Here is a 54705-nt window from a genome sequence, read left to right as displayed (position 1 = left end):
ATTTCCGCTACTGACAGGGAACCCGTCGCATCGCCAATGAGAAAACAGCGCCCGGCCAGATGATCACTCTTCCGCAGGACCTCGAGCGCCTCACCGACCGAACCCGTTGCGAGCATGAGGCGCCGGATCACCAGACTTGGCATCCCTTCCTGGCTTTTGTCGACAATGAGATCATTGTTGACGAAGGCAAGCCCGGCGCCATTCATGCCCACCCAGCCAAGTGTTCCCGCCGAAGCTATCGTGACGAAGGGACGGTCTGGATCCTCATGGACGAGCGTTACGAGTTCCTCGCTGCGACACGCCGATGCATCCCAGTTTTGAGCGACGAAAGTCCCATCGATCGTCTGCAGACCAGCGGAGGTACAACCCGTCTGGCCTTCGCCGAAATACTCAAAGCAGGACAGGAGATAGACGTCGAGAATATCGAGGCGGGTCGCCTCGGCGAGACCCTCCAGCTCCGCCGTTAGATCGGGCGCGACGGCACGAAGACGCGCGAAGGATTTCGCACCCATGCTTTTGGCGCGGTGCCATCGCTCCGGTGTCGTCGATCTGCGCAGCCTGGCAAAGCCCTCAAAAACCAATTGCAAGAGAAGGGAGCCCTGTTGCCGGCCTCGTTCAAATGGCGAGCCGGTCAGCCTGGTGAATGGCATTTGGGGGTGCACGCGCCGGATCCATAGATTGTTGAAACTTCACGTATCCATAATATGGATTCTTTTGCCGCACTAGCTGATGCCCGTCCCGGCTGTGCTAAACTTCGGTACATCGCTTTGGCGAGTTTCCACGACAAACGACAGCTTCCTCACTCAACCGTGATGGCTGGTCCACCATCACCCGGCTCGCCTCGGCCATCGGCGCCTCCACCACCGCATCATCGATTGCATAGCTGCCGTCGGGGCGCAGCGTCACGCCCTCGTCTGCGGCCCAATCGACATCCAGCGAAAAAGTCCCGCCCCGGGGCCGGACGAACCGCGACGCACGGCGTATTGAGCACGGCGCGCAGCGGATGGTCGAACGGCTTCCGTCTGCACCAAGAGGGCGACCCGGGTTCCGTCGCCAATGGTCTGGCCACTCTCTGCCACCATCTTCGGCACCGCCGGCCCGGTGGCGACCACCACGGCATCGGCCTCGAAACGATCGCCGCTTGCGGTCTGCGATGGTCGATGATGGTCTCGGTTTCAGCCTCGTGCCGTGGACGCCTGCCGTCGAGAAACAAATCGGCCAGCATATATCAGAGGTGGCTCGTCCGGACGGCGGCGTGGACTGGAGGTTTGGCCGCAAGCGTGGGCTTGGCTTGTCAATGAAATTCCAGCTCCTGCTTGATTCAGGCCGGCGGAATCATATATGACTATCGGTAGTCATATGGAGTAGTGACATGAAGGAAATCCAGCTCAAGGACGCCAAGGCGACGCTTTCGGCCGTGGTCGATCAGGCCGTGGCCGGAGAACCAACCGTTATCACCCGTCATGGTCGCAAGGAAGCCGTGCTGATTTCCTTCGAGGAATGGCAACGAGTCTCCAGGGTGCCGGACTTCGCTGACCTGCTTCTGGCTTTTCCCGGTGAGCCGGCGGATATTCCCGAACGGTCGCGCAAGCCCGCCCGCGAAAACGGTCTCTGATCTTGTATCTTCTGGACACAAACATCGTGTCGGCCGATGCGCCGACCAAGCGTCAGGTCGGCGTCGAGGCTTTCGCGACCTGGGTGCGGGCGCATAGCGACCGCCTCTATCTTTCGGCCATCACCATCGCCGAGATTGAGGCCGGCATTGCCCGCGCCGTCAGAATAGAAGCGACGACGAAGGCGAAGAACCTGCGCCGTTGGCTGTCGGCGGTGGAACATTTCTACGCCGGTCGGATCCTGCCGTTCGGCGTCGAGGAAGCGAGACACGCCGGTCTGATGCTCGACCGGGCGCGTGCTCATGATCCTGGCTTTGAGGACATCGCCATAGCGGCCACTGCCGCCGCGCACGGTCTCACTGTTCTGACCGCCAATGAGCGACATTTCGAGCCGCTCGGTGTGTCGCTGGCCAATCCCCTGAAGCAATTGCCCACCATTCAGTGACTGCCTGTATCCTGCCGACTGGCATCAGCAGCCTGCAAGTATTTTTACGACAGGCTTCGCCGGCCTAACGCCTGCACTGTTCGCGGCAAGAGCTGCTTTACGCCAAGCGTTCAACTGAAAGCGTGTTATCCCATGGTGACGTGCTGTTGCGGTGACCTGACGCGGGGCGGAATAACTCTCTGCCACCATTGCAAGTTTGGCCTCGTTGCTGAGCGGGGGCACGCTGCGCAACTGGCGATCGAAGAGGATCGGGCCGGCGTTCATTAAAATCGGCAAAGCGGTTCTGTAGTCGGTCAACGAGCTAGATCACTGGGATCGTTCAAATCTCGTCCTATGCCAACGCATGCGACATCTCCCTTTTTGATACCGTTGGCACCGAGACGAACGGGATACGAGCGTCTGCGAGAGCCCCCGTCCCATTAGCGGGGCAATGCCTAATGCAGCGCCCGGCTGCGAACATCGCTTCCGCGAAGCCCTTGTCGCGATCTGCATTCCGCCCGTAACCGTAGTTGCCACAGTACTCGTGATCCTGCATGCATTTCCGGAAGGCGCAAAGATCGGACGGAATACGGCGGGATGGTCACAGAACGTCATTTGCTCCAGACCCCGGACCCGTACTCCTTTCGCTGTTTTGTTCCACAAACTCACTCTTTGCATGAAAGCGTGGCGCAAATACAAATTACGGTGGTTTTATATAAAAAATACAATTATATGATGCATAACTAGTTCTGCGGAGGCCTGCGACGGCACTAAGGGTGTTGTGGTCAATCTTGAGAAGGATAGCTAGTGGATCCATTCCTCGCGGATATTTTGGTCGAGTTTCTTGCGACCAGCGACGAGATCAGAAATCGCGCCGAGCTTGTCCAGGGCATCGAGCGCGTCACATCATACCTCGGCATCGATTATGTCGCGATGGCATCCCTGCCTTTGCCGCATGAGCGGCTCGATAATTTCTTCGTATGGCAGCAATGGCCGAAGGCTTGGTTTGAACGCTATTTGAAACTGGATTATTTCCACGCCGACCCGGTCGCCAATTTGGTTCGCCAAACCGGCCAGTCGGTGATCTGGTCAAAGGCGCTGGACCAACGAGCCCTACCGGCAAAGGCCAGACGAATCATGGAGGAAGCCCGTGATTTCGGCCTCGTCGATGGCCTGACGATCCCTTTGCACTCAACAATGGGCTACGGGGGAATTTTTTCCGTCGCTGGCGCGCGAAAAGCGATGACACGACAAGAAACAAAGCTCCTAGAACTTGTTGCAGAACGCGCCTATGGACGGCTGAAAGAACTGGAGCCGATCCGGCACCCCCCTGGTCTGCCACCACACATCACCAGATCCGAAAGCGAATGCCTGACACTGTGCGTAGCCGGAAAGACCGACCGAGAGATCGGACGCCTCACGGGACGCTCGCCACGCACGGTCCAAGACCATATTCGGAGCCTGCAGCGCAAGCTGTCCGCGACAAATAGAGCTCAGTTGGTCGCTGAAGCGTTTCGCCGCGGCCTGCAGCGCTGAAAACCACGACAAATTACGGATAGTATTCCCTTATCACTGGTTGCATTGTTCGCACATGCAGCCGGAGTGAGAACTATGTTGCAAATCATCCATGAGCATGACGATCCAGCATTGATGGACCGGGTTTGGTCATTTCGCCACACCCGCTTCGTCGAGCAACTCGGATGGGAAGCGGTGCGCAGAGCCGACCGGCGCGAGCGCGACCAGTTCGATGGTCCCTCAGCAATCCATCTGATCCTCGAACATGAGAAGCATATTGTCGCCTATTCGCGCCTTCTGCCGACATCCTTCCCGTACCTCGCCGCCGAGTTTTGTCCCCATTTCGCGGCAACCCTGCCAGGGGAACGGTATTCCTTCGAATGGACCAGGTGCGCGACAGCCCGCAATGTGCCGGCCATCAACGGCATCGGCGTTTCGGACCTGCTCATGACCGGTGTCCTGGAATGCGTGCTCGCCCTCGGCGCGCGCGGCGTTGTTTTCCTGACCTATCCACGTGTCATCGCGATGATGCGTCGCAGAGGCTACCGGTTCGACCTGCTGAAGAGTGTCGCAGAAGAAAACGGTGTCCCAATCCAGCTCGCGGCCGCAAGCGTTTCATCTGACCTGCTGCGGCTGCATCGCGACAAATATCACATTTCTCAATCGATTCTCTGCTGGAGGGGCAGTTTCGCAGTCAATCGCGAATCCTCGCCCGCAGCTGCGTGAAGGAACCGAGCCAGTGGCTCGTCGCGGCAAGTCGGCAATGGATGCCGATAACGCGCGCCGTTTTATGATGGAGACCGTCCACAAGGATACGGCGCAACTACTGAAAGCGGTCGAAGAAATCTGTCGCCGCTACCCGCCGAGCAACGATTTGAATTTCGTGCGTTACCTGCTGCGCATGATCGTGATCGAGACGGACCATGCCGATCGAGCGGACAGATCATAGTGGAACAGGCCTGCATCCATGCTTCATGTTAAGGCCCGGCCTTAAAGGTTCTTTGCAAACGTGAATCGGGTTGATAGTGTACAACTCAGGCGATCTGATCGCCTTGGGGCGTGGAAACCCCATTTTGGTTGTTGTGCGCTGTAAGCGACTTCTTCGCGACCTTTAGTGGTCGGGGAGCCTGTGGAGTATGCAAGAGGCGTTCGCGCTAAAGTCCACGGGGGCTGTAACCAACGGCATTTCCAACTCCCCGGCGTTTCGGTTGCCAGATCATCTGGCCAGCGGGGAGCGCCGTACATGCAGCAGAATGCTATAGCCAGGTCATTTCCGGTCGATGAAAGTGCCGCAATTGATGAGGCGGCCTATCATGTGGTCGATGTGGAGGTTGGAAAGCGCATCAAAAGGCGCCGTCAACAACTGAAAATGTCGCAGAGCGCGCTCGGCGCGGCCGTCGGGGTTTCTTTCCAGCAGATTCAGAAATATGAGCGCGGATACAATCGGGTGAGTGCCTCCACTCTCTACGAGATGGCACAATTGCTCAGCGTTCCGATGGCCTATTTTTTTGAGGGGCTACAAAACCCTTTGTCAACTGTGAATGGAGAGCTGAATCGAAAGGCGATTCTGCGCGAAGAATTCGTCGCGACGGATGAGGGCCAGAGGCTCGTGGATGCCTTCATGGTTATGCCGAAAAAGATGAGACCGCGGTTCATATCCTTGCTGGTTGCCTTCGAAACCGGTGACTGAGCACGCCAGGACGGCCAACAATGGCCGTCCTATCTCCCCGCTGCGTGCGTCGCCAGGAATGCCCGGACGATGTCGAGCCGCAATTCTTCGACATGCTGCATCAAGCGCCCGCAGTCTTGAACTCTTCCGTTGTCTTGCCCGGAACTGCGGAGCAGCCGAAAAAAAGTTCGAGCGGTGAGAAGTCGAGGATTTCCGCAGATGCACGAAGCGCGTGGCGTGCATCTTGGCTTCGCCGCGTCGACACGGACTATTCAAGGCCGAGGGTCCGTCCTGCCCCGGAGCAATACGACCTGTATCCAGCCGATCACCAGGAGCCGGTGAGACGAAGCTTGCAGGCGACACGCGAATTGCCGATCAACCGCTTGGACAGTCTTTGGCAAGCGGCCCGCACGATGCGGCGAAGGCCATTCCCAGTTTCAGCGTCGAACCAACGTCCACCGCGGCAGCGCATAGCGCGTCGATGCCGTCGATCCGGATAGATCCTCCCTGAGCCAGAAACCAGAGATGTCACCGCACACCACCGTACACGTCCGTTGATCGCCCTGTAACGCAAACAGGGGGTCTGGGGCCGACCTGAGGAAATCCGCAGCGCCGAATACAGGCGTCCCACATTTTCGAGATCGCACGCGTCCGGACTGGGGTCCGCGTGAATGGAATTTCTATCCAGGACGAAATCATGAATCGACTGAGCCGGAGACGGCCGAAAGGGTATTCTGATGTATAAACATGTTGCCGAGACTTTCGTCGCCGTCGTACAGGCGCCGAGCATAACCGAGAAAATCTGTAAGCAGATCGGGGAGTTCTGCAGATCGATCCTCTGCGAAGGACCCGACAGATTTTTGAGTTTTGAGGACGGATGGGTGGTCATACTGCCCGCTGACGATGGCTTGTTCTTTCGCGTTTCTGCCCGGGACCTCGTCACATTCTACGGGATTCGAACCCTCATCGAGGGCAGCCTCTCGAACTCCACATCCGTCTCCGACGACGTGATCAAGTGGCTTCAAGCAGACGAGGACCTGTCTCGTTCGACAGGTCATGATTTGACGCAGAGCGGTTTGGCGAAACGCGCGCGGCCGCGGACGCGATCTCTTAGCACGTGATCGTCAATGGCCTGGCCACCTTCGAGGATCCGGAGATGGAACAGCGAGGGAGCTGGCGAGCGGAAATATCATGCTGCCGCCGCGGTGCCAACAAACGCCAATCCGGATGCACAAAAGCGTGGGCTCTGCCGGGTGGATGCTGAGCGAGAAAGATGGCCAGGGTGAGCAACTGGATCTGCGTGGGGACAGTTTTTCATCGCCGATCCAGTACATCCTTGGAAGCTGCCCGGCCTAGGTCGCTCTGCCCCCGACGTGTTGACCGATCTCCGCACCTGCTCCGCGATTGATCGGCGCATCGTGGGGCTTGTACTTCAGCAAAAGCGCGTCAAAGCCGCAGCACGATACAAGCCCGGGATCAACGACGCAGCAACAATCTATACTGCTGCCATCCTATCTGAGGGGATTTGAACAAGTCTCGACTTTGAAAAAATTGCATTGCACCGATGGTCGGCTTTTAGATGAATAATTTATTTTCTCTAGCCGGGAAGCGGAAGAATTGTGCTATTCTCGGCGGTTGCTTCAGAAGAAGACTTTACCCGCGGCAGGCAATGTGAGGATGCCCGCAAGAGCGCACATCACGTGTTCATGGAGTTGAAACGCCTCGTGGTCATGGCCGCGAGAACAGCATCATCGGCCAGGCGCGATGACGACAACGATTGGTGAGAAAGATGCAATCAGCGCGATACAAGAAAAAGGACCTGAGGTTTGCAAGGCACCGCGCCATGAAGGCAGAGCAGCGGGTCACTAGGCAGGAAATAATCTTAAGCAGGCTCCGCCTCATCGGCGGACCGCCAGCTGTGGAGCATGCGCTGCTGGGCAGGCTCTATGATCGCAAGAGGCGGGCCATGTACCGGCTTAAGCGGATGGAAGACTTCTTTGATGTGAATGCGCATTGATATCGGGATATTCATTCGATGGGCGACTTTGTCATGGGGTCGCGAAGGCGGCCGGTGTATCCGGCGGGAGACTATCATGTCGACCGGGAATGATACTGAATTGGCTGGTGCTGAGATTGGCGCCGCGGCCATCGAATCCGATGCTAACAAATACCTCGGCAAAGCTTTCGAGCTCCTAACCGAGCGCGAACGGGGAGTCTTCCGGCGCCTCATCTCCCGGCACGCGATTGCCCATGATTCCAATCAGTCCTTCGATGCAAAGCTGACACCGCCGCAGCGGCTGGCCGACAAGGTGGCGGAATTCGGCGGTTCGTGGACCTTCATCATTCTTTTCGGGATCGTCCTTGCGGGATGGGTCGCCGGCAATCTGCTGGCCGCAGCGGGCGCCTTCGATCCTTATCCATTCATATTCCTCAATCTCATCCTTTCCATGCTGGCAGCCGTGCAGGCGCCGGTCATCATGATGAGCCAGAATAGGCATGCCGCCAAAGACCGGGTGGATGCCGCACACGACTACGAGGTCAATTTGAAGGCTGAGATCGAAATCATGGCGCTGCATGACAAGCTCGACGAGCTCAGAAATACTGATCTGAAATCGCTCGTCGCCCAGCAGCAGGAGACGTTCGCGCTTCTGACGAAATTGATGCTTGGCCCGCCGGATCAGCAGCGACTGAACATCTCAAGCATCGGAGGCTAGCATGCAACTGCGGGAGATGAGCGATAATGCCTGCATCGAATTCCTGGCCAATCACACCTTCGGCCATCTCGCATGCAGCGGTGAGCAGTATCCCTATATCGTTCCCATTCACTACGCCTATGAAGGACGCCGGCTGTTCATGTTTTCCATGCCTGGCCTGAAGATCGACCTTCTCAGAGCAAACCCCCTGGCCAGTTTCCACGTCGAAGAGCTTGGCCAGGACAGAAAGTGGAAAAGCGTCCTCATTCAGGGTCGTTTCGAGGAGCTGACGGATACGCCCGCGCGCCGCGACGAACGCATCCATGCATGGTCACTCCTGGAAAAACGTGCCTTCTGGTGGGAGCCAGGATCTTTCAATTTTGGCGTCGATACGGAGGAGCCTCTGGGCGGGCCGACCTTCTTCAGCCTTTCGATCGAGCTGCTTTCAGGGCGGCAGACGATCTGACGGTCGTGCACGGCGCGCTTTACGTGCGCCTCGCACAAAGCGCAGTGGACGTGCCCCCTTTTGATGAGCAACAAGCTGGATTGATATCGGCCTTGATGGACCACTCCCGTTATGAAAGCTAAAAGGGAAGGCCTTACCGCCCCATTATCATTTGTCACGGAATAACTTGGCGATCACCGCATCGACCAAAACGACATCCACCTCGCGGCGGCTGTCCCCACAGATCTCAGACAACAGCCGATCGCAGCCATAAAGCTGCGTTGCAACGCCGACCCGGAATTTGCGGGATTGTTCACCACCCCCGGTACCTGAGCAACTGATATCACCAACGTGAATGTTGCCCACAGTTTCAGGCTCTCCGCGTCTTGGCGCATGTGTCAGGGGCACGGGCAAGTTCATCTGCATTGGCCTCAATTACTCTGACCATGCGGCGGAGACAGGAGCCGCAGTCCCACCGGAGCCGATTATCTTCATGAAGGCGACCTCGGCCATCGTCGGACCTGACGACGATGTTTTCGTTCCGCGGGGTTCCACGAAGACGGACTGGGAGGTCGAACTCGGGGTCGTGATCGGCAAGACAGCCAAATGTGTTTCAGAGGCCGACGCGCTGGATCACGTGGCAGGCTATTGTGTCGTGCATGACGTTTCGGAGCGGGCGTTCCAGACTGAACGCTCCGGACAATGGACGAAAGGCAAGAGCTGCGACACGTTCGGACCGACCGGCCCCAGAACCTCAGCATGTGGCTGAAGGTCAATGGCGAAATGATGCAGAACGGCTCGACCACGACCATGATCTACGGTGTTGCCTATCTCGTATCCTATCTCAGCCAGTTCATGAGCTTGCAGCCCGGAGACATCATCTCGACCGGTACCCCGCCGGGTGTTGGCATGGGAATGAAGCCACCGCGCTTCCTGAAATCCGGAGACATCGTCGAACTGGGTATCGAGGGGCTCGGCAGCCAACGCCAGCAAATCAAACAGGATAGATGATCGGTGGCCAGCACTTCCGATTTGATCTTTTCCCCGAACGAGCATTCGCGGAAAGCCTCGGCCCTGATCGATACTCTCAAGCGGATCGCCAGGTACCGCTATGTTATGACCGATGCCGCAGAGACGAGATCATATAGTGTCGGATTTCGCTTTGACGGCGGCAAGGCGCTTGCCGTCGTCAGACCGGGCTCTCTGGTCGCGCTGTGGCGCGTGCTACAGGCCTGTGTCGCGGCCAATACGATCGTCATCATGCAGGCTTCGAACACCGGCCTGACGGGCGGCTCAACGCCGCACGGCAATGATTATGATCGGGATGTCATCGTCATTAACACGATGCGGCTGAAGGGCGTTCGTCTGATTAATGCCGGGCACCAGGTCGTCTGCAAGCCCGGAGCAACACTTTGTGAACTGGAAGTCGCTCTTCGCCCCCGGGTATTGGAGGCACGTCGAAGAGGTGCTGCTGGAATTGAGCAGCGCTTGCACAGGGCCAGGAAGCGGGACGTTTGTTCCTGAAAGGGTACGAACGTAGACCCGTCTCATCGCTGTTGCGCTTTAGCCAATCACTTCAGTCGATTGTCAAATCACTAGTCCTGAAAGGCAAAATGCATTTTGAAGACACATCAGGGGATTTCCATAGGCTAAGAAGCGTAAGGCCTCACTGACGTTATCTGACCACAGAGCGACGGATCAGGTTGGATCTCGCGGAGTGTGTTGACGCCAGCACTGCTTCCAGCGCCTTCAATGCCGTCCAAGACCGAGGTTCATTGGCTGTGGCGTTGTATTTCTGAGCCCTACCCACAGTTGAGTCCGCACATGCGAACGTCCTACAAGTATATAAAGGAAACGCTCTTGGCCCAACCGAGAACCATATCTAGAAAAAGATCAGATGGTGCGACCAACATTTCACGAAGATTCTCTAATTTAGAACTTTATTAGCTTTATTTTGCAATAAACGTATTTAGAATCCCGTGATCCTGCCGGGTCAATACGCCACGAAGCTCATGATGAACCACTCGTGGCAAACCCGCCGTCGCCGCTTTGCGGCGGCCCCAACCATCGAATGCTTCCCTTTGCTGTGAATTGCCATTCCCGGAAATCTTGTGCCCAAGATTGATGGGCATCGACATCGCGCGTGCAGCAGTCAGAAAAGCAGCAATGTGAAATTCTACCATCATCAGCACCCCGCCCGTGGTTGCGAGCCGCTTGGTCCGGCGCCGCAGAACCACCGCCAACCGGAAAGCAATCATGCAGCTTCTTAACAATCTCCGCACGCTCGTGAAGATGATCGCAGCCTTTGCGCTTGTGATCGTCATCAGCCTCGTCGTCAACGCCCTGAGTTGGTCGTCGTTGTCATATCAGCAGACGGCCAACGGATGGACCGTTCATACCTATGAAGTGCTGAAGCAAGCCGAGGCGATCGTTGCGGCGATGGTTGATCGCGAAACCGGCGTGCGCGGCTACCTGATCTCCGGTAACGAGGACTTTCTCGCGCCGTACAATAGTGGGGAGAAGAACTACAAGGCGGCCTTTGATGACGTCGTCAAACTGACATCGGACAACAGCACCCAGCAGAAACGCCTTGCCGACCTTGACGTGCTCGTTAAAGGTTGGACGGCAGAAGTCGCGACCAAAGAGATTGCGCTAATGCGCAACCCGGCCACCATCGAGCAGGCGCGTGCCATGGAAATGGAAGGCGCAGGCAAGAAATGGATGGACGGAGTTCGTGCAAAGATTGCGGAGATCACTGCCGATGAGGCCGCCCTACTGGACGGACGCACGAAGGGCGCGAATGAGGCTGCTGACACCGCCCGCATGACTATTCTCCTGGGCGCCGCCGCCATGGCGGCGGCTGTCGTAACCCTGCTGTTCCTGCTGCAGAAGAGCCTCGTCTCACCGCTGGTTCAGATTTCCGGCTCCATGAGAACCTTGGCCTCCGGCGACACTGCCATCGCTATTCCCGGCGTCGGCCGTAAGGATGAGGTTGGACAAATGGCCGCCGCCGTCGAAGTTTTCCGACAGAACGCGATTGCCAACAGGCAACTCGAAGAAGAGGCGGAGGCCGCCCGCGGGCAAACCGAGGAAACACGCCTCGCCAGCCAGAAACGGATGCAGGAAGAGGCCGGAAAACTTCGTCACGCTACCGAAACCCTGGGCGAGGGTCTGAAACGCCTGGCGGAAGGCGACATCTCCTTCCAGCTCAACGAAGCCTTCGCAACTGACTACGAACCGCTTCGGCAGAACTTCAATGATTCGCTTCGGCAACTCGCCCAGACCATTGGCTCTGTCCTGCACAGTGTTGCCAGCATGGACAGCGGCACTCGCGAGATCTCAGGCGGCGCCAACGACCTTTCCAAACGCACAGAGCAGCAGGCCGCGGCCCTTGAAGAAACGGCAGCAGCCTTGGACCAGATTACGGTCAACGTTCGCAACTCTTCGAAGCGCACTGAGGAGGCCCGCAGCGTCGCGGCGCTCGCCAACCAGAATGCGGCCAAGTCGGCCGAGGTCGTCTCGCAGGCGGTCGAAGCCATGCGGCGGATCGAGGAAAGCTCTCGGCAGATCTCCAACATCATCGGCGTCATCGACGAAATCGCCTTCCAAACCAATCTCTTGGCGCTCAACGCCGGTGTCGAAGCTGCACGCGCCGGTGAGGCCGGCAAAGGTTTCGCGGTCGTCGCTCAGGAAGTGCGCGAATTGGCCCAACGCTCCGCGCAGGCGGCCAAGGAGATCAAAGCGCTGATTACCGCTTCTGGAACGCAGGTCAGCTCCGGCGTGTCGCTGGTTGGTGAAACGGGCACGGCTTTAAAGGCAATCGGTGATCACGTCGTGCAAATAAATGGTTTGATGGATGCGATTGCCGTTTCGGCTCGCGAGCAGTCCACGGGACTTGCCGAAGTCAACACCGCCGTCAATCAAATGGACCAGACGACACAGCAAAATGCCGCGATGGTGGAGCAATCGACAGCGGCATCGGCAGCGCTGGCCTCAGAGGCCACCCGTCTGCGCGATCTCGTCAATCAGTTCAAGCTGCCTGGCGATCAGGCGCCATTGTCGTCACATTCGAACCCAATATCTTCTGCCAACGCGCCCTTGTCTGCTAGAAGGTCGGTCCAGATGATCCGCGGCAATACCGCCATAAAAGCAGAGGAATGGTCGGAGCTCTGAGCGGCACCCGGCTCCATCAGTAGATGCTCGGCCGCCTTTCTCACGAAGGGCGGCTCTTATATCGAACTATATTGAATATGCTGGAGCGATAATGGGCGGCGGACTGGGACTGGCGATAGCTGAACTGGCCGCGCGCCGGCTAAATGGCATCGTCCTCTTGTATAGTCGACCGGAGGGTGGGCTCCGTGCGGAGCTTCGCATTTCGATTAAGTGAGCCTCAGCATAAAGCGATGAGAGACAAGGTAACTTTGAATGAAAGGCATGGGGGTACGGCAGTTCTGGGACTACGTCGTACCCTGCCTGCGGCTTGTCCGGACCGTACTTAGAGCCATGTCTCAGCAATTTCGCTACTCATCGGGCCCCTTTCGAAAAGCGTCTTGAGGTCCGGTTCATCGACTGCCTCCGCAAGCTCGGCTGTGACGCCGCCGCCGGAGGGGGAAGCCGTGGAGGAAGCGGTCGATCGTTGGCTGATCGCTGCCGAAGACGTAGGCTGCAAGGCGGCCATTCGGCAAGGACGGTGCGAAGCGGCGTCCACTGACCAATATCTTGATACACACTTTGGTCAGTAAAGGCTTGCCTTTTTACTGACCAATATTTCTATATAATTTTCGGTCGGAAAGTAGGTTCGCTACGCCTGATCCCACATCCTACACGCTCGACCGGATCCATGATCGCATCGAAAAGGCCGCGCCGGCAGGAAACGGAGACCTTGCCGCCAGAAGGCTGGCTCGAAGCGATGATCCGGCTGCGTGAAGCCCATGCCTTCGATTACATTGTCGGCAGCGTTCATGACATCAGTGGCAGATGGATCGACTACTCCGCAAGCGACACGGCGGCATTGGGTGCCGATCTCGGTGGCACGGAGAACTGCGCCTTGCCTATTTCGATCAGGTGATGGGTATGGTGGGGGACTTGAGGCCCGATATCGTCGCGCATTTGGATCTCGTTCGAAAATACGAACCTCCCGGCTTTGTCTTCTCCGATCGGGTCGTTCGCTCCATCAACAGGACGCTCGACGCCATCAAGGCGAACGGATCCATACTCGACGTCAACTGCGCAGCCTTTCGCAATGGCTATGGGCCTGTTTACCCGCTTCCACAAATTCTCGAACGCCCCCACAGAATGGGAATTCCTGTCACCCTCGGTGACGACAGCCATGGTGTGCAGACTGTCGGAGTGGGGCTCGGCCGGTCGCTCGCTACGATCGCCGCTGCGGATATCGCAGTGTTGCCTACCTGACCCGAGCCGAAGGTTGGCATGAGGCGCCACTCGAAACCGTCGGTCCGCGTGAGTGCTGAACGGAAGAAGTGACGATATGGATACTTCCCCTTCAGCGCAGCCTCTTTCGATCATCCCGGCCACCGAAGCCGACATTCCTTTTATCATGTCGGTAGAGCGCACTCTTGGTTATGCCGCTTTGATCGGCAGCTTCAATGCGGACGAACATCGGCGACGGATCGAAACGACGAACACCAATTATCTTCTATGCCATCTCGGAGCGGAACCCGTCGGCTTCGCCGTGGTTCGTCTGGACGATGACGGCATGGGGAACGCCCAGCTTCACCGCATCGCGATGGCGCAGACGGGCTTGGGCCACGGATCGGCATTCTTGCGTCAGATTTGCCGACTGGTCTTCGCTCTCCACGATGTCGGACGGCTCTGGCTCGACCTGCTCCCCTCTAATGTGCATGCGAAAGATGTCTACAGAAGAATCGGCTTCATCCAGGAAGGCACTATGCGCCAAGCGCTTCGGCTCAGGACGGAAGCCGTGGGGATTTGGTCCTGATGTCACTGTTACGCGAAGAGTGGAGTGAGCTCGACGGTTGAGCACGGAGGTGCCTGGTACATCAGTGCTGTTGGTCTTGAGATACCATCAGGGTGAGGAGCGGCCTGCGCGGTGACAGAAGATCGATCTCAAGCATAGACCGCTATGTTCGTTTTGTCAGGCTCTGAAAAACCATCATGACGGAGTCGAGCGAATTCGGTATCGGCGACATCACCGATGTGGACAACGAAGCCGATCAGGTCTCGCGGCTGGTCTGGGTCGGCGAGGAGATCGAGCCTATCGATATCACTTTGAGCCATAGACACGACCGCGCACTCAGCGCAATGCCGAGAACTCCTCGATTGCGACCGTGTCCAGCGAAAGCCGTGCCTCAAACCGTTTCTAAAAGCTTGCGACAGAGTCTGATCGGATGCCCCCGCTCGCGTCTGCTGTCCTTTCAACCAACCAAATAGCGAAAATGAGGGAGTTTCAGCGCGAAGATTTACTATTGTAAAAATAAAATTACATATGTATTGATGTGCTCGCGGGCTTTGAGTTGTGGGAACGAGCCCCTTGCAAAGCCCTCGTTCCAATACTCAGGCGGGAGGATTTTTCGCCTGCACCAAGGGAGGACATCATGAAGAAACTAGCCGCAGTGCTGGCATGCGCCGCACTTGCAATCCCGGGCGTCGTCTGGGCACAGGACGCCATCGGAACCACCAAAAAAGACAGCTATCGCTTCGTCATCGTGCCGAAAGTCGTGCACCCCTGGTTCGACAAGGTGAATAACGGCGCGCAGGCGGCCGCAGCCGCCATCAAGGCCCAGACCGGCGCGTCCGTCGAAATCGTATATTCGGCACCGCAAGCCGCAGACGTCGTGCAGCAGAACCAGATCATCGATAGTGCGCTCTCCACGCGGCCGGACGGTCTGGCGCTCGACCTGCTCGATCCCTCAGGCAACCGCGCCTCGCTCGAAGAAGCGCAGGGGCAGAAGATTCCGCTGGTAATCTTCGATTCCGTGCCTCCGGAAGGTATGGAAATCCCGCATATCGGCTCTGACTTCTGCGAGCAGGCAAAGATCGCCGCGCGCCGTCTCGTCGAGGTTCTCGGCGGCCAGGGCGAAGTCGCCATCATGCAGGGCGTACCGACCGCACCGAACCATTCGATCCGCGCCGAATGCCACCGCAAGGTCTTCGCCGAACATCCGGGGATCAACGTCGTTGCCGAAGGCATCGACAACGACAGCATCGAGACCGCCCAGCAGCAGGCTGCCGCCATCATGCAGGCAAACCCAAACCTGAAGGGTTGGGTCGCGTCCGATGCCGCCGGTCCGATCGGTATCGGTCAGGCGATCGTGGAAGCTGGCAAGCAGGGCAAGGTCACGCTCGTCGGCCTCGATAACCTGCCGGAAATGCTGGACATGATCCGCAACGGCGTCGCCGACAGCTCGTCGGCCTCGCAGCCGGAACTGCAAGGCTACTGGTCGGTGATGCTGCTCTGGGCCCAGGCAACAGGCGCCCCGGTCCCCGGCTACCTCGACACCGGCAACGCCTTCCTCACCAAGAAGAACGTGGGCGGCTGATCGACACGATCGGATTGCTTCGAGGCGCGGGTTGCTCCGCGCCTCTTTCATATCGGTCCTACGTGTAGGTATAAAATGGCTTATCTCGAAACACGCGGCCTCGGTCGGGATTTTCCTGGCGTGACCGCCCTCAACGATGTCGATCTTTCGATCGAACTTGGCCGCACGCACATTCTGGCCGGCGAGAACGGCGCTGGCAAGTCGACGCTGGTCAAGATCCTCACCGGCACCGACAGGCCCTCCCGCGGGACGGTTCAGATCGACGGGCGCGACCCGACCAACGAGCCGATGCTCTACAAGAACGTCGCTTATGTTCCGCAGGAACTCAATCTCTTTCCGCAGATGAGCGTCGCGGAGAACCTGTTCATGCCGTTTGACCGGACAGGGCACGGCGGATTTCTCGTGAACCGCAGCGCGCTCGCTCAGGAAGCAACCGGCTTTCTCGAACGCTTCGGCATCGAGGCGGATCCCCGCGATCTCGTCGCCAATATTTCAGTATCGGACCAGCAGCTGCTGCAGATCGCGCGTGCCTGCACCAATGCCAACATGAAGGTGCTCATCCTCGACGAACCGACCTCGTCACTCACGCGGGTGGAGGTGGACCGCGTCTTCAAGGTCATCCGCGGCCTGCTCGATCGCGACCATGCAATCGTCTTCATCAGCCACAAGATGGATGAAGTCTTTGCGATCGGCGACGACTACACCGTGCTGCGCAACGGCGAAAAGGTCGAAAGCGGACAGATCGCCGACATCAAGGAGACGGATCTCATTCGCTCCATGTCAGGGCGCGATCTCGCTATGGACGAGCATTTCCGTCCTCAGGTACCCGTCACCGACACGATCATGGAAGTCCGTGGTCTCTGCGGAACGCGTTTTTTGGACGTCAGCTTTGAACTGCGCCGCGGCGAGATCCTCGGCTTTGCCGGACTTGTCGGCGCGGGACGGTCGGAAGTCATGCAAACGATCTTCGGCTTCCTCAAGGCGTCAGCAGGGCAGGTCCGCGTCAACGGCAACCAGTGGGTACTGAACGACACGTCGGCCTCGGTTGCCGGCGGCATGCTCTATCTTTCCGAGGAGCGCAAGCATCACGGCATCTTTCCGCTGCTTTCGCTGCGCGAGAATATCGGCATCTCCATCCTTTCGCTGACCAAAGGCTCCTTCGGCATCAGCGACGGCCGCGAGCGCGAGGCCGTGCAGAAGATCATCAATGATTACGGCATCCGCACCGCCGGCATGGGCAAGCGGATATCGCAGCTTTCCGGCGGTAACCAGCAGAAGGCGATCATCGGCCGAGCAATGGCCACGCGGCCACGCGTCCTCATCTTCGATGAGCCGACGAAAGGCATCGACATCCGCACGAAGAGCGAGATCTACAAGATCATGAGAGGCCTCGCCGAGGAGGGTGTCGGCGTCATCCTCGTCTCCTCTGAACTCGATGAGCTCAAGAAGTGCGCAAGCCGCATTGTCACGATGCATCATGGCCGAATCACCGGAGAGTTCGACACGGCCAACACCCGCAATGAAACACTCATAGGTGCCATTTTCGGCACGGAGGCGAAAGCCGATGCAAACTAAGTCCTTTGCGCTTTTGATGCGCAGCCCGCTTGCCGGCGTCTTCGTGGCGCTTGCAGTCATCTTCACGCTTTCTGCGCTGATCTCACCCTATTTTCTGACCTCATACAATCTTTCGGTTATTGCCCGCGGACTTGCCTTTGTCGGGCTGATCACCATCGCGCAATCCATGCTGATGGTGCTTGGCGAGCTTGATCTGTCGCTCGGCGTCGTCGGTGGTCTGTGCGGCGTTATTTCCGGTATCCTGATGATCCGGCTGGGCTTCGATCCGTATTCCTCAATGCTGCTTGCGATCCTGCTCGGAGCCTGCCTTGGACTTCTCAACGGACTGTTGGTCACCGTACTCAAGCTTCATTCGCTCGTGCTGACCATCGGTACGGCCGGAATGTTTGGTGGCGCAAACCTCGTGCTGACGCGCGGTGTTGCGATAACGGGCATTCCGCGCGAAATTCAGGTTCTCGGACGAGGTGATGTCTTCGGTATACCCGCGCCCTTTCTCATCATGCTGGCCGCCCTCGCCATTGCCACTTTCGTGATGTTGAAGACGCCGTTCGGTCGGTACATGTATGCGATCGGCAACAATCAGGCCGGCGCCCGCATGCTTGGTATCCGCGTTGATCGCGTCCGGCTGATCGTCTTTGTCGCGGCCGGTGCAATTGCCGCGCTTGCCGGCGTCCTGATGGTGGCTCGTCTCGGCACGGCGCAGCCATCGATCGGCGATACCTGGGTGCTCGCGCCAATCGCGGCCTCCGTCATCGGGGGAGTGGCGACCACCGGCGGCATCGGCAGCCCGATCGGAGCTATCTTCGGCGCCGGCATCATCGCGATCATCGAGAACATCATTGTGCTTTTTGGCGTGTCACCCTATTGGCAAGGCATCGTCTCCGGCGCAATTGTCGTGCTCGCCATCTCCTTCGACGCCATCTCCCGCCGTTACCTCCGCCATGACGCGTAAGCAACCGCCAGCATCGATATGACGAAAGAACGTAGAATGAACCAGGAAGTCAAAACCAAGAAGCTCATCAATGCGCCGGACAACATCATCGCGGAAATGATCGAAGGCATGGTGGGAGCTCATCCCGACATGCTGCGGGTCGAAGGGGCAACCGGGCGGGCCGTCGTCGCTGTCGATGGACCGCGCGACGGCAAGGTGGGGATCGTCGTCGGTGGCGGTTCTGGTCACGAGCCGGCCTTTGCCGGCTATGTCGGGCGCGGGCTTGCCGATGCCGCAGCCGTTGGCAACGTCTTTGCCTCCCCCTCCCCGGCCCATATTGTTGAAGCAGCCCGTGCGGCAGATGGCGGCGTCGGAGTGCTAATGCTTTACGGCAATTACACGGGTGACGTCCTGAACTTCACCATGGCCGCCGAGGAACTGGAGCAGGGCGGCATCGTCGCTCGCCACATTGCAGTTGCTGATGACGTGGCCTCCGCGCCAATCGAACGGAGATCCGAACGCCGCGGCATCGCCGGCGATTTCTTTGTCTTCAAGATCGCAGGCGCAGCCGCCGACATCGGTGAGCCCCTGGCGCGCGTCGAGGCTCTCGCGCTGGCTGCCAATGATGCGACGCGATCCATTGGCGTAGCACTGAGCCCCTGTTCGCTGCCGCAGACCGGCAAACCGAACTTCACCATCGGCGACGAAGACATGGAAATTGGCATGGGCCTGCACGGCGAGCCCGGCATAAGGCGTCAGAAACTGGCGCCGGCAGATGTGGTGACCGACGAGCTGATGGACGCGCTTTTGAAGGAGCTCGACCTTGCTTCGGGCAACCGTGTCGCCGTCCTCGTGAACGGCCTCGGTGCGACCTCGCAAATCGAGCTTTATGTGATCTTCCGTCGCGTCAAGCAGCGGCTGGATGCCCTTGGCATCGAGATCCATGCATCCTGGGTCGGCGAATATGCGACCTCGCTCGAAATGGCCGGCGCCTCGGTGACGCTGATGAAACTTGATGACACTCTGCAGGTCCTTCTCGATCATCCTTGCCGTACGCCGGCACTGGCCGTGGGCGCTTTCGAGAAGACCGATGCTGTCGCCACGCGCAGCCGCAGGGCGGGTCGTGTTGCAGAGATGACAACGACGGCGCAGGACAAGCCGCGGGAACTCCTGACGGATGGCGACGTTTCGCCGGCGATCTTCCGTACGATGATGCATTTGGTCGGTGAGCAGATCATTGCCGAGAAGAACTTGCTCTCCGAGCTTGACGGCGTGATTGGCGATGGTGACCACGGCGTGACGATGGAGATTGGCTGGAAGGCGGTTCAACATGCGCTGGAGGATATCCAGAACGACGAGACGATCGAAAGTATCTGCAAGCGCATGGCCAAGGCGTTCCTCGATGCGGTCGGCGCGTCCTCCGGGCCGCTTTACGCGACCGCTTTCTTGCGGGCCGGTATGGCGGTCAGCCACCGTCTCAATCTCGACGGCATCGGCATGGCCGAATGGCTGAGTGCTGCCTGCCAGGGCATTCGCGATCGCGGCCGCGCCGAGCCCGGCGACAAGACGATGATCGATGCCTGGGTCCCGGCCGTCGAGGCTGCATTGCAGGCAGCCGAAAATGGCGGTTCCGCTTTGGTAGTGCTGATTGCTGCTCGCGACGGCGGCGAAGCCGGCATGAAGGCGACCGCCGCGCTGGAATCGCGCCGGGGCCGCTCAGCCAAGCTTGGCGAACGGTCTATCGGGCATATTGATCCGGGCGCCGCTTCGACCTTCATTACACTGCGGGCGATGGCGACCGCCCTCCAGCAGACGCTCGCCTGATGAAAAGCCGCGTCAGCGCGGGCCTTGTAACAGGGCTCGCGCGACGCCCTCATTGGTGACCAGTCGGTTGACATAACCGGCGCGCAGCACCGCCCGGATAATCGGGATCTTCTTGATGCCGCCGGAGACAAGAATGGAAATCGGCTTCAGCTTCAGCTTGTCCGGCGGCAGGGCAATGATTGATTCATTGAGGAAGTGATCGATTGCCTGACCGCGGGCATCGAGAAAGCAGCCCATGAATTCCCCAACGGCGCCACGTTTCAGGACGGTATCGAGATTGTCCTTGACGACACGGATCTGCGTTAGCGATGTATCCTGCGTCAGCGCTCCGCACGAGACGATGCCGATATCCGCAATTTCGGTGCGGGCCAGAACATCCGTCAGTTCATCGCTGAGCAGCAGCGCATTGCGGCTTTCGGGATTGGCGCAATAGATCGGTGCCGTTAGATAATGGCATTCGACGCCGAGCGCCCTCGCACAGGCCGTCGCCACCTCGAACGTATTAGTGGACGAGCCGCTCGTCACGCCGCCGGTCAGCCCGACGACCCAGCTATCCGACTTCGGTCGCGCGTTCAGGTTACGAACGGCAAAGCTCAGGGTCCGCCCCGAGCTGATGCCGATGCCCATATCACGCTCATCCACCAGCTTGCTTGCAAGCGACCCCGCCGCCTCGCCGATCACCCGCTTCTGTTCGATATAGTCGTCGAGATCCGGCACCACCACCGCTTCAGCGAGCCCGTATCGCGCCGAGACCCGATCGGCGAGCTCGATGCAATCGGTGAGCGGCAGGCTGACATTGACCTGAACGCTTCCCGACTCGCGCACCTGGCCGATGATCTTGTTGACCTTCAGCCGGGTGATGTTCATCCGCTGGGCAATCTCCTGCTGCGTCTGGCCACCGATGAAATAGAGCCAGGCAACGCGGGCACGTTCCAACTCCTCATCGAAATCACCCGAATCGTCACTCATGCAGCTCGAAATCCCCACTGTGCCGATTGTCGATACGTCAATTCGCACCGCATGGGCAACTACGCTGAAACGGAAACTGTCTGGCTCCGCGCAAATCTCGGGGGTTGCGACAGCATCGTCAACTTGAGGAGCGGTAGCGTCGCCTCAGGTTTTGCGGCGGAAGATGCTGGCATGACCAAGTGCTCTTCGACCGAAGTTGCACTCACCGCTTCAAATGCCATTGAAAAGGGCTGAACCGCCAACAGATGATGGGGGCTGGCACAGCACCCGTTGGCATATCGAGACCGGAAGATCGGTTTTGGGCTTTCTTGGTCGGCACCTACGGCCGCTCACAACGGACAGGTTTAGGTGCGGAGAAATGCCCATCCATCCGATTGCAACTCCCCCACTTCATCCCGACAGGTTGGCTATCACCCGCAACCGCACCCGCAGAGGATTGCCTGGGGTATAGGACATTGGCACGTCCTCGACATCCAGCAGTTCGATCGTCGAAATATCCGCGCCTAGCGTCTGGCAGTGCGGAGCTGTTAGCCGACTGATTTCTCGGGCTCAAGCTACGGGCTCCGCCAACATGCTGAACTCATGCTGGACCCGTCCGCTCAAAAGCCCTCATCCACTCCGCCTGCCTCTATGCCTTGAAGAGGTCGCGCAGCAACTCCGCCGACGCGCTTTCGAAAACGAACCCCGAAAACCAAACTTCAAATGCCCGCATTCTCAAGCTTGGAAAGCAGAGTGCGCAGGCCCGGCTGGGCGGCCTCGCGCACGGCTTTCTTCAGAGGGAACCAGCGCTGCTTCCGGAAGTCCTTTTCGGGAAATTTGATGTTATTTCGCGTCTATTCTATATGGCCGATAAAAGTACCTTAAACGTCAATAATGTAGTTTTTATCAACCATCCTTGACATGCTATCGGCGCGGGGTGCTATGGTTGTTAAAACGACCATAAAGTGAGTTTGCGGAGGATTTAACCGCCATGTCCAAAAGAAATGCCTTGAGTTTAGCCCCCCCGTACATGGTGGAGCGTTCACTAACAACTCTCGGCGCGAACCTAAGGACGGCGCGCCTTCGACGGAATTTGAAAATGCAGGATGTGGCTGAAAAAATTGGCGTCGGCAGACACGTGGTCTCGGATGCCGAGAACGGGAAGGCGTCCACGAGCATTGCCGTCTACGCCGCCATGCTTTGGGTATTTGGGATGGCGGATCAGCTTGCACAAATAGCCGACCCCGACGCGGATGATGAAGGGAAAGCCCTTGAGAGTGCTCGATTACCAACACGGGCCAGACAACAAAGGACATTGAATGACGATTTCTAAAGGCGATCCGTCAGAGTGTTACGTTCTTCTGGTCAAGCGGTTTGATCGTGAAAAAGCGCAGGGTGGTTATCACCGGGCGAGGATGGTGAGCGGGCTCACCCTCCTCCGGGCGGATGACAGTCACCGTTCACGTGATCTTTGGTCCTACATCCTGCTCGCCGAAGAACTTCGTCGTGTGTGCGAGGCACCCCAGCGGCAAGTACACGAACTATTCAAACGGATGTCTTTTAACGCGCTGATTTCCAATACCGACGATCATCCGCGGAACCATACCGCAATCGCCAAGAACAAGGATTGGAAGTTGTCACCGGCTTATGATCTAACGCCTTCTACGCCGATAAGTCTCGAACAAGGGGATTTGGCGCTCACTTGTGGAGATCAGGGTCGGATCGCTCGTGCCAGCAACTTACTGTCTCAGTGCCACCGCTTCCTGTTAAGCCGCGAAGAGGCCACCGCGATCATAAAAAACATGACAAACACAGTTCGAGAGGCCTGGTATCGTGTTGCGCGCTCAGCGGGCGTGACCGAAATCGATTGCAAGACTATCGAAGGCGCTTTCGTGTATCCCGGTTTTGGAGCGGAACAAATTTAGATGGCGAAGCTCGGTCGTGTCGGCCGGCCGCTGTCGCGACATTCGCTATCTAATTTCGAAAATGCCCCTAAGGTTGGCGTCGGACCGTCAGGCCGCCGGACGGATTCAATTCATCTGGTGGGCGTTCCTACATAACCCCGGATTGACGCGTTCCCTCCGCTTGGCTTCGCTTGCGGATCGCCTGTTGCATCATCGGAAGAGCGCTGTCTCGCCATGGTCCGGGCCACGTTAGTCCCAATGGGCAGGCGTGCCGATATGTGCTCTGAGCGCTTCGGAGAATGCTCTGATCTTGGCCGATGGAGCCTGAAGTGCCCGCAAGAGATAGATACCGGAAGGCCGCTCGTTCCACCGCTCGCCGTCAAGCGGAAGACGGACAAGCCCGCTCGATTTCACGGCAGGCCCCGCAACCCAGCTCGGCAGGAAGGCGACGCCCATACCAGACATCGCGGCGGCGTTAAGCGCTTCGAAGTCATCGGATCGAAACGCCAGATGCCCGCAGGCCAGCCCAGCCGGGGTTCCCAATATGTCGGACCATCCCAACAGGTCGTTCCCGTGCAGTTTGTCCAATAGACGATGTCGGTGGAGGTCTTCGATGCCAGTCGGCGTGTCGTGACGCTCGAGATATTCTTTGCTCGCAACCAGGATCCTGTTCAGCGGTGCGAGTCTGGTCGCGATCAGGGAACTGTCCCGCATTTCGCCCATCCGCACCACTAGGTCCAGCCTTTCCGCGACGGGATCCGCGAGCCGCTCGGTCAGATCGAGTTCGACGTGAAGATCCGGATGCTCCTTCGCAAGCGATGCCAGGACCGGGATAACATAACGTTTTCCGAAGGTCGGAAAGCAAGCAATGCGAAGCGTCCCGGTAACTGCATCATCGAACGCTGCGACCTCGGCGTGGGTATCGGTCAGGTCGTTGAGCAGACGTTGAGCCCTGTCGAACAGGTGGCTCCCGGCATCGGTCAATGACAAAGCCCGCGTCGAGCGAACCAGAAGCGTGACGCCCAGATCCTGCTCCAGCGCATCGATCTGACGGACTATGGCCGAGGGCGTAACCGCGCGGCGTCGTGAAGCGGCAGAGAAACTGCCCGTCCGGACGACATCGACATAGATGGCGAGATATTCGGCGAACCTTGGGTCCTTCATCTTTGCCTACAACGCAAAACGGTTTCGAGTAATCAGTTCGTTATCATCTACAGGCATCCGGAGCACAGTCCTTCTCGTCAGCGGGCAACCTGCCCACTCAACAAAAGGAACAATCAGATGGTCAAGGTCTTGGACGACATTCTTTCGCAGTCTGCGTACTCCGCCGAAATTGAGGTGCCGCTCGAAGCGATCGACATCGCCGACTGGCTCTTCAATCTGCCGGAAGCCGAATATCTGCGGTGCTGCCCTCCCGACCACATCGCAGCCGGAATCACCTGGACTGACGACGGCCGCCGGATGTCGATCAACGTCGAACAGATCGGCTCCGGACTGGTAGTCCAGCACTACGTGGCCGAGGTTGCCGGGCCGACTTACTGCCGGATGAACTCCATCTCGGATGTGTTCACGGTCAATGGCCGCACCCAGGTCAATGTCGTCTGGGAGCTGATCGCCGAGAAGATCGACGACCGTCGCACCCGATATACCAACCGGGTTACCGCTCATCCGACAGACGCCTTCATGGCCTTCCTCGAAGAATATGGTACCAAGTACGACGATGCCGCTGCAGCCCGGCAGGCCGCGGGCGGCGACCACAACAGCCGCGAGACTCCCCTATTTGCTGCGAGCATTGCCCGCCACGCACTGGCGAAGTGAAGCGATGAGATGCAAGCGATCGTTTTCGACGACTTCGGCGAGGCGAAGGTTTTCAGACCGGCCGAAGTTTCCCTTCCCATTCTTCGTCGAGACGATACGCTCCTCGGAGTGATGGCTGCAGGGCGTCAACCGCGCCGACATCCTCCAGCGCGCGGACGTCTACGGCAACCAATCATACGGCGACAGCTCCGTTCTGGGGCTGGAAGTCGCCGGAGAAGTCGTGGCTGCCAGAGACCAGGTGCAATAGTTCGCGATCGGCATCTCTCTCCTACCGAAAAAATGTCCCGCACGAAGTTGCGGCCTCGATCAGGCGCCAACCGGAGCTGTCTTCGCAGATCAAGACGACGCCGCTCGGTTCGCGATCCGTCCACGCAGTGTCTATGCCCAGAACCGCTCTCAACTCAGACTCCGTCTTTCGCGGCATTCTTCCAAGTCCTTTCGATATCCTGCTCGGGGAATGTCGCGCGGCCCGCAGGCGCCGCAGTTCTGCACCTCTCGTCCAATCAATCCCCGCACGCCGTTCTTTTCGAATTACGCGAGATGGAGTGCGTCCCGAAGCGCCTCCTAACGGCTCGGCCATTTTGTGGCGGAGAACCCATCCTCTTATCTGACCTGAACGGTCATCACGCCGATACGGCGCGCCTGCGGCAAGTGAATAAGCGCACCCAAGAGAAACCAACCGCTTCGTCCCGGCTCAGCGGCGCCTTGCCATCGATCAGTCGATGCAACACATCAACCGGGTGATCAACGGCATCGGCACAGTGGCGCCGCTTCAATCAGTTGACGTGCGCCCTCGCATTGATGGCCAGGTCATGGAAATACCTTTCGCCGAAGGCGAGATGGTGGAACTGGGAAGCGTTCTCCTGAAACTCGACGACCGAGAGCTGGTCGCCTTGCCTGCCTCGACCCGGACAGCACCTCGATGTCTTCGGTTCACGTCCCAGTTCTCTGGATAGCTGGCTGCCCTGGCTCATAGCCGCTGGGAAGACGGAGCACGGAATGCCTTTTGGCGCTCTGGCGCGAGAGGTCTCTAGCGATGTGAAGCGGGCATCGTGCGCCGCTGTCTTGATTATCCGCCGGACTCGTAGGGAGTCAATCGTGGCTCAGAAACGAACAAGATGCGGACATCCTTGTTCCACCGCCGTCAGAGGCCTTGTGCCCAATCGTTGCTCGCCTGCAATGCAACGAGATTTCCTTCGCTGACAAGTTCGTGCAACAGATCGTGCTTGGCGCGATATTGAGTCCGCAGGTTTGCGGCAGCACCTCTGGCGTCGTGGCGGCGCAAGAGATCCAGAAACTCCTCCATGTCTTGCGCGATCCTCGTCAGCCGCGCCGGTCGCTTGAGGTCAAGATGGCGGATGAAGGTCGTCCTGCCATTGAAGGATTGGATCACCTGCCGGTATTTCCTGTTGTTCGCCATGCCGGCGACCCGCTCATAGAGCACTTCGATGAAATCGGTATAGGCGTGCGCGAGATCCGGTTTGTCTGTCGCGTTTCCTCCCAACGGCGCGCGCTCCAGGCTCGGAAGGCCCGTTCCCGTGAAGGCGGCGACATCCGACTCGATGACATGCGTGAGGATGGTGAGCGCCAGATCGTAGTCGTCGGCGAGGTCGGCGAAGCTCAACGGCTTGGAGAAATAGCCGCTTCCCGGTACGCTGCCGACGATGCCTTCGCTTGCAAGTAGGATCAGCGCCTCGCGCACGGGCGTTTTACTTACCCGCAAATGATCGGCGAGCACACCGATGTCGAGCTTGGCGTGCGGCGGCACCCTTTGCGTCACGAGGAGAGATTTCAGCCGCGCGTAGACGTGCCCGGTTTTCGATCGATCAGCCGTATGCGATCCCTCTGCTATGGCATGCCCCCTCATCATCGAAACGCCTCCATACAAATTGGTTGAGGCCTCCTGCCAGCGCTGCGCCGCCCGATTAAGTTTGCAGGACAGCGACGGCAAACCCGGTCTAGTGGCAGGTTGGGCCGATTGATTGTCGGGTGAATACAACTACCCACAGGCGATTATTGACGATAATACACGCTCAAGGAGTTCAAAAGTCAACTTCTATTTACTAGATATCAATTCGCCGTGCACCGCCCCGGTTGTCCGGGCCAGTTATCCTAGAGATCCGATAAACTTTACTTGCGCCGGCGGACGTCGGGAAACGGGAGTATCGTTCCGGTCTGGCCCGCAAGCAACAGAAGGCGACGGCGAAGACTGCAATCGAGGATCTCCAGGACCCGCTCGGTGTCCTGGACGATAAGGGCATCCACAAGATCGGCCGTTTCGGCAAGCGCCTTCCTGGCCGATTTGGTCGTCGTCAGCTCGGATTGCCGGAATGCGCGCGAGCGTTCGTTGAACCCCCAGATCTCGCCAAGCATGCGCTTGTTGTCCGCCAAGGAGACGATACGGTCGTACAATTGCTCCTGGAAGGTAATGAGTTCGCCGGCAAATTCCGATGGCTTCGGAAGCTCACCGTTCGGTTCGGGCGACTGAAGAAGTGGGGGAATGCGCAGACCTGCGAAAGAGAAGACCGAGAGATTGGCGCGAACTGCGTGGCGCATGATGGCATGTGCAAAATCAAGATCGTCCCGCATCGACAAGATCTGATCTGACGGCAGTTCATCCCCGTTTGTCATGCGCCAATTCCACCTGCGTTCCGATCTTCCGGCTCGCGCCGGCTAACAATTGACATGCTACACTGACATTGCAACCGTGTGCAATACTCATCCATTCAATACTACGTTCAATTGTGTTGATCGGAATCCTGGCGTTTGAAACCCGTGACGAGTGGGCAATGGGACCATCGGGGATATCACTCAAAATCGGACAAAAATAATGCTGGCATTGCTTCTGGGCACGCCGCAGAACATATAATACGATATATTCTAGAATATATTTCAAAATATATCACAGTACATAACTGTTTTTTCAGCAATAAACCCACTACACCCGCAGGTTCTCCAAATATATTCAAAGATATATTCTCAACCCCTATTGCGAGTCTAACCTTTTTCATAAAGCATCAGTTTTATGAAGGAGGCATGACAATGAACAAGGCAATTTCATTTCCGATGAATGCTGAAGCCTTGCCGGTGAGCACCTCATCGACAACCCTTCGCGAACTCATTCTTTCCAACGATCTATCCTTCCTGATGGAAGCCCATGACGGCCTTTCGGCGGCGATTGCCGAACGCGCCGGCTTCAAGGGGCTTTGGGCGTCAGGGCTTTCGATCTCATCTGCGCTCGGTTATCGCGACGCCAACGAGGCAAGCTGGACGCAGGTGGTTGACGTCGTCGAACGCATGGTCGATGCCACCAGTGTTCCTGTTCTGGTCGACGGCGACAGCGGCTTCGGCAACTTCAATAATGCCCGGTTGCTCGCCAAGAAGCTCGAACAGCGTGGTGCCTCGGGTGTGGCGATCGAGGACAAGGGGTTTCCGAAGATGAACTCCTTCGTCGGCGACAGACATACGCTGGCAGATGTCGACGAATTCTGCGGCCGGCTAAAAGCCGTGAAGGATACGACTGGGCCGGATTTCGCGCTCGTTGCCCGTATCGAAGCGCTGATCGCCGGCCACGGGCTGGATGAGGCGCTGACAAGAGCCCATGCCTATGCGAAGGCGGGCGCCGACGCCATTCTCATTCATTCCCGCAAGGCGGTTGCCGACGAGATCCTCGCCTTTGCCAAGGAATGGGACAACAAGCTTCCTGTCGTCATTGTGCCGACCAAATACTACCGGACGCCCGTTTCCGCCTACCGCAAGGCCGGCATTTCGACCGTCATCTGGGCCAATCACACGATGCGGGCGGCCATTGCCGGCATGCGCGATATCTGTGCCCGCATCCAGACAGAAGAAAGTATTGCCGGGATCGAGGAGCAGGTTGCCGGCCTCGAGGAGCTCTTCAGCCTAGTCGGTTATGACGAGCTGGCGCAGGCGGAAGAGCAGTATCTGCCAAAGCAGATCGCATAACGGCCGTCGAAACGGCGCCATAACCATTCCAAAACATCAGACGTGGAGGAGCGCACATGCTTGCGCAACGGACAAATCTGTTCGGTTCATCGGGGACCGCAGCGGCGCGCGCCGCAGCAAAGGCGGCCGCCGATGCCGGCAAGGAAATCATCGATCTGACGGCCGGAGAGATCTGGAGCGATCTGGCGCCAGCCATCCGCGATGGTGCGATCGATGCCATCAACAAGGGCATCAATCGTTATACCGACACGGTCGGCATGATGGAGTTGCGCGAAGCGCTTGCAAGAAAGGTGTCGCTCGATACCGGGCAGATCTGGAAGGCAGAAGAGGTTGCCGTCACGTCAGGCGCCAAGCAGGCCCTCTTCAACGCCGCAATGGTGCTGCTCAACCCCGGCGATGAAGTCATCATCCCGGCGCCCTACTGGACGACCTTTCCAGCCCAGGTGCTGATCGCCGGCGGCACGCCGGTGTTCATCGACACACGGTCCAATGGCCATATCCCGCGCATCGCTGATATCCGGGCAGCCGTCACGGATAGGACGCGAGCGATCGTCATCAACACGCCGAACAATCCGACGGGCGCCGTCTACGATGTGCAGACCCTGATCGGCATTGCCGAGCTCGCCATCAACCGCAATCTATGGGTCATCTTCGACGAGTGCTACGGCGACTTCGTGCACGGCCATCAGATCCATCATCCGATTGTTTCTCTCGTTCCGGAGGTGCGTTCGCGGACCCTGATCGTCAACGCTTTCAGCAAGTCACTCGCCCTGACCGGCTGGCGGATCGGCTATCTTGCAGGGCCGAAGGAGGTGATCAATGCCGTCAAGGCACTGCAATCGCACACGACGTCCAATCCCAATGTGATCGCGCAGCACGCCGTTCTCGCTCATCTGCAACGAACCGATGGAGCTTATGAGAGCAGGCTGCGGTCGCAACTTGCGAGCGCCCGCCAGGTGGGGCTCAATGCGCTTTCGTCGCTGACGCGGGTACTCGTTCCGAAGGCGCAGGGCGGCTTCTACTTCTATCTCGACCTTTCGGATCTGTTGAAACCGGCGTTGATGAACGGCGCTGCCGCAACCGCCGACGAGGTCGTCAATTCGCTCCTTTCTGAGGCCGGCGTTGCGGCCGTGTCCGGCACCGCGTTCGGCGATCCCGTTGGGCTTCGCCTCTCCTACGGCATCCCGCCCGAAAAACTGGAAGCCGGCCTCTCCCGGCTCGTCGATGTCCTCAACGCCTGGGAATGACGCCGTCATCCCGAACAACCAAGAAGGGGAAGGAAATGACATATTACCATCCGAAGAAGGCCGTCATTCTCGCAGCCGGTTTCGGTTCCCGCCTGCGGCCCTTGACGGATCTGCGCCCCAAGCCGCTGGTCGAGGTCAATGGAACGCCGATCCTTCACAACGCCCTGCGCAACCTGGAAGAGGTTGGCGTCGAAGAGGTCACAATCGTCGTCGGTTATCGCAAGGACGCCATCCAGTACGCTTGCGGCCGACGCTTCGGCCGCCTGGAAATCAACTATGTCGAGTCAACCGTCTTCGACAAGACTGGCAGTGCCTATTCCCTCTGGCTGGCGCGCGAAACGCTGCTGCAAGGAGACTGCTATCTTCTCGAGGGTGACGTCTTCTTCGAGGTCGATGCGCTACGCTCTCTGATGATGGATGAGGCTGCAAACGCATCAGCAGTGGCGCCCTTCGAGCCCTCCATGGAGGGCTCCGCCGTCGTTCTCTCCGACAACGGTTATATCGCAGAAGTGCGGATGAAGCAGACAGCCGCAAACCTTGTCGAGGGGGCACCCCAACTCTTCAAGACGATGAACCTGATCCGGCTGTGTTCCGCGGATCTGCGCTCCAAGATCGTGCCCTTCCTCGACGAATTGATCGGCACCGGAGCCGTCAAGGCCTATACCGAGGAACTCTTCGCCAATCTCATCGAACGACGCGGGCTGCGCATGGCGGCGGCACGGTGCGACGATCTCAGATGGTACGAGATTGACAGCACCGAGGATCTGCGCATCGCCGAGGCTCTCTTTGCAGACGCTTTCGCGCCCTCCCGGGCAGTCGCCGCGGCAGAATAGGAGCCCGTCATGATCAAGTATCTCTATGATCCCGCCAACGCCATAACGTTCTGCGGTCTGCTCTTTTCCGCCGTCGCGATGAATTTCGCCCTGCAGGACCGGATCGATTACGCCATCGTGTTCGGACTATGGGCGATGCTGGCCGACCAACTCGATGGAATCGTCGCTTCCCGCACGAAGAACCGTGCTGCCGATTTCGGCAAGATGGGCAAGAGTCTCGACGGCTTTGCCGACCTCGTTTATGGCGCAGTACTGCCGGCGCTGATCGTCATTCAACTTGGCGACGGCTGGCTTTTCGCCAATGTGCTGAGCGTGACGATGGTCGCGGCAGGCGCCCTTCGTCTGAGCTATTTCAACAATTTCGGCCTTTCCACAACGGGATACTTTACCGGCGTGCCCCTGTCCTACGACATGCCGCTTCTGGCCGCCCTCCAGATCGCCGGTCACCTGGCGCCCGGCCTCGTAGGCCCGACAACCGTCGTTGCAGCCTTCCTCGTGCTGGTGCTGCTGCACGTGTCTCCACTGCAGATCCCGGCGCCCGGCAAGGTCATGTACCGGGCGATCTGCGCCTATGCGCTTGCGGCCACGGGTCTGCTGCTTGCGCATGCTGAGGGGCTTTTTGGACAGGTAAACGGCTGAAATACGGGAGCAAGACCATGTTACACGCAAGCACCCTGCCCGTCTCGGCAATGGAAGGCGACGCGCCGTCACCCTTCAAGTCCCTGGGTGTCGAACCCTTCATCAATTGCGGCGGCGTTCGGTCCACATTCGGCGGCAGCCGCATCCTCCCTGAGGCCATGGACAGCATGAACAAAGCAGCGGCTGAGTTCGTCGACCTCGACGAGCTGGCGATCGGTGCGGGCCGCGAGCTTGCAGCCATTACCGGGGCGCAGTGGGGAATCGTGACCTCCTGCACGACGGCGGCCATGGCGTTGGCGACGGCGGCCTGCATGGCAGGCCACAATCCGGAACGAATGCTGCGACTGCCGGACGCGACGGCAATGCCCAACAAGGTCGTTATCCCGCGAGCCCACCGCTTTGCCTACGACTTCGTCTTCAAGACAGTGGGGGCCGTTCTCGTCGAATTCGCCAGTGTCGAAGAGCTCTTGCGGGTGCTCGACGGTTCCGTCGCGATGGTCTGCCTGCTGGGACGAGCAAACACCGGCGAGGACTTCTCGAACGCCGACATCATCCGCATCGCCAAGAGCAAGCGCGTGCCGGTGCTGGTCGACGCCGCGGCTCAGACGCCCACCTATCCCGATCGGTGGCTGGAGGCCGGTGCGGACCTCGTCGTCTATGCCGGTGGCAAGTTTCTGAGGGGGCCTCAATCGACGGGCTTTCTCCTCGGGGCCGAGAACCTCTGCAAGATGGCCTGGCTCAACGGGCCTCCCCATCAGGCATTCGGCCGGGCGATGAAGGTCGGGAAGGAAGAGATCATCGGGGCCGTGCGTGCCTTGCGCCATTTCCTCCACGAACGGGACGCCAATGCCGAAGCGCTCGAGATGGAGCGGCGCCTCGAGGCAATTGACGGGCATCTCGGCCTCGCCGCGGTCACTACGCAGATCGTCCCGGCGAGCGCGACCTGGCATTCGCCAAGGATCCGGGTTTCCTGGGACCGCGACGCTGTCGACCTTACCGGAGAGGAGGTCCGCGTCGAAATGGATCGCTCCAGACCGCGGATCCATATTCATGACTTCTGGTCGTCGGAGAATTCCATCGTCGTCGACCCTTTCAATTTTCACGACGGTGACGCCGAGATCGTCGGTTCCGCGCTCGCCCGCCTGTTCCGAGCCCACCTACGCAAAGCGACCCGGGAACCGCAGCCGCGCATCATCGATGTCGGCGGCCAGTGGGAAGTCGAAATCGACTATCTCCACGGCCGGGTGGTCCACACGTTCCGGCTCGAAACTGTTGCAAACGGCATCAGCGGTTCGCACCGATCGCTCGATTCCGACGGGGAGATCTCCGGAACGGTGGCCGGCAAGACGTTTCGCCTGACCGCAAGACATGCCGGGCATCCGACCTCTGTCTATTACAGCTTTTCTGGGGAGGTTGACGGCGAGACCATGAGCGGCGAGGTCGCGCTCGGGGCCGCCGCCGACGAACACTTCGGACCTGTCTTCCGAAGACAGTTCGGGACGGTGCGATGGTCGGCGCGAAGAAAGGCCTCCGCCTTGCCCGAACAAACGTCGTCCACCGAGGACCATGTTCGATGACGATCGCCGCCCACACGTTTCTCGACATGCTGGTCGAGGCCGGGATTGCCAGGGCGACGGGGGTTCCCTGTTYGCTGCTGGGAGCGCTTTATGCTGCGCTGCCCGAGCGGCGCGACATCGGCTACATCACCGCCCACAACGAGGGGGCCGCCCTTTCCCTTGCCAGCGGACTTGCGCTTTGCGGCCAGCCTTGCGCAACACTGATGCAGGATTCGGGCTTCGGCAATCTCGTCAATCCACTGACGTCACTGTCCCTGCCCTACGGGATCGGCACCGTGCTGATCATCGGATCCCACAATCCGCAAACGGATGAGCCGCAACATCGCTATATGCCCAAGGTCGTGACCGCGGTGCTGGAGGCGCTCGACATTCCCTTCCTCGATGTCCACGGCGATTTCGATTTGCACGGGGCAACCAAGCTCATCCGGGGCAGCATCGCTTCCGGCGGCGTGGTCGCGATCGGAATCCGTCGTGGCAGCATTGCGCATGACCAGCTGGCGGGCCTGCATATGCAAGAAGGTTTGAGCGACCGTCCCGATCGTGCCGCTGCGGTTAGAGCCGTGGCGGAATGGCTCTTGCCCGATACGGCCGTCGTCGCGACGACCGGCTATATTTCGCGCGAACTGCGGGTCGCATTCGACCGCCCGGAAAATTTCTACATGCTGGGCTCAATGGGACACGCACCTGCGATCGGGCTGGGTGTGGCGCTGGCAAGGGCAAGGCAGGGCGAAGTCGTGCTCCTGGATGGCGATGGCGCGCTCATGATGCACCTTGGCGTGCTTTCCATGATCGGCGAGCAGCGGCCTTCGCGGTTCGTGCATGTGGTGCTCGACAACGAGCTCTACGAGACGACCGGCGGCCAGCCGAGCCTGTCGGCAGCCGTCAACCTCGCGGAGGTCGCCCTTGCGAACGGCTACAGGTCGGCCGTCAGATGCGGGGATGCCTCAACCCTTGCTCAGGAACTGAGGGAGGCCAGAAAGCGCCCCGGCCCGCACATGCTCGTTGCCAAGATACGCGCAGGCGAAACAAACGCGCTGCCGTCGATCGTCAGCCACAAGCAGTTGCCGCTGATCGCCACGCAATTTTCAGCGAGCCTGACGTGATGTCGGTGCTTCTTTTTGCCCATTCGAGCAAAGGCTCGACCTGGCTGATCTTCTGGCTCCATCTCATAGCGGCGATCGCATTTTTGATCGCGAACGCACTGACCCGCCTCGTCCCGCAGATGTCGCCATCGGAAATCGCCCTTCTGCGCAGCGTCTTCATGGTCCTCTTCATGTTACTGATTGCAGCACGCCGCGGCGAGAATGGCCGCATTCGCTTCGACAGAGCGATGGTCCTTCAGTCGTTTCTGGCTGGATCGGCCACCTACCTGGTCATGTTTCTATGGTTCTGGAGCCTGCGGCTCCTGCCGCTGGCAAGCGTCACGACGCTATTTTACCTGAAGATCGTATTTGCGGCGCTCCTGTCCAGCCTGCTCTTGGGCGAGAGGTTTTCGCCGCTTGCCGCCGGCGGCGCCGTGATCGTGTGCGCGGGAATTGCGGTCGCCATCGGGCCTGATCTTTCCCTGTACAATATCGGGACCGGACTGGCCATCCTCTCGGGGCTGCTAAGCGCAGGCAGCGCGATCGCCTCCCGGGAAGTCTCACGGCGCGCCGATGTGCTTCTGGCCAGTCTTGCCTTCTCGATCGGCGGACTGCCGATCGGACTTGCGATCTCCGCGCCCTCCCTGACAATGCCGGATCTGTCTGCGCTGATGGTGATCGTGCTGGTTGCAGCGCTGTCGGTCGTCTCGCAGCTTGCCCTGTTTGCCGCCTATGTCGCCGGTCCGCTTAGCCGAAATTCCGGCTTCGAAGCGATCCGGGTCGTCGGTGCAGCCCTTCTTGGCGCAGTCTTCCTCGACGAACCGGTCACTCGGGGCCTCCTCGTGGGCATGCCAATCATCTGCATCGGCCTCTACCTGATGTGCCGCCCTACACCGTCTCCGCAATTGTAGTTTCGAGGTCATCGCCATGCGCCAAATGGGCAATCAGGGGGTCTTGAAGGACAATCTTCTCGAAAGACTGAAGCAACTCGCGTTGGAATGGCTTCGCAAGGACGAGGTCTTGGCACCGTTGCTTGAGCCCATTCTGTCTGCCAGCAAGCTTGCGCCCCTCCTGGCATCGACGGTCGCCGTGCCCCTGTCGGCGGGGAGCCCGCTCGACCTGGAGGCGATATTCGAGGAAGCCTACGCGAATGATGCCCGCCTTGTTTCGGCGGCCCGCAGCGATCTCGAGCAGACCTTTTCCGGCGAGGCGGCCGTCTCCGACATATTGAGCCCGTTTCTGTTCTTTCCGGGATTTCATGCGCTGCAGGCCCACCGCCAGGCGCATCGGTTGTGGCGATCCGGGCGCTTCGGGCTCGCGCATCACATCCAGTCATTGTCGATCCGCCTCCATGGAGCTGACATTCATCCGGGTGCACAGATCGAGCCCGGCGTCGTGCTGTCGCACAGCAACGGCGTCGTCATCGGCGAAACCGCCGAAATCGGCCAAGGCGTGATCATTCGCCAGAATGTGACACTCGGATCCAAATATCGGCACGGCGGCCTGCGCCACCCGCTCGTGGGACCCGGTGTCATCATCGGCGCCGGGGCGAGCATCCTTGGCCGGATCACGATCGGCGAGAATGCCGTGATCGGAGCTGGGGCCGTTGTCGTTCATCCCGTGTCTCCCGGCGAAACCGTTGTTGGATTTGCCGCGCGGCCTCTCAGGAGCTCGAGACCTTGCCAGCCAGTAATGCCGGTGGCGAGCGGTGGCAGCAATGGTTGATGAAGGCAACCACAGGCGCAAGATGCTCGTGGACTGCGGCCCAATGCTCAAGTCGCCTCAGATAACCGTGGCGAGCCCCTTTCGCGACCAGCAACTGATGGCTGACGCGATCTCGATCGAGCAACGCCGCCAGATCCAGGCTGTCCGACAGAAGCGGATCGCATTCGGCGGCCGCGATGTAGACATTGGGAAGCGCACCGGGATCGCGGGCGAGTAGATCAGCCTCGCACCGGCTCTGGAGCGGCGTTGCATGCAGGTATGCCGACCAGTAGTTGCGCATCCGTTCAGTCGTCAGGCCGGAGTCTCCGCAGCCATGCATGCGATGGCTGACTGTCGCAAATTCCGGCCTGTAGGCGCCATAGAACAGGATCAGCCCGTTCGTTGTCGCGCGGGGCAGTTTCATCGCGGCCGACAGGGCGATATGGGCGCCGGCCGAATCCCCGGCCAGGAAAAGCCCACCCCGACCTACGTCGGCAAGGATCGTCCGGTCCCGCAGGCCGTGCATGATCTCAACGACATCGTCGCGCGCCGACGGATAGGGATGCTCCGGCGCCAGCCGATAGCCAACCGACAGGATCGCGATCCTTGCGTAGACGGAAAGCTGGCGCAGGAAGCGGTCATGGCTGTCGAGCGAGCCGAAGGACCATCCGCCGCCGTGCAGGTAGACGAGCAACGGGAGCGTCTCCACGCGCAGAGGCTCATAGAGGCGGCAGGGCAGACCATCCTGCTTCGGCAGCCTGATATTGCGCACGAAGGCGACGGCAGGGGCATTGGCGTTGAGCTGCCGGTCCTCGGCGCCCCGCTCGATGCGTTCCTGTTGAATTGCGGCGAGATCAACCGCTCGGAGCGTAGGCAGGGTCGTCACAGGGAAATATCGGTCGCCAGATGATAGAGGCAGTCGCCGCGACTGGTCCGTCCGATCGAGCGCTGGCAAATCACGAGCCCGTCATGACGAAACCGGTCGACGACCGGCTGGCGTGCCGGGTCGTCAGGGAACCAGATCCTGGCGGCAGGCTCTCCCCTCGTCACCACGTCGCCGAGATCGCACAGCGGCTCGTAGATGCCATCGGCCGAAGCAAAGACGAAATTATCATCCCCAGCCAGTTCGACCATCCGCAGATTCTTCCCACCGATTATCTCGCCGCCATCACATAAGAGACCCCACAGCCTGAGCACCGACCTTATGCCGCGTTCGGCGATGTCCAGCCCAAGGCGGGATACTGTGCCGCCGCCCCCAAGTTCGCTCGAGATGAGCGGCTTGCCACAGCGTTCGGCAGCGCCGGCCAATCCCCTGTCCAATAGGCCCTCCTCTCCGGGCTGGCCGGATTTGACCAGACAGAGAGGCGCACCCAAGGCTCGGACGGCCGAGACAAGCAGCGCCCGTCGCGCCGGATCGGGGCTCAACCGCATCAGGCTGCAGGGACTGTGCAGAAGAGAACTGCCGCCCGAATGCAGGTCGATGATAAGATCGCATCCGGGAAGCAGGACGGTTTCTAGATAATGCGCGAGCATTTCGGTCGGCGAACCATCCGGCCGTCCGGGGAAGGCACGATTGAGGTTCATTCCGTCGAGCGGCGAAAGCCGTGTTCCAGCTGCGACCGCAGGCGTGTTGACCGAAGGCAGTACGATAAGCCTGCCCCTCAGCTGCTGGAGAGAGATTTCAGCAAGCAATTTGGTCGTTGCGAGCTGGCCCTCATACTCGTCGCCATGAATGCCCGAAGAGACAAGGATGGTCGGCCCGTCTCCGTTCCGGATGACGGTGATGGGAACCGGCTGCCACCCATAGGCCGATCGGTTGGAGGAATAGGGCAAGCGCAGATGGCCGTCGAACCTGCCCGTCTCCAAGAAGGGAACTTCACAGACGATCCGTGAGGTGGATGTTGCCATGCTCATGCCGATTGCCCGCGTGTGCCGAAGGGAATGAGGCGATGCATGAACGTTTCGCCATGGAAGATCATTTCCAGCACACCAGGAAATGCGACAGGGCGGTCAACCGGAGCGGTCCGTTCGTCGAGTTGGTCGCCCGTGGTCGGGGCCCAGACGACGCTGACGCCATCCCGATGCAGAACGCGATATTCGTGGCGATGGCCGCAGGCGACCACGCGCACGCCGAACCTGGTTACGAGATCCCAGAACCGCGACCGTGTCTCCACAGGAATGGCGGCCGAGCCCTCCTCGACCTCGTCGGGTGCGATAACGAAAGGCGGCTTGTGCATGAAGAGCGCGATCGACGGCCCACGCGCCAGGTGAAGCGCGCCTTCCAGCCATGCCCACTCTTCGGTTTCCTTCTGCGATCCCAGCCCGAACAACATGGAGTTTATGCCGATCAAGCTCCACCCGGCAATGTCCCTTGCCCAGTGCGCTGAGCCGTAATTGGTCTCGAAACGTTGCAGAAGATCATCGCGGATAAAGGCGCTTCGCGGCGGCCCGTCGCCAATATCGTGATTGCCCGGAATGGCCAGCCATTCGACGTCGAGACGAGACAGCTCGCCCTTTGCGAAAGCGTGATCCGTGGCATTCTCGGGCTCTGCCAGCACGATGTCCCCGGTGTGAATGACCAGATTCGGTCGAGCTTTTCTGATCGCGCGGATCGCCTCGGCCCACCCGGAACGAGAGCCAGGATCATTTTCCCGCAGATGTGTGTCACTGATATGAATAACTTTGAACATTTATCCTCGCCCTGCAGCGTAAAAGGCACGCTGCATCATGAGGAGGCCGACTTGCATCGGCCCCCGTCGGTCCGCCCCACTAAAGGAGGATTTCGACCTGCCGACGCAATTGCGGCAGCGCCTGTTCGGGTGGAACGGCAAGGGACGACGCCTGCTGCATCGCATCCTCGATCGTCTTGTCAATCTTGGCCGAATTCTGCCCTGGAAAGGCATACCATGGTGAAGCGCGGCCGATGCTGTCGATTGCCGGGCCGAGGTTGGGCTGGGACAGGAGGAACGCTTTCAACGCGGGATCCCGCTCGACCGCAACCGTATTGGTCGGCAGGTAGGAGGTCTTCTGGGCGACGATCAACTGCCCTTTTGGCCCCGCCAAGAATTTTAGGAAACGCCAGGCCGCCTCCTGTCGACGGGGATCCCCGGCCGTCATGATGGCGGCAATGCCTGCAGCCGGCACACGGCCCTTGGCATCAGGAATGGGAAGAGCGGTGACGCCGAGCTTAAACTTGTCGGCGATTTCCTGCGTGTGCTTCGACAGGAGGCTGCTTGAATCGGTGAACACGCCGATGGCACCACTCACGAAGGCCTGTCGCGACTGGGGCGTCGTCATCGTCATGCCTGCCTGGCCGGCATCTCCGAAATCGCGCAGCAGCTTGAACACAGAAGCGCCAGCCGGACCGTCAAAGGTCAGCGTCCGGTCGTCCTCACTCATCAGCCTGCCGCCATGGGATTCGATCAGGGCCTGGAAGGTTGCCGCATTGCTGCGGATAAAGCCGCCGATGACATCAGGATGGCGTCCCCTGATCTCCTTGGCAAGTGCGACGATCTCGGCCCAGTCGGTCGGGAAGGGCCGATCGCCATGAACCTCCTCGACCAGGGTCGCATTGTAAAAAAGCATGGGAAAGGAAAAGCCGACGCCCAGTCCGTAGATCGTACCCGCGATCCTGCAACTGTCGGCGACGGAGGCGGAATAGGCGCCACCCTTCCAGTCGGGGTCATTGTCGATAAACGGCTGCAGAGGAGCCGCGATTTTGCGCTCGGCGGCGACACGCAGATAGTTATAACCCTGGAAGGAGACGTCGGGAAGGTCGTCGACGACGGCCTTGCGCAAGAGTTCCTGTATCATTTCGGGCTGTTCGCCGGGGGCCATCTCAAGCTTGACGGCTATGTCTGGATTTTCCGCTTCGAAGGCGCTGACCAATTCGTCAAACAGCGGGCGGAAAATCGAAATGGCCTGGCCGACGCGCAGTGTCGTCTGCTCGGCACTGGCCGAAGCCGGCAGCCCAGTCAGAAGCGCGACGCCAGCAAGAAAATTCCGTCGATTAAGGGGCATCGTTAAGCCCTTTCGGCTTCGATTCGTGGAGGGAGGACGGGTTCGGCGGCAAGTCGCCGCCGAACCCGGATCGCACGATGGCGGACGGGTCTTTGATCACCCTACTTCTGGAGTTCCTCGACCCTCGACTTCAAAGCCTGAAGCGCCGGATCGGGAGCCTTCCGCAACGTGACGACGCTCTCCATCGCATCGTTGATCTCTTTGTCGATGCGCGCGGTATTGGCGCCCGGAAAGGCATACCAGGCCGAGGCAAAGGGCACGGTATCGATCGCAGCCTGCATTTTCGGCTGCCTGGCGAGCGCGGCCTGCAGTTCCTGACTATCCTTGATGGCGTTCGCGTTGGTCGGCACATAGGACGTATTGGCGACGACATCGACCTGGCCCTTCGGCCCGACGAGGAATTTCAGGAACTGCCACGCGGCCTTTTGCCGTTCGGCATCCTTGGTCAGCATCAGGCCGGCAATGCCGGCGGCCGGGATCGTTCCCTTGGCGGGGATCGGAAACCGGGCAACGCCGAGCGTGAACTTGCCGGCGGATTCCTTCTCGAGTCTCGACAAAATGCTGCTGGCGTCGGTCATGAAGCCGATCTTTCCGGCAGCAAAGGCCTGGCGCGCCTGATCCGTGCTCATGGGCGTGGTTGCCTGACCAGCCTGACCGAACTTTTCAAGGAGCGCAAAGGCAGCCTGCCCTTCCTTGCCCGCAAATTGCGGCGCGTTGGCCTTGGCATCGGCAAGTGCGCCTCCGGCCCCGTTGACGAGCGCCTGCAACACCCAGGAATCCGGCCTGATATAGCCGCCGAGGTTGTCGCTGCGCTGCGCCTTGATCGCCTTTGCCAGGTCCAGAAGGCCGTCCCAGGTTTCAGGGAATTTCGCTTCACCGGTCGCCGCCTTCACCAGATCGGCATTATAGTAGACGACCAGAAATGAGTAGGCGACGCCGAAGCCATAGGTCTTTCCGTTGATTTGCGCGCTCGCCGTCACATTCGGGGAAATGCCGGCCTCCACGGCCTCGGCATCGGCTGCGATCAGATCGTCGAGCGGCTGCGCCAGATCCCTGGCGACGACGGTCTGAATGAAATTATAGCCCTGGAAGGTCACGTCCGGGACGTTTCCAACCAGCGACTTGCGCAGCAGATCCTGGATCATGTCTTCCTGATCGCCCGCGGGGACCTCCAGGGAGATCTTAATGTCAGGATGGGCGGCCTCGAAATCCTTCGCGAAGCTCTCGAACATCGGCTTGAAGATGGCGGGCGTCGCTGAAACCGTCAGCGTCGTGCCGGCCAGAGCATTGCAAGTCGTTGCCGCTAGTGCCAGTAGAATGGTGGATGCAAGTTTCGGTATCTGCTTCATGTCGTGATCCCTTCACGCAAGAGTTTGGTACTGAAGGCCGGAATCTGGAGGCACCCGGATTCCGGCCACGTCTTCTGCCTTGCGCGGCGCCTGACCGCGCAAGAAGAACATCAAATCGGCTACCGTCTTGCGGCAGCCTGCGGATTTACTTGAGCCCGCTGACCGTCAGCCCCTCGATGAACTGGCGCTGGGCAATGAGGAATGCGATCAGCAGGGGCGCGACAATCAAAGATGCCGCCGCCATCAGCGGCCCGTAGGAATTGCCCGCCTCCTCGCTGCGGAAGAGCATGATGCCTGCCGGCGGCGTGAGCAGCTGCTGGTCCTGTATGAAGATCAGCGGCAGGAACAGATCGTTCCAGCGGCTCACGAGCGACAGGATGCTGAAAGCGATCACGGCCGAAAGCGAGGACGGGATCATGATTCGCCATACGATCGACAGCTCGCTGAGCCCGTCCAGGCGCGCAGCATGGACGAGGTCGTCCGGGACGGCCTTGAAGAACTGCCGGAACAGGAAGATGCCGAAGGGGGAGATGACGCCAGGGAGAACGAGCGAGGCGTAGCTGTTCAAAATGCCAAGCTGGTTGAACATGATGAAGAGCGGGATGGCCAGGACCTGATGGGGGATGAGCAGCCCGACGAGGACGGCCGCAAACATGGCGCCGCGTCCGTAAAATTCGAGTTTGGCCAGGGCATAGGCAGCCGGGGCGGCGACCAGGATCTGCAGCAGCAGCACCGACAGGCAGACGAACAGTCCGTTACCCATGAATCGCAGCAGCGGAACGTCGACCAGGGCGCGCGTATAGTTCTCATAGCCATAGAAGACGGTCGGCAGCAGACTGATGCTCTGCTGGAAGGCTTCTTGCGGCGACTTGATCGACAGGCTGATCATCCAAAGGAACGGCAGGAGGATGAAGAGGCTCGTCGCAATGAGAATCGCGTGCCGGAGGATTGCGGGAGCGGGATTTGTTGGCGCGAGGATCATGAATAGTGAACCTTCTTGTCGAGGATCTTCGCCTGCAGGAGGACGATCGCCATGACGATGACAAGGAACACGACAGTCATCGCGGCGCCATAGCCGGTGCGGAAGAACTGGAAACTCTCCACGTAGAGCGTGTGCAGAAGGAGTTCGGAGGCATCTCCCGGGCCGCCCTGCGTCAGCACGGCAACGGTGTCGAAGGTCTCCAGGGCCTTCAGGGTCATTACGATCAGCAGGAACATCATGACCGGCCCCAGCATGGGTAAGGTGACGAAACGCAGGCGATCGAGCGGATGGTCGACACCATCGATCGCCGCGGCCTGGTAGAGGTCGCCGGGAATTGCCTTGAGGCCGGCCAGGAACAGAACCATGGCATAACCCAGATGCTGCCAGACGCCGATCACGCACAGGGTGGCCAGAACCAGGTTGGGGTCGTGGAGGAAGTTCAGGGGGCCGAAACCGAGACGCTGCGCCAAATGCGTCACGAGGCCAATCGTCGGATGCAGCAGTGCCTCCCAGGCGATTGCCATCGCCGCCATGGTCGCCATGACCGGCAAAAAATGGATCGCCCTGTAGAGGGCCTGGTATTCCTTCCGCGATTCGATCACCAGCGCCACGAAAAGGCCGAAACCAAGAACCGTGGGAACGACGACGAGAACGTAGACCATCGTGTTGATCAGGGAGTGGAGGAACACGTCGTCCCCCAGAAGCTCGCGAAAGTTCTGCAGCCCGACGAAGGAGAAATCTTTCGCCCCGAACTGCCAGTCCGTGACGGAGATGGCGAAGACGGCAAGCGAGGGCCCGATCAGCAGGCAGACCAGCAATATAAGTGCCGGAAGAACGAGCAAGTAGCCGGCAAGGGCATCACGGGTGAAGGGCGAGTGCGCGACGGGCCGGGCAATGGCGGGTATAACCATCGTCATCAGGCGTAGGCCTTCTTCATCTCAGCCAGCCTGGCGCCCGCCCGGATGCGTTTTCCGTCAGCGCCGAAGATCAGCACGTCGCCGAGCGAGAAAGAGAGCCGGATCTGCGCGCCGGGCCGCAACTGCCCAGCAGCGCCCGGTATGGCGCGGACTATCACGGGCGTTTTCTGATCGTCCAGCTTAGCGTGGATGAAGCTGTCGGAGCCGAGGCTCTCGACATAGGAGACGCAGGCCGGCAGGCCATCGTCGCGGTCGTCGAGCGAAAAGCGAATGGCTTCGGGTCGAAGTCCAATCGTCAGTCGCATGTCGGGGGACAGCAGCTTGGTAAAAAGGCCGGTAATCCGGGTTCCGTGAACCTGCAGGTCGAGGCGATCATCGACGATCGCCGGTAGGAGATTGATCTGCGGGCTGCCGATGAATTTGGCGACCTCGATCGTGTCGGGATCGCTGTAGATCACCTGCGGCGTGGCGAGCTGCAGGATCTCGCCATGGCGCATCACGGCCACGCGATCCGACATTGTCATCGCCTCGGCCTGATCATGGGTGACGTAGATGAAGGTCGCCCCGAGCCTGCGGTGGAGGCCGGTGATCTCTTCGCGCATCTGCACCCGGAGCTTGGCGTCGAGGTTGGAAAGCGGTTCGTCCATCAGGAAGACATGCGGATGACGCACCAGGGCGCGGCCGAGTGCGACCCGCTGTCGCTGACCTCCCGACATCTGCGAGGGTTTTCGCGCAAGCAGCGCTTCCAGCCCAAGGCTCGCCGCCACCTCGCGGACCTCGCTGTCGATCTCGGACAGCGTCCTGCGCGCTCCCGGCATCCAGCGTCCGAGCAGCGGCAGGCGCTGCCACCAGGCGAGTTTGCGCATGATGAGCGGCAGGGCAATGTTCTGCCCGGCTGTCATATAGGGATAGAGCGCGTAGGACTGGAACACCATCGCCACGTTGCGCAGTTTCGGCCTGATTTTATCGACCACGTTCCCAGCAATGGCGATCGAACCAGACGTCTGCGGCTCAAGGCCGGCAATGATCCTGAGCAGCGTCGATTTCCCGCATCCTGACGGTCCGACGAGGGTCAGAAACTCTCCGTTGCGCACATCAAGGGAGACGCCGTTCAGGACGGGCGTGGTTCCAATCGTCTTGCTGATTTCGATAGCGCTGACAGTCGCCATGAGTTCCTCACCTTCGCAATTTCAGATGCTCTCATGCCCGGCTGCCGCTTTCGGTCGAAAGGTCGTTCGCGAAGAGAGTTATATAACTCTATTATTCTATGATAGATGACTTGCGTGTGACAAAAGAATGCGGATAGCAGTGTCCGGTGGCCTAATTTTTTCATCAGCGAATCAGGGGAAAGACACTGAACCGCGTAGATCAGGATCTCTGGCGTCGCATCAGCGCGACACTCGAAGAGGATATCGGAAACGGGACCTTTGCTGTCGGAGAGAAGCTTCCGCCGAGCAATGTGCTCGCGCAACGCTTCGGGGCGCATCAGCACACCGTACTGAAGGCGATCTCGCATCTTCAGTCGGAAGGCATCGTCCGGATATCGAGGGGCCGCGGGACTTTCGTGGTCTTGCAGCCGATCGGGTTCCGGCTGGGTCGCAAGACCTGGTTCGAGCAGAACCTTCTTGAGAACAATCACATTCCAGCTCGAAAAGTCCTGGCCATCGCCCCAACACCTGCGCCCGACGAGATCGCGAGCGCACTGAATTTGGCACCGGGCGCACCATTGCTGTTCGTGACAATGCTCGGTGAAGCTGACGGCATGCCGGTTTATCTCGGGCGCCATTACTTTTCTCTCGATCGCCTGCCGGGTCTGGAATCCGTGTTTCACGATCTGGATGCGGAAGGACGCGACCAGATCGTCTTTTCCGACATACTCGGAAGAGCGGGCGTCTTCGAATTCCAACGAAAGGCCGTCAAGATCCGCGGGCGGCTTCCCGAGGCCAGTGAAATGCACCATCTACAGATCGGACGAAGCATCCCGCTTCTGGAGACCGTCATAACGCTCGTCGATGCCAATGGCCTGCCGCTGGTACATGCCTTTTCGGCCTATTGCAGCGACAGGATCGAGCTCGTCCTGGACCTTTGACTATCGCCGTTCTGCGGACGCAAGCACGGCACCGACGGCGTCTGCCGCGGCCACGACTTCCCTGTCCGAGATGCCCGCGTGCAGTACGAAACGGATCCTGCCATGCCCATAGGCGGAAGCCAGCACCTGCCTTTCTTTCAGTCCCGCAAGCGTTGATCTCGCCCATTCCTCCGACGGTCCGGTCATCATGACGATGTTGGTCTGAGGCTCGTTGACCGCCCCGATCGAGTGGATGTGCTCGGAAAGGCGCGCAGCGAGCGCGCCGGCGCGGACGTGATCGGCGGCCAGCTTTTCCTTATAGGCCCGTACGGCGGCCCGGGCGCCAGCCGCCAGCATGCCGACCGGTCTCCACCAGCCGCCGAACATCTTGCGCACCCGGGCCGCCTCCTCCATGAAGGAGCGATCTCCGAGGATGACCGCACCAACCGGCGCGCCGACGGCTTTGTTGAGATTGACAGACAGGCTGGAAGCACCCTTGACGAGTTCGGAGGGCTCCTTTGCGGTCGCGACGGCGGCGTTCCAGATACGCGCGCCGTCCACGTGCACGGGCTTGCCAACATGGCGGCAATAGGCTCCGACACCGGCCGTCCAACCGTCCGGTGCGACGGTGCCACCCGCGTGATTATGAGTGTTTTCGAGCCAGACCAAGCCGACCTGTCGGTCGATCGACGAGCGTGGCGTCGTGCCCAGTGCGTGGGTCACCATATCAACGGAAAGATGGCCCTGCCGGCCATCGACACCGCGGACGACCACGCCGTTCAGGCCGGCGGTCGATGAGGATTCGTTGATTGCGACATGCGCTTCGCGGTCGGCGACGATGACCTGTCCGGGCTGGCACCAGACACGAACCGCGATCTGATTGGCCATGGTCCCGGTCGGTACGAAGAGCGCAGCCTCGAAGCCGAACAGGTCGGCGAGTTCCTCCTCGAGCGCGCTTTGATTGATATCCTCGCCATGGGCAAAGCCGCGCGGGTCGCCCGCCGCCTCCACAATCGCCTTCAGGACGTCGGGCGACCAACCGCCGAGAATGTCGCTTCTCAAATCGATCTTCATAAAATTACCTTGTCAATGAACTTGATGAATTCATCATGGGAGCCTGGAGCCGGACCTCACAGAGAAGCGCCATGCATGCGGCGCTGGCTGGAGGCGACATGCTCGGTCATGGCCCGGCGCGCAGCCTCCGGGTCGCCAGCGCAGATAGCGGCTACAATTCTCGAATGCTCTGTCAGTGATATCTCCAGGGAATTTCCATGTTTGAGGGTCGTATTGCGGAACATCGTCAGGACCTTGACGAGGCCGTCATAGACGTCTTTGAGCTTTCGATTGCCCGAGCGATCGATGATGAACTGGTGAAATTGGAAATTGAGCTCGGCATAGTCGCCCAGCGACCGAGTGCCGGCCACCCTCTCCATCTCGGCCCGGAAGTTGACAAGGGTCTGCCGATCCTCGCCTGTCGCACGCCTTGCGAGCGCCTCGCCTGCAAGCCCCTCAAGGACGGCGCGAACGGCATAGGTTTCGTCCGCTTCCTCGATCGAGATGCGGCGTACGAAAACGCCCCTGTTTTTCTCGACCTCGATCAGCCCTTGCTCCCCGAGCGCCCGGAATGCCTCTCGCACAGGTCCGCGGCTGACGCCCAACTTCTCAGCCATCTCGACTTCGCCGAGACGCTCTCCTGGGCTCAATGCACCCTTCAGGATTAATGATTCTATCTCTGCTCGCGCGAGCGACGACAGGCTCTGTGAGCGCACCAGGGCGATCGAAACGGCAAACGAAGGGCTCGGGGAATCCACGGACGATCCTACTCCAGTCTAGATTGTTTACAATTTACAACATACCTAAGAGGCGGGTCAATTCTCGGCACAAATGCCGGGTCACTTCTCAGTGCACATCAACACCCACAGGAATTGGTGGCATAAATCATGGCTTCCTCGATCATTTTTGTTCCCTTCCGGCCGCGATCGGCGGCGATTGGCGGAAAAGTCAGGATTTTCGCGACGGTATGATTGCCAGATTGCTGCCTAAGCATAGGCTAGGCACCAGCCGGGACCGCGAATCCAGCATTCCTCAGTCGGCAGCTCATCATCAGGGTACAGCCGCGTCACCCTCTTGTGCTCCCCGCTATCGAATGCCGCCGCAAGCGCTTTTTCCGATTCCGCGTCGCGCATTCCTTCACAGGGGAAGATGGCCACCGGCGAAATCCATTGCGCGCGGAATTCCTCACCCTTGCGCGTCACGAGGAACACCGCTCCTCGAAGATGCATGTTGCTCCAATTGCTGCTGGTGAATTCTAGATCGGTTGTAAGCGGGAGGACCAGCCTTCCGCCATCATGAGCCGGTCCAGCCAGATCCCCGCCGGTCGGGTTGCTCCAGCGTTCACATAGAATCATCGGTGCATCGAAAGCTACGGAACTGCCATCTTCCTGAACCACGGAAACGTTCCTATAGGGAGTGAGATTCGCTTTCGCCCGCGCGGCAAGCTCCGGCTCGAACTCGATCGCCGTCACCTTGCCGGAATAACGTTCTCGATGCGCCGCCGGAGGCTCGTGCCGACATCGTCTTTCACCATCCATCGGCTGATTGCGGGTCGTTCTGAGACCGCCGCGGTACAATTTGTCAAGGAGCGCCTCGATTTGAGTGCCTTATACTTCGCATCAGCAACGACCCTCGGTCATGATCTCGACAGTCGACGATCTTCGGCGGTTCATTCCTCCCGACCCGCTACGTCGGCTGTTCCCCCCTCTGGAGGTTCTTGACCTTCACACCTTGAGGCCCGGCTTTACGCCCGTGGCCTCTTTTTTTGTCCATCAGGCACAGATCCCGTTGCCGCACAGCCGCTGTGCGCACTCTTTTCCAAAAGACCCCATCGGCTGGAGTTTGTTGTCTATAAATTGCGACCCGCACCGCCTGCCGCTGAAACAAACGGCGACGCGTTTTCTCAGCACAATTTCGAATTCTGTGTCTGGATCGGGGATTTGATCGAGCTTTCAACCCTTGGCAGGCGCTCGGACGTGGCCCGGTGGCGTGTCGTGAACTCGTCTCCAGGCCCGCCGAAACTGGCGAGCCGACGAAAAGCCGATGCGTTCGGCGACGTTTTCCATATCGAGTCTTGAACCGGTGATGAGTTCTCGTGCGAGCGCAATTCGCATGCGGTTCACATAGTCGGTCACGCTCATGCCGGTGTGCTCGTTGAAAAGCCGTGACAGATTGCGCGGGCTCGTCACGGCGATCTTGGCAAGCGCCTCGACGGACCAGTTCTGCGAGGGATCGGCACCGACGGCATCCTGAGCTCTGTGGATTGCCGGATGGAGGTGGTTTCGCCCTTCCAGCCACGGCGATAGCTGAGGATCACCGCCGGCCCGTCGCAGATAGATGACCAGAGTGCGTGCCACGGCAAGCGACACGGCGTGGCCGACCTCTTTTGCGACAACGGCAAGCATGAGATCGATCCCTGCAGTGACGCCTGCACTGGTCAAGCGCTCGCCGTCCTCGACATAGAGCCGGTTTTCGCGGACGCGAGCGGTCGGAGCAAGTCGGACGAGATCCTGCAGCATGGAATGGTGGGTGGTGCATTCGTGTCCCTCGAGCAGTCCCGCGCGCGCCGCAAGCAAGGCACCGGAACAGATCGTCGCAAGCCGAATACCAGGACGGACGATCCCCCGCAGCCATTCAACGATTTCCGCTTCCAGAGCCGCGTCTCCTGGAGCAGTCTCGACCGCTCGAGCGAGCGGTTCATCCACCGCACCGGAAACAACGAGAAGTGCGTCATCGGGCAGGCGTGCCGGAAGCGGGGAAATCCTGGCCAGGTCGAGACCGGTCGAGCTTCGCACCTCAGCGGCAGGTCCGATGTAGGTCGGCTCGAACCCTATCGATTCCTGTTCGAGATTGGCTCTGCGCAAGACTTCCATCGGACCTGCGATATCGAGCAGGAGCGCCCGCGGCGGCACGACCACAAAAACCGGGATAATGCGCCGGGGGCTTTCCCCCATTATGCGGCCGCCCGTGCTGCAATCTCGTTGAGCACCTGCTCCACGGTAACGATACGGGCAAAACGATCGGCCAGGACCAATTCCGTGCGCGCCTTGATCTCGGCGGCACTCCACTCGCGGCCGGATGTATCGGTCATTGGAAAGGTCAGTGTCGCCTCGCCGACATAGTCGACCTCATAACCGAGGTCGGAGGCGTGCCTGGTCGTCGTCTCGCAGCACTGCTCTGTGCGAATGCCGGAGATGATAGCGCGCCGGATGTGGTTTTCAGTCAGCCAGACGTCCAGGCCGCTGCCAACGAGCGCGCTGTGGCGGCGCTTGCGAAACACCGCATCCGCCTCGATCCGAAGCGGCGTCAACGGACGGACGAAACCCGAGCCTTCAGAGAAAACGCCTGACTCCTCGACGTGAAATATCTGGACGACCGGAAGACCGGCCATTTTTGCGCCATCGATCAACGCCTGCTGAGACGCGAGGTAAGTCCCGATCTCATCTTCGCGAAAATAGGGTCGATGACGGAAGGATTCCTGGGCATCGATGACGAGGAGTGCGGTATCTGCGGACATGTGATTATCTCCAAGGATTAGCGTGAAGACAGTCTACCGACAACACCATACTGCGAAATGCCGATTGCGGACAGATAGCGGACAAATCGCGCCAAGCCGAAGACCGAACACCGGAGTTCCCCATTTGTCGAAGACACTCACACAGATTTGCTGCGCAATCACATCATCGGGCGTCCCGACATGACCGGCATCCGATGCGGAAGCGTCCGTCGGAAGAAACGGATGCCGCCGATGATTCTGTCCTGTCCGTTGGATTCGCAAAGCAGGTCCGCATCGGCCGGCGGCCTAAACATCGATCTTGTAACCGAGGTCAATGTCGCTCGCCGCTTTCCCATGAAGCCCCAGTCTGAGGCCGGCGCTTCGACGAGGATGGTTTTGACATCGGAGCGGGAATACCAAGGGGAGAGAGCTCCCTCGCCAAGCCAGCGTGGAGCCGCCGTTCGGCGTCGTCCGTACGGCCGGAAAAGAAGGTTACCTCCACCACCATATAGGGGAACTTTTCCCCGGCGGGGTAATAGTGGAGTCGTCATCGTACTCAAACAAACGCACACACCGGTCGTCACTTGGCAGTTTCAAAGCGTCCGATAACGCACGTTGCACGGCTTCGATAAGTTCGAGCTTGCGCTCCCCCTATCCATCCACGCCGTGTCTCGATCCGAGTCGAAGGCATCAAAATCTCCAGTCCAGCACGTGATGCGGGATGATCGGCATGGCGTTCTTTTCGCAATTCATCGCCAAGCAGCGCTCGCCCCGCTCCAAGGTTCGATTAATGATACGCCGCGACGCTGGTTCATCGATTGGCGATCGGGACACGTGTGCTCTCAGTCGTTCCTGGCAAGCGCTGCGTTCCGTTATGCCCCGGTCAGCTGCGTCTCTCCCGTCGTGACAACGCCTTCATCGTGCGATCGAGCGAGAGGTTCTGAAAAAGCGTGACGTGGATGGCGTGGATCATCATGTGATGTCAGAAATAAGCGACGGGCGACATCGATATAGCCATCATAGACGAGACCACCATTGATCGAGACAAGCAGGTTCCGGTGCCGGCGGTAGAGACGCGGAATCCGATACAATGGCATGCTGGGTCTCTGCTGATGGAGGACATGCAGGTTGTTGTAGAGGACCAGCAGACCGAACAGCGGGCTGTTTTCAACGATGGCCGTACGTTCGTGGTGATGATTGGCAAAACGGTGTTCGGCATAGGAGCGCAGCCTGCTGAGGGACGCGCCGCCGTAGACGAATCCCAGCAGATAAAGCCAAATCGGGATTTGGCAAATTGCGCCAATCCAATAAAGAACGACCGCCATGCCGACGAAATGCCATGCCCATAGTATCGCACGATGCCTGTCTCCGCCCGTGACCCTGACGAACTCCTCCCCCGCAAAGTTTAGGATCATGACGAGGGGGCCAAGGGTCAACCGCCGGCTAGGACGAGTCTTATGCCCGTTCGAACAGACGATGCCCTTAAGCTAGTCCGCGCACGTGCCGAGGATTGGTATCATCAACTTCACATGAGCATCGATCCGCTCAAGAACCATGCCGATCGCTTCAGCCAGAGCGAGATTGGCATATTCATTTTCCGAGACGCCGGGAAACAACGTCGACGGAAACTTGGCAATATAGGCCCCCTGCTCATCGCCAAGCGGTATGGTCAGGCCCCCGCCCTTCCCCGTGTTCTTTATGACGGAAAGTTTCATCTGCACACCGGCCAGTGAAAAGCGGGCCCTTAGTTTGAGAGGTGACGGATCGTCGACGCGAGCAACCGTTCCTTCGCTTGGATAACGCGGACAGCACCCGGCAGATCCGACCCGAGTGCAACCAGCAGATCAAAGTCGTTTCCGGCGCGAACACTGCCAGCGTGGTGCTTTTCCATCGCCTCGCGCAACTTGTCCTCGGGAAGAAGATTGGCAAAGAACGCCGGCAACGCTCTAGCAACAGGCTCGGGGTCTTTGCGCAGACCGCCGGTGGCGGCGCGGAAAGAAAGGCTGAGCACCGGAAAGCCGCCCGTTGCGCGATAGCTATCCTCGAAGCTGAACGCGTTGAAGTCGCCGGGCGTTCTGACGATCGTGCCGACCTTCAGGTCATTCAGCAGCACTTCAAGAGACGGTATGGATCTTGGATCGACAGGAGCCTCAGGCATTTGCATCACCGTCGGCGCTGACCACGAACGCAGGAATGTCGTCGTCATCATCATGCGGCCGCAGCAAGGCGTCGACCCCCGGCACCATAGCCTGCGGAATCAGCATCAGTTCAAGACCGAGCGCCCGGGAAATGTTGATCAAGGTTGTTGTGCGAGCTGCGGCGCTTCCAGCCTCGATCTCGCGATAGCGAGGACGCGATATGCCTGCCAATTCGGCAACCTGCTCTTGAGTGAGTCCCAAGTTTTTACGTGCCGTCTTCAACAGCCGGCCGATCGCAAGCAAAGCCTCTGACTCAGCAATCATTTGATCTCTAAACCTATCATTGCGCTTCAAATGTTACGTTTTCGGAGAATTTGATCTGTTTGCATGCCTTTTCTGAACGAGTTTTGCACAGCGCGGCGCCGTACGCGACCGCCGTCCCCTCCTTTTACGCCTCGGTCTGCATCTTGGCCTTCATCAGAAGAACCTGGCCACATGTCCCCAGTTTACGGAAGGTTCAAGACGGATCGGGTTGGCGTTATAGGCAGGGTCACCAAGAGGAACTCCAAGCACATTTAATTCCACGGTACGAGTTCTCAGTAGACCTTGATTATGAGCGCGGACGATCGCGTTGAGCATGCTGGTCAGATCGGGTGATCTCGATTGACAGGTGGCCGCTTGGTTTTTGTCATGACGCCGGAAATATCGACGGGGAACTAGGCGTAGATATTATCACCAAATGGTGCTATTTGAAGCATCAGGACAAGGATAAGAAACGATGCGGTCGACTATCAATCTCGACGATACTCTCATGGAAAGGGCCAGAGCCCTTACCGGCACAAAAGAAACCGCTGCTCTCGTGCGCCAGGCGTTGGAGACGCTTGTCCGAGTAGAGTCCGGAAAACGTCTCATCGCGCTCGGCGGAACTATGCCCGATGCAGAGGCGGCTCCACGTCGCCGGAGCGCAGCGGCCAAGTGATACTGGCAGACACTTCTATATGGATCGATCATTTCCGCCATGTTGATGCGGAGCTTCGGACGATCATTGAGGACGATCGTTTACTCTGCCATCCGGCTGTGGTTGGCGAACTGGCGCTTGGCAGCCTTCGCGATCGCGAGCGCGTGATAACGTTTCTGGAAGCCCAGCGCCAAGCGTTCGTCGCAACGCATGACGAAGTGATGACAATGATGGATCGTCACGGCATTTTCAGTATGGGCATCGGCTATACAGATGTCCACTTGCTCGCCTCGATACTGCTTGATCGGCGAGCGGCGTTATGGACCAGGGACAAGCGTCTGCAGGCGGCAGCCAAAAAAGCTGGCGCTTCATTGCATAAGCCGGCCAATGCTCGCAACTAAACACAAAATAGTCCTGCCGAGTTTTCGGATTTTTTCGATCTCTCGCCTTGATGGGAGCCGAACCGACACGGCATGACTTCAACACTGGTTTCAGCAAGTTAGAAACGGCTGTAAATGCGCTGAGCTCAATGTCGACAAACTACGGTTGGGAGTTCAATGCGCTGTTGAGATCATTCAGCCCGACCATCAGCATCATGGGATCAGATGGCGAAGGCAGAAAGCCGACCGCCTCATAGAAGGCTCGGGCATCATCGGAAATCGCATGCACAAGCAGGCCGCGGATGCCGAGGATATCAGCGGCATTGAGCAAGCGTAAGCCTGCGTCGCGCACCAATGCTCTGCCGATCCCGCGCCCCTGATAGGACTGATCAATGGCGAGACGACCAAGCACGGCAACCGGAATTGGATCGGGCATGTTGCGCCGAAAACGGCCTGGCGCTTCCGGCTGTTTCACTGCCCCGGAAGCGAGTGAGTAATAGGCGATGACGCGATTTTCTTCACACACGACAAAGGTGCGCGATGCGCCACCTGCCTGATTGGCGCGGGCGCGGCGACGCAGCCAGTCGTCCAATTCAGGGACACTGGAATTGAATTCTGACAGCTCGTGATGATCCGCCAGTGGGATGGGTACGCTGAGAGTCACGCCTCATCCCACGGCGCTTTGGTGGACATCGTGCGTTTCAGACGCTCATTGGGCTGCGTGGGTGCATCCAGTCGGGCAAGGTATTCGGCATAGATTTCGGGGCTAACCGTGAATATGGTACGATCAAGCAGCACCTCCTCGGCACGGCGCTCTGAAGCCTCCAGCATGAAATCCGTGCGCGTCTTGCCGAGCAATTCAGCGGCGCGGTCGATCAAGTTGCGGGTCGCAGGCTTGATACGCATATTCAGCGGCACGCTGGCGTCCGGGCTTTTACTTGTATGCGAGGTGGTGGGCATAGAAATCTCCTGTCTCCACCAACCATATAGCGTAACGACATCATCTTTACAAGCACTGTAAAGATGATGTCGTTACAAGTTTCGCGTCGTACTGTTTCGCTACCTTAATTTCATTGCCGGTCTTGAACCGACGTGGACCTTTGACCCGTTATTAGCGGATCGGCTGTTTCCCGGAAATTTACACCTCGATGCCTGTCGATCGGCACATAATCGGAGATAGGCTAGCGCCAGATCGGCAGTGGTACGCTCCAATTTCACTTCCAGATTGCACTTTTGTCATGACTTCGCTAAAAGGTTTTGGTGATAATTATCGGGCGAGCCGTTACGATGGATACGATTCCCACCGAAGGCTTTGATGTGGCTTTGACACTGACCGACACCCTTGATCATCTGCCGGCCAGCAAGCGGCGCGAACTTGCCCTCGTGCTGGAAATCATCTTTGCCGAGGTCGAGCAGT

The 54705-nt window shown here is 59.2% G+C and carries 58 protein-coding genes and 5 pseudogenes (1 of these 63 only partly in view); 36 read left to right on the top strand and 27 right to left on the bottom strand.

The window, feature by feature from the left end; all coding sequences use genetic code 11:
* Nucleotides 1-650, bottom strand: the 5' portion of a protein-coding gene (locus AC1DUP_RS28745; RefSeq protein ID WP_477836088.1) for a C45 family autoproteolytic acyltransferase/hydolase. Its footprint begins 367 nt before the window's first position; the window shows 650 of its 1017 coding nt (coding positions 1-650); it begins with the start codon at nt 648-650; its stop codon lies off the left edge, out of view.
* A gap of 163 nt (nt 651-813) precedes the next feature.
* A pseudogene (locus AC1DUP_RS28740) lies at nt 814-1154 on the bottom strand (D-amino-acid oxidase); the annotation flags it as partial.
* On the opposite strand from AC1DUP_RS28740, the pseudogene AC1DUP_RS28735 reads away from it, so the two are divergent.
* The 3 genes and pseudogenes from AC1DUP_RS28735 to AC1DUP_RS28725 form a co-directional block, all read left to right on the top strand.
* Nucleotides 1145-1345: pseudogene (locus AC1DUP_RS28735) on the top strand (DUF3363 domain-containing protein); the annotation flags it as partial. The pseudogenes AC1DUP_RS28740 and AC1DUP_RS28735 overlap by 10 nt on opposite strands.
* Before the next feature lie 27 nt (nt 1346-1372).
* Nucleotides 1373-1615: a type II toxin-antitoxin system Phd/YefM family antitoxin gene (locus tag AC1DUP_RS28730; RefSeq protein WP_477836086.1), complete on the top strand. Its 243-nt coding sequence runs from the start codon at nt 1373-1375 to the stop codon at nt 1613-1615.
* Nucleotides 1616-1617: 2 nt separating this feature from the next.
* Entirely contained in the window at nt 1618-2058 is a 441-nt protein-coding gene (locus AC1DUP_RS28725) for a PIN domain-containing protein (protein WP_113308562.1), read from the top strand.
* A 24-nt stretch (nt 2059-2082) separates the two neighbouring features.
* On the opposite strand, the gene AC1DUP_RS28720 is transcribed toward AC1DUP_RS28725, so the two are convergent.
* The gene (locus tag AC1DUP_RS28720; protein WP_477836196.1) at nt 2083-2247 is read right to left on the bottom strand and encodes a transposase; all 165 of its coding nucleotides are present in this window, start codon (nt 2245-2247) and stop codon (nt 2083-2085) included.
* Between the two features lie 597 nt (nt 2248-2844).
* On the opposite strand from AC1DUP_RS28720, the gene AC1DUP_RS28715 reads away from it, so the two are divergent.
* The 8 genes and pseudogenes from AC1DUP_RS28715 to AC1DUP_RS28680 all read left to right on the top strand — a co-directional run bounded on the left by AC1DUP_RS28715 (nt 2845) and on the right by AC1DUP_RS28680 (nt 8380).
* The gene (locus AC1DUP_RS28715; protein WP_113308560.1) at nt 2845-3573 is read left to right on the top strand and encodes a helix-turn-helix transcriptional regulator; all 729 of its coding nucleotides are present in this window, start codon (nt 2845-2847) and stop codon (nt 3571-3573) included.
* A gap of 75 nt (nt 3574-3648) precedes the next feature.
* Entirely contained in the window at nt 3649-4278 is a 630-nt protein-coding gene (locus AC1DUP_RS28710; protein ID WP_477836083.1) for an acyl-homoserine-lactone synthase, read from the top strand.
* A 13-nt stretch (nt 4279-4291) separates the two neighbouring features.
* On the top strand, nt 4292-4501 hold the full coding sequence (locus tag AC1DUP_RS28705) for a hypothetical protein (RefSeq protein WP_113509317.1): 210 nt from the start codon (nt 4292-4294) through the stop codon (nt 4499-4501).
* 294 nt (nt 4502-4795) lie between these two features.
* On the top strand, nt 4796-5242 hold the full coding sequence (locus tag AC1DUP_RS28700; RefSeq protein WP_113296186.1) for a helix-turn-helix transcriptional regulator: 447 nt from the start codon (nt 4796-4798) through the stop codon (nt 5240-5242).
* A gap of 716 nt (nt 5243-5958) precedes the next feature.
* Entirely contained in the window at nt 5959-6342 is a 384-nt protein-coding gene (rctB, locus tag AC1DUP_RS28695) for an SMa0974 family conjugal transfer regulator (RefSeq protein ID WP_477836080.1), read from the top strand.
* Nucleotides 6336-6549: pseudogene (locus AC1DUP_RS28690) on the top strand (AraC family transcriptional regulator); the annotation flags it as partial. The gene rctB and the pseudogene AC1DUP_RS28690, both read left to right, overlap by 7 nt.
* 765 nt (nt 6550-7314) lie before the next feature.
* On the top strand, nt 7315-7935 hold the full coding sequence (locus tag AC1DUP_RS28685; RefSeq protein ID WP_477836078.1) for a DUF1003 domain-containing protein: 621 nt from the start codon (nt 7315-7317) through the stop codon (nt 7933-7935).
* 1 nt (nt 7936) lies between these two features.
* Nucleotides 7937-8380, top strand: coding sequence for a pyridoxamine 5'-phosphate oxidase family protein (locus tag AC1DUP_RS28680; RefSeq protein WP_113308557.1), 444 nt, complete (start codon nt 7937-7939; stop codon nt 8378-8380).
* Between the two features lie 147 nt (nt 8381-8527).
* On the opposite strand, the gene AC1DUP_RS28675 is transcribed toward AC1DUP_RS28680, so the two are convergent.
* Nucleotides 8528-8725 (bottom strand): hypothetical protein, encoded by a 198-nt coding sequence (locus tag AC1DUP_RS28675; protein WP_113296181.1) that lies wholly within the window; start codon nt 8723-8725, stop codon nt 8528-8530.
* Here AC1DUP_RS28675 and AC1DUP_RS28670 point away from each other — a divergent pair.
* Both AC1DUP_RS28670 and AC1DUP_RS28665 read left to right on the top strand, forming a co-directional pair.
* Nucleotides 8718-9370 (top strand): annotated as a pseudogene (locus AC1DUP_RS28670) (fumarylacetoacetate hydrolase family protein); the annotation flags it as partial. The gene AC1DUP_RS28675 and the pseudogene AC1DUP_RS28670 sit on opposite strands and share 8 nt — an antisense overlap.
* Before the next feature lie 3 nt (nt 9371-9373).
* A complete protein-coding gene (locus AC1DUP_RS28665) occupies nt 9374-9883 on the top strand; it encodes an FAD-binding protein (protein ID WP_477836076.1) in 510 nt (169 codons plus the stop codon).
* Nucleotides 9884-10308: 425 nt separating this feature from the next.
* On the opposite strand, the gene AC1DUP_RS28660 is transcribed toward AC1DUP_RS28665, so the two are convergent.
* A complete protein-coding gene (locus tag AC1DUP_RS28660; protein WP_113296180.1) occupies nt 10309-10617 on the bottom strand; it encodes a hypothetical protein in 309 nt (102 codons plus the stop codon).
* Between AC1DUP_RS28660 and AC1DUP_RS28655 the strand changes: the two genes are divergently transcribed.
* The 8 genes from AC1DUP_RS28655 (at nt 10616) to dhaL (ending at nt 20209) form a co-directional block, all read left to right on the top strand.
* Nucleotides 10616-12532 (top strand): methyl-accepting chemotaxis protein, encoded by a 1917-nt coding sequence (locus AC1DUP_RS28655; RefSeq protein ID WP_113308556.1) that lies wholly within the window; start codon nt 10616-10618, stop codon nt 12530-12532. The genes AC1DUP_RS28660 and AC1DUP_RS28655 overlap by 2 nt on opposite strands.
* 667 nt (nt 12533-13199) lie before the next feature.
* Nucleotides 13200-13427 carry a PHP domain-containing protein gene (locus AC1DUP_RS28650; protein WP_113308555.1) on the top strand — a complete coding sequence of 76 codons (228 nt, stop codon included), beginning with the start codon at nt 13200-13202 and terminating at the stop codon, nt 13425-13427.
* Between the two features lie 5 nt (nt 13428-13432).
* On the top strand, nt 13433-13771 hold the full coding sequence (locus tag AC1DUP_RS28645) for a PHP domain-containing protein (protein ID WP_162747049.1): 339 nt from the start codon (nt 13433-13435) through the stop codon (nt 13769-13771).
* 52 nt (nt 13772-13823) lie between these two features.
* Nucleotides 13824-14318 carry a GNAT family N-acetyltransferase gene (locus tag AC1DUP_RS28640; RefSeq protein WP_162748467.1) on the top strand — a complete coding sequence of 165 codons (495 nt, stop codon included), beginning with the start codon at nt 13824-13826 and terminating at the stop codon, nt 14316-14318.
* Nucleotides 14319-14934: 616 nt separating this feature from the next.
* A complete protein-coding gene (locus AC1DUP_RS28635) occupies nt 14935-15879 on the top strand; it encodes a substrate-binding domain-containing protein (RefSeq protein WP_113296174.1) in 945 nt (314 codons plus the stop codon).
* A 75-nt stretch (nt 15880-15954) separates the two neighbouring features.
* Nucleotides 15955-17454 (top strand): sugar ABC transporter ATP-binding protein, encoded by a 1500-nt coding sequence (locus AC1DUP_RS28630; protein WP_113308553.1) that lies wholly within the window; start codon nt 15955-15957, stop codon nt 17452-17454.
* A complete protein-coding gene (locus AC1DUP_RS28625) occupies nt 17444-18406 on the top strand; it encodes an ABC transporter permease (protein ID WP_113296172.1) in 963 nt (320 codons plus the stop codon). Before AC1DUP_RS28630 ends, AC1DUP_RS28625 begins: the two co-directional genes overlap by 11 nt.
* Nucleotides 18407-18442: 36 nt before the next feature.
* Entirely contained in the window at nt 18443-20209 is a 1767-nt protein-coding gene (gene dhaL, locus AC1DUP_RS28620) for a dihydroxyacetone kinase subunit DhaL (RefSeq protein ID WP_113308552.1), read from the top strand.
* A gap of 12 nt (nt 20210-20221) precedes the next feature.
* Here dhaL and AC1DUP_RS28615 read toward each other — a convergent pair whose 3' ends face one another.
* Complete coding sequence (locus AC1DUP_RS28615) at nt 20222-21178, bottom strand: sugar-binding domain-containing protein (protein WP_113296170.1); 957 nt, start codon at nt 21176-21178, stop codon at nt 20222-20224.
* Between the two features lie 970 nt (nt 21179-22148).
* Here AC1DUP_RS28615 and AC1DUP_RS28610 point away from each other — a divergent pair.
* Together AC1DUP_RS28610 and AC1DUP_RS28605 are read left to right on the top strand one after the other, a co-directional pair.
* On the top strand, nt 22149-22490 hold the full coding sequence (locus tag AC1DUP_RS28610; RefSeq protein WP_113308549.1) for a helix-turn-helix domain-containing protein: 342 nt from the start codon (nt 22149-22151) through the stop codon (nt 22488-22490).
* Entirely contained in the window at nt 22477-23082 is a 606-nt protein-coding gene (locus AC1DUP_RS28605; protein ID WP_477836070.1) for a type II toxin-antitoxin system HipA family toxin, read from the top strand. The genes AC1DUP_RS28610 and AC1DUP_RS28605 overlap by 14 nt, the downstream gene beginning before the upstream one ends.
* Before the next feature lie 228 nt (nt 23083-23310).
* Here the strand turns inward: AC1DUP_RS28605 and AC1DUP_RS28600 are convergent, their stop codons facing one another.
* Nucleotides 23311-24225 (bottom strand): LysR family transcriptional regulator, encoded by a 915-nt coding sequence (locus tag AC1DUP_RS28600; RefSeq protein WP_113308548.1) that lies wholly within the window; start codon nt 24223-24225, stop codon nt 23311-23313.
* A gap of 117 nt (nt 24226-24342) precedes the next feature.
* Here AC1DUP_RS28600 and AC1DUP_RS28595 point away from each other — a divergent pair, with 117 nt between their 5' ends.
* Both AC1DUP_RS28595 and AC1DUP_RS28590 read left to right on the top strand, forming a co-directional pair.
* Nucleotides 24343-24879, top strand: a complete 537-nt coding sequence (locus AC1DUP_RS28595) for a hypothetical protein (RefSeq protein WP_113308547.1) — start codon at nt 24343-24345, stop codon at nt 24877-24879.
* A gap of 722 nt (nt 24880-25601) precedes the next feature.
* The gene (locus tag AC1DUP_RS28590) at nt 25602-25835 is read left to right on the top strand and encodes a biotin/lipoyl-binding protein (RefSeq protein ID WP_113308546.1); all 234 of its coding nucleotides are present in this window, start codon (nt 25602-25604) and stop codon (nt 25833-25835) included.
* A gap of 188 nt (nt 25836-26023) precedes the next feature.
* Here AC1DUP_RS28590 and AC1DUP_RS28585 read toward each other — a convergent pair whose 3' ends face one another.
* Together AC1DUP_RS28585 and AC1DUP_RS28580 are read right to left on the bottom strand one after the other, a co-directional pair.
* On the bottom strand, nt 26024-26749 hold the full coding sequence (locus AC1DUP_RS28585) for a GntR family transcriptional regulator (protein ID WP_477836067.1): 726 nt from the start codon (nt 26747-26749) through the stop codon (nt 26024-26026).
* Nucleotides 26750-27009: 260 nt separating this feature from the next.
* Entirely contained in the window at nt 27010-27510 is a 501-nt protein-coding gene (locus AC1DUP_RS28580) for an FCD domain-containing protein (protein ID WP_113296164.1), read from the bottom strand.
* Nucleotides 27511-27921: 411 nt separating this feature from the next.
* Between AC1DUP_RS28580 and aepX the strand changes: the two genes are divergently transcribed.
* Genes aepX through epsC form a run of 8 tightly spaced genes read left to right on the top strand, consistent with a single transcriptional unit; the run spans nt 27922 to nt 35948 of the window.
* Nucleotides 27922-28845, top strand: a complete 924-nt coding sequence (gene aepX, locus AC1DUP_RS28575; protein WP_113308544.1) for a phosphoenolpyruvate mutase — start codon at nt 27922-27924, stop codon at nt 28843-28845.
* Between the two features lie 56 nt (nt 28846-28901).
* The gene (locus AC1DUP_RS28570; RefSeq protein ID WP_113308543.1) at nt 28902-30092 is read left to right on the top strand and encodes an aminotransferase class I/II-fold pyridoxal phosphate-dependent enzyme; all 1191 of its coding nucleotides are present in this window, start codon (nt 28902-28904) and stop codon (nt 30090-30092) included.
* Between the two features lie 35 nt (nt 30093-30127).
* The gene (locus AC1DUP_RS28565) at nt 30128-30925 is read left to right on the top strand and encodes a phosphocholine cytidylyltransferase family protein (protein ID WP_113308542.1); all 798 of its coding nucleotides are present in this window, start codon (nt 30128-30130) and stop codon (nt 30923-30925) included.
* A gap of 9 nt (nt 30926-30934) precedes the next feature.
* A complete protein-coding gene (locus tag AC1DUP_RS28560) occupies nt 30935-31564 on the top strand; it encodes a CDP-alcohol phosphatidyltransferase family protein (RefSeq protein WP_113308541.1) in 630 nt (209 codons plus the stop codon).
* Nucleotides 31565-31581: 17 nt separating this feature from the next.
* The gene (locus AC1DUP_RS28555; RefSeq protein WP_113308540.1) at nt 31582-33141 is read left to right on the top strand and encodes an aminotransferase class V-fold PLP-dependent enzyme; all 1560 of its coding nucleotides are present in this window, start codon (nt 31582-31584) and stop codon (nt 33139-33141) included.
* Nucleotides 33138-34244: a thiamine pyrophosphate-dependent enzyme gene (locus tag AC1DUP_RS28550; protein WP_477836063.1), complete on the top strand. Its 1107-nt coding sequence runs from the start codon at nt 33138-33140 to the stop codon at nt 34242-34244. Before AC1DUP_RS28555 ends, AC1DUP_RS28550 begins: the two co-directional genes overlap by 4 nt.
* Nucleotides 34244-35134 carry a DMT family transporter gene (locus AC1DUP_RS28545; RefSeq protein WP_162748465.1) on the top strand — a complete coding sequence of 297 codons (891 nt, stop codon included), beginning with the start codon at nt 34244-34246 and terminating at the stop codon, nt 35132-35134. The genes AC1DUP_RS28550 and AC1DUP_RS28545 overlap by 1 nt, the downstream gene beginning before the upstream one ends.
* Nucleotides 35135-35150: 16 nt before the next feature.
* Nucleotides 35151-35948 carry a serine O-acetyltransferase EpsC gene (epsC, locus tag AC1DUP_RS28540; protein ID WP_113308537.1) on the top strand — a complete coding sequence of 266 codons (798 nt, stop codon included), beginning with the start codon at nt 35151-35153 and terminating at the stop codon, nt 35946-35948.
* Here epsC and AC1DUP_RS28535 read toward each other — a convergent pair.
* The 8 genes from AC1DUP_RS28535 to AC1DUP_RS28500 form a co-directional block, all read right to left on the bottom strand.
* Complete coding sequence (locus AC1DUP_RS28535) at nt 35887-36813, bottom strand: alpha/beta hydrolase (RefSeq protein WP_162748464.1); 927 nt, start codon at nt 36811-36813, stop codon at nt 35887-35889. The genes epsC and AC1DUP_RS28535 overlap by 62 nt on opposite strands.
* Nucleotides 36810-37841 carry a succinylglutamate desuccinylase/aspartoacylase family protein gene (locus tag AC1DUP_RS28530; RefSeq protein ID WP_477836060.1) on the bottom strand — a complete coding sequence of 344 codons (1032 nt, stop codon included), beginning with the start codon at nt 37839-37841 and terminating at the stop codon, nt 36810-36812. Before AC1DUP_RS28530 ends, AC1DUP_RS28535 begins: the two co-directional genes overlap by 4 nt.
* Nucleotides 37838-38617, bottom strand: a complete 780-nt coding sequence (locus AC1DUP_RS28525) for a metallophosphoesterase (RefSeq protein WP_113308535.1) — start codon at nt 38615-38617, stop codon at nt 37838-37840. The genes AC1DUP_RS28530 and AC1DUP_RS28525 overlap by 4 nt, the downstream gene beginning before the upstream one ends.
* Before the next feature lie 79 nt (nt 38618-38696).
* Complete coding sequence (locus AC1DUP_RS28520; RefSeq protein WP_113308534.1) at nt 38697-39947, bottom strand: extracellular solute-binding protein; 1251 nt, start codon at nt 39945-39947, stop codon at nt 38697-38699.
* Between the two features lie 101 nt (nt 39948-40048).
* Nucleotides 40049-41296, bottom strand: coding sequence for an extracellular solute-binding protein (locus AC1DUP_RS28515; RefSeq protein WP_113308533.1), 1248 nt, complete (start codon nt 41294-41296; stop codon nt 40049-40051).
* 145 nt (nt 41297-41441) lie between these two features.
* Nucleotides 41442-42278, bottom strand: a complete 837-nt coding sequence (locus AC1DUP_RS28510; protein WP_113308532.1) for a carbohydrate ABC transporter permease — start codon at nt 42276-42278, stop codon at nt 41442-41444.
* The gene (locus tag AC1DUP_RS28505) at nt 42275-43195 is read right to left on the bottom strand and encodes a carbohydrate ABC transporter permease (protein ID WP_113308531.1); all 921 of its coding nucleotides are present in this window, start codon (nt 43193-43195) and stop codon (nt 42275-42277) included. Before AC1DUP_RS28505 ends, AC1DUP_RS28510 begins: the two co-directional genes overlap by 4 nt.
* Nucleotides 43195-44364, bottom strand: coding sequence for an ABC transporter ATP-binding protein (locus AC1DUP_RS28500; RefSeq protein ID WP_113308530.1), 1170 nt, complete (start codon nt 44362-44364; stop codon nt 43195-43197). The genes AC1DUP_RS28505 and AC1DUP_RS28500 overlap by 1 nt, the downstream gene beginning before the upstream one ends.
* Nucleotides 44365-44534: 170 nt before the next feature.
* Between AC1DUP_RS28500 and phnF the strand changes: the two genes are divergently transcribed.
* On the top strand, nt 44535-45284 hold the full coding sequence (phnF, locus tag AC1DUP_RS28495; RefSeq protein ID WP_113308529.1) for a phosphonate metabolism transcriptional regulator PhnF: 750 nt from the start codon (nt 44535-44537) through the stop codon (nt 45282-45284).
* Here the strand turns inward: phnF and AC1DUP_RS28490 are convergent, their stop codons facing one another.
* The 8 genes and pseudogenes from AC1DUP_RS28490 to AC1DUP_RS28455 form a co-directional block, all read right to left on the bottom strand.
* Nucleotides 45285-46337, bottom strand: a complete 1053-nt coding sequence (locus AC1DUP_RS28490; protein WP_477836057.1) for a threonine aldolase family protein — start codon at nt 46335-46337, stop codon at nt 45285-45287.
* A 56-nt stretch (nt 46338-46393) separates the two neighbouring features.
* The gene (locus AC1DUP_RS28485) at nt 46394-47032 is read right to left on the bottom strand and encodes an FCD domain-containing protein (RefSeq protein ID WP_477836194.1); all 639 of its coding nucleotides are present in this window, start codon (nt 47030-47032) and stop codon (nt 46394-46396) included.
* A gap of 270 nt (nt 47033-47302) precedes the next feature.
* A complete protein-coding gene (locus tag AC1DUP_RS28480; RefSeq protein ID WP_477836055.1) occupies nt 47303-47854 on the bottom strand; it encodes a hypothetical protein in 552 nt (183 codons plus the stop codon).
* A gap of 414 nt (nt 47855-48268) precedes the next feature.
* Nucleotides 48269-49270, bottom strand: coding sequence for a helix-turn-helix domain-containing protein (locus tag AC1DUP_RS28475; RefSeq protein ID WP_113308526.1), 1002 nt, complete (start codon nt 49268-49270; stop codon nt 48269-48271).
* Nucleotides 49270-49833 carry an isochorismatase family protein gene (locus AC1DUP_RS28470; protein WP_113308525.1) on the bottom strand — a complete coding sequence of 188 codons (564 nt, stop codon included), beginning with the start codon at nt 49831-49833 and terminating at the stop codon, nt 49270-49272. Before AC1DUP_RS28470 ends, AC1DUP_RS28475 begins: the two co-directional genes overlap by 1 nt.
* Nucleotides 49834-50684: 851 nt before the next feature.
* Nucleotides 50685-51248 (bottom strand): fatty acid desaturase, encoded by a 564-nt coding sequence (locus AC1DUP_RS28465; RefSeq protein WP_477836052.1) that lies wholly within the window; start codon nt 51246-51248, stop codon nt 50685-50687.
* 117 nt (nt 51249-51365) lie between these two features.
* Nucleotides 51366-51970 (bottom strand): annotated as a pseudogene (locus AC1DUP_RS28460) (type II toxin-antitoxin system HipA family toxin); the annotation flags it as partial.
* Complete coding sequence (locus tag AC1DUP_RS28455) at nt 51963-52274, bottom strand: helix-turn-helix domain-containing protein (RefSeq protein WP_113308523.1); 312 nt, start codon at nt 52272-52274, stop codon at nt 51963-51965. The pseudogene AC1DUP_RS28460 and the gene AC1DUP_RS28455, both read right to left, overlap by 8 nt.
* 454 nt (nt 52275-52728) lie before the next feature.
* On the opposite strand from AC1DUP_RS28455, the gene AC1DUP_RS28450 reads away from it, so the two are divergent.
* On the top strand, nt 52729-52929 hold the full coding sequence (locus tag AC1DUP_RS28450; protein WP_113308522.1) for a type II toxin-antitoxin system VapB family antitoxin: 201 nt from the start codon (nt 52729-52731) through the stop codon (nt 52927-52929).
* Complete coding sequence (locus tag AC1DUP_RS28445) at nt 52926-53309, top strand: type II toxin-antitoxin system VapC family toxin (protein ID WP_113308521.1); 384 nt, start codon at nt 52926-52928, stop codon at nt 53307-53309. The genes AC1DUP_RS28450 and AC1DUP_RS28445 overlap by 4 nt, the downstream gene beginning before the upstream one ends.
* Before the next feature lie 139 nt (nt 53310-53448).
* Here AC1DUP_RS28445 and AC1DUP_RS28440 read toward each other — a convergent pair whose 3' ends face one another.
* A complete protein-coding gene (locus AC1DUP_RS28440) occupies nt 53449-53952 on the bottom strand; it encodes a GNAT family N-acetyltransferase (RefSeq protein ID WP_113308520.1) in 504 nt (167 codons plus the stop codon).
* On the bottom strand, nt 53949-54248 hold the full coding sequence (locus AC1DUP_RS28435; RefSeq protein ID WP_113308519.1) for a type II toxin-antitoxin system TacA family antitoxin: 300 nt from the start codon (nt 54246-54248) through the stop codon (nt 53949-53951). The genes AC1DUP_RS28440 and AC1DUP_RS28435 overlap by 4 nt, the downstream gene beginning before the upstream one ends.
* Between the last annotated feature and the right edge of the window lie 457 nt (nt 54249-54705).

The sequence above is a fragment of the Rhizobium sp. 01L419 genome (genome assembly GCF_056400025.1).
The sequence above is the reverse complement of the archived record's forward strand: the minus strand, read 5'-3'. Positions and strand labels throughout refer to the sequence as shown.

What these genes read in the sequence shown, in the direction of transcription:
- AC1DUP_RS28730 (WP_477836086.1), top strand. Translation starts at nt 1,373, where the DNA reads ATGAAGGAAATCCAGCTCAAGGACGCCAAGGCGACGCTTTCGGCCGTG.
- AC1DUP_RS28720 (WP_477836196.1), bottom strand. Translation starts at nt 2,247, where the DNA reads ATGGTGGCAGAGAGTTATTCCGCCCCGCGTCAGGTCACCGCAACAGCA.
- AC1DUP_RS28710 (WP_477836083.1), top strand. Translation starts at nt 3,649, where the DNA reads ATGTTGCAAATCATCCATGAGCATGACGATCCAGCATTGATGGACCGG.
- AC1DUP_RS28700 (WP_113296186.1), top strand. Translation starts at nt 4,796, where the DNA reads ATGCAGCAGAATGCTATAGCCAGGTCATTTCCGGTCGATGAAAGTGCC.
- rctB (WP_477836080.1), top strand. Translation starts at nt 5,959, where the DNA reads ATGTATAAACATGTTGCCGAGACTTTCGTCGCCGTCGTACAGGCGCCG.
- AC1DUP_RS28685 (WP_477836078.1), top strand. Translation starts at nt 7,315, where the DNA reads ATGTCGACCGGGAATGATACTGAATTGGCTGGTGCTGAGATTGGCGCC.
- AC1DUP_RS28680 (WP_113308557.1), top strand. Translation starts at nt 7,937, where the DNA reads ATGCAACTGCGGGAGATGAGCGATAATGCCTGCATCGAATTCCTGGCC.
- AC1DUP_RS28655 (WP_113308556.1), top strand. Translation starts at nt 10,616, where the DNA reads ATGCAGCTTCTTAACAATCTCCGCACGCTCGTGAAGATGATCGCAGCC.
- AC1DUP_RS28660 (WP_113296180.1), bottom strand. Translation starts at nt 10,617, where the DNA reads ATGATTGCTTTCCGGTTGGCGGTGGTTCTGCGGCGCCGGACCAAGCGG.
- AC1DUP_RS28650 (WP_113308555.1), top strand. Translation starts at nt 13,200, where the DNA reads ATGATCGCATCGAAAAGGCCGCGCCGGCAGGAAACGGAGACCTTGCCG.
- AC1DUP_RS28645 (WP_162747049.1), top strand. Translation starts at nt 13,433, where the DNA reads ATGGTGGGGGACTTGAGGCCCGATATCGTCGCGCATTTGGATCTCGTT.
- AC1DUP_RS28635 (WP_113296174.1), top strand. Translation starts at nt 14,935, where the DNA reads ATGAAGAAACTAGCCGCAGTGCTGGCATGCGCCGCACTTGCAATCCCG.
- AC1DUP_RS28630 (WP_113308553.1), top strand. Translation starts at nt 15,955, where the DNA reads ATGGCTTATCTCGAAACACGCGGCCTCGGTCGGGATTTTCCTGGCGTG.
- AC1DUP_RS28625 (WP_113296172.1), top strand. Translation starts at nt 17,444, where the DNA reads ATGCAAACTAAGTCCTTTGCGCTTTTGATGCGCAGCCCGCTTGCCGGC.
- dhaL (WP_113308552.1), top strand. Translation starts at nt 18,443, where the DNA reads ATGAACCAGGAAGTCAAAACCAAGAAGCTCATCAATGCGCCGGACAAC.
- AC1DUP_RS28615 (WP_113296170.1), bottom strand. Translation starts at nt 21,178, where the DNA reads ATGAGTGACGATTCGGGTGATTTCGATGAGGAGTTGGAACGTGCCCGC.
- AC1DUP_RS28610 (WP_113308549.1), top strand. Translation starts at nt 22,149, where the DNA reads ATGTCCAAAAGAAATGCCTTGAGTTTAGCCCCCCCGTACATGGTGGAG.
- AC1DUP_RS28605 (WP_477836070.1), top strand. Translation starts at nt 22,477, where the DNA reads ATGACGATTTCTAAAGGCGATCCGTCAGAGTGTTACGTTCTTCTGGTC.
- AC1DUP_RS28600 (WP_113308548.1), bottom strand. Translation starts at nt 24,225, where the DNA reads ATGAAGGACCCAAGGTTCGCCGAATATCTCGCCATCTATGTCGATGTC.
- AC1DUP_RS28595 (WP_113308547.1), top strand. Translation starts at nt 24,343, where the DNA reads ATGGTCAAGGTCTTGGACGACATTCTTTCGCAGTCTGCGTACTCCGCC.
- AC1DUP_RS28590 (WP_113308546.1), top strand. Translation starts at nt 25,602, where the DNA reads ATGCAACACATCAACCGGGTGATCAACGGCATCGGCACAGTGGCGCCG.
- AC1DUP_RS28585 (WP_477836067.1), bottom strand. Translation starts at nt 26,749, where the DNA reads ATGATGAGGGGGCATGCCATAGCAGAGGGATCGCATACGGCTGATCGA.
- AC1DUP_RS28580 (WP_113296164.1), bottom strand. Translation starts at nt 27,510, where the DNA reads ATGACAAACGGGGATGAACTGCCGTCAGATCAGATCTTGTCGATGCGG.
- aepX (WP_113308544.1), top strand. Translation starts at nt 27,922, where the DNA reads ATGAACAAGGCAATTTCATTTCCGATGAATGCTGAAGCCTTGCCGGTG.
- AC1DUP_RS28570 (WP_113308543.1), top strand. Translation starts at nt 28,902, where the DNA reads ATGCTTGCGCAACGGACAAATCTGTTCGGTTCATCGGGGACCGCAGCG.
- AC1DUP_RS28565 (WP_113308542.1), top strand. Translation starts at nt 30,128, where the DNA reads ATGACATATTACCATCCGAAGAAGGCCGTCATTCTCGCAGCCGGTTTC.
- AC1DUP_RS28560 (WP_113308541.1), top strand. Translation starts at nt 30,935, where the DNA reads ATGATCAAGTATCTCTATGATCCCGCCAACGCCATAACGTTCTGCGGT.
- AC1DUP_RS28555 (WP_113308540.1), top strand. Translation starts at nt 31,582, where the DNA reads ATGTTACACGCAAGCACCCTGCCCGTCTCGGCAATGGAAGGCGACGCG.
- AC1DUP_RS28545 (WP_162748465.1), top strand. Translation starts at nt 34,244, where the DNA reads ATGTCGGTGCTTCTTTTTGCCCATTCGAGCAAAGGCTCGACCTGGCTG.
- epsC (WP_113308537.1), top strand. Translation starts at nt 35,151, where the DNA reads ATGCGCCAAATGGGCAATCAGGGGGTCTTGAAGGACAATCTTCTCGAA.
- AC1DUP_RS28530 (WP_477836060.1), bottom strand. Translation starts at nt 37,841, where the DNA reads ATGAGCATGGCAACATCCACCTCACGGATCGTCTGTGAAGTTCCCTTC.
- AC1DUP_RS28525 (WP_113308535.1), bottom strand. Translation starts at nt 38,617, where the DNA reads ATGTTCAAAGTTATTCATATCAGTGACACACATCTGCGGGAAAATGAT.
- AC1DUP_RS28520 (WP_113308534.1), bottom strand. Translation starts at nt 39,947, where the DNA reads ATGCCCCTTAATCGACGGAATTTTCTTGCTGGCGTCGCGCTTCTGACT.
- AC1DUP_RS28515 (WP_113308533.1), bottom strand. Translation starts at nt 41,296, where the DNA reads ATGAAGCAGATACCGAAACTTGCATCCACCATTCTACTGGCACTAGCG.
- AC1DUP_RS28510 (WP_113308532.1), bottom strand. Translation starts at nt 42,278, where the DNA reads ATGATCCTCGCGCCAACAAATCCCGCTCCCGCAATCCTCCGGCACGCG.
- AC1DUP_RS28505 (WP_113308531.1), bottom strand. Translation starts at nt 43,195, where the DNA reads ATGACGATGGTTATACCCGCCATTGCCCGGCCCGTCGCGCACTCGCCC.
- AC1DUP_RS28500 (WP_113308530.1), bottom strand. Translation starts at nt 44,364, where the DNA reads ATGGCGACTGTCAGCGCTATCGAAATCAGCAAGACGATTGGAACCACG.
- AC1DUP_RS28490 (WP_477836057.1), bottom strand. Translation starts at nt 46,337, where the DNA reads ATGAAGATCGATTTGAGAAGCGACATTCTCGGCGGTTGGTCGCCCGAC.
- AC1DUP_RS28480 (WP_477836055.1), bottom strand. Translation starts at nt 47,854, where the DNA reads ATGGATGGTGAAAGACGATGTCGGCACGAGCCTCCGGCGGCGCATCGA.
- AC1DUP_RS28475 (WP_113308526.1), bottom strand. Translation starts at nt 49,270, where the DNA reads ATGGGGGAAAGCCCCCGGCGCATTATCCCGGTTTTTGTGGTCGTGCCG.
- AC1DUP_RS28470 (WP_113308525.1), bottom strand. Translation starts at nt 49,833, where the DNA reads ATGTCCGCAGATACCGCACTCCTCGTCATCGATGCCCAGGAATCCTTC.
- AC1DUP_RS28455 (WP_113308523.1), bottom strand. Translation starts at nt 52,274, where the DNA reads ATGATTGCTGAGTCAGAGGCTTTGCTTGCGATCGGCCGGCTGTTGAAG.
- AC1DUP_RS28450 (WP_113308522.1), top strand. Translation starts at nt 52,729, where the DNA reads ATGCGGTCGACTATCAATCTCGACGATACTCTCATGGAAAGGGCCAGA.
- AC1DUP_RS28435 (WP_113308519.1), bottom strand. Translation starts at nt 54,248, where the DNA reads ATGCCCACCACCTCGCATACAAGTAAAAGCCCGGACGCCAGCGTGCCG.